Annotated in this window: 51 protein-coding genes and 2 pseudogenes (2 of these 53 only partly in view); 28 read left to right on the top strand and 25 right to left on the bottom strand. The window is 72.0% G+C overall.

Annotated features, from left to right (window positions below; genetic code table 11):
• The 3 genes in view from FA582_RS11290 to FA582_RS11280 are tightly spaced (at most 48 nt apart) and all read left to right on the top strand, a layout consistent with a single transcriptional unit that may run on beyond the window.
• A protein-coding gene (locus tag FA582_RS11290) for a TY-Chap domain-containing protein (RefSeq protein WP_141567642.1) crosses the window boundary here: on the top strand, nucleotides 1-173 show its final stretch. Its footprint begins 337 nt before the window's first position; only the last 173 of its 510 coding nucleotides appear in the window; its start codon lies beyond the left edge, outside the window; its stop codon occupies nucleotides 171-173.
• Between the two features lie 48 nt (nucleotides 174-221).
• Complete coding sequence (locus FA582_RS16765) at nucleotides 222-920, top strand: hypothetical protein (RefSeq protein ID WP_010147998.1); 699 nt, start codon at nucleotides 222-224, stop codon at nucleotides 918-920.
• A 2-nt stretch (nucleotides 921-922) separates the two neighbouring features.
• Complete coding sequence (locus FA582_RS11280; protein WP_141567641.1) at nucleotides 923-1273, top strand: hypothetical protein; 351 nt, start codon at nucleotides 923-925, stop codon at nucleotides 1271-1273.
• Here the strand turns inward: FA582_RS11280 and FA582_RS11275 are convergent.
• Nucleotides 1178-2440 carry an IS110 family RNA-guided transposase gene (locus FA582_RS11275; RefSeq protein ID WP_202798093.1) on the bottom strand — a complete coding sequence of 421 codons (1263 nt, stop codon included), beginning with the start codon at nucleotides 2438-2440 and terminating at the stop codon, nucleotides 1178-1180. The two genes, FA582_RS11280 and FA582_RS11275, sit on opposite strands and share 96 nt — an antisense overlap.
• 334 nt (nucleotides 2441-2774) lie before the next feature.
• Between FA582_RS11275 and FA582_RS11270 the strand changes: the two are divergent.
• The 5 genes and pseudogenes from FA582_RS11270 to FA582_RS11250 all read left to right on the top strand — a co-directional run.
• Nucleotides 2775-4034: pseudogene (locus FA582_RS11270) on the top strand (IS256 family transposase).
• 299 nt (nucleotides 4035-4333) lie between these two features.
• Complete coding sequence (locus FA582_RS11260) at nucleotides 4334-5800, top strand: MFS transporter (RefSeq protein WP_010147992.1); 1467 nt, start codon at nucleotides 4334-4336, stop codon at nucleotides 5798-5800.
• 36 nt (nucleotides 5801-5836) lie between these two features.
• Nucleotides 5837-6616, top strand: a complete 780-nt coding sequence (locus tag FA582_RS11255) for a sugar nucleotide-binding protein (protein WP_010147991.1) — start codon at nucleotides 5837-5839, stop codon at nucleotides 6614-6616.
• Nucleotides 6613-6858, top strand: coding sequence for a hypothetical protein (locus FA582_RS17190; protein WP_010147989.1), 246 nt, complete (start codon nucleotides 6613-6615; stop codon nucleotides 6856-6858). Before FA582_RS11255 ends, FA582_RS17190 begins: the two co-directional genes overlap by 4 nt.
• A 15-nt stretch (nucleotides 6859-6873) precedes the next feature.
• Nucleotides 6874-7527, top strand: a pseudogene (locus FA582_RS11250) (transporter substrate-binding domain-containing protein); the annotation flags it as partial.
• Between the two features lie 48 nt (nucleotides 7528-7575).
• Here the strand turns inward: FA582_RS11250 and FA582_RS11245 are convergent.
• The 4 genes from FA582_RS11245 to FA582_RS11230 form a co-directional block, all read right to left on the bottom strand.
• Nucleotides 7576-8001, bottom strand: coding sequence for a YjbQ family protein (locus FA582_RS11245; protein WP_010147987.1), 426 nt, complete (start codon nucleotides 7999-8001; stop codon nucleotides 7576-7578).
• A gap of 73 nt (nucleotides 8002-8074) precedes the next feature.
• Nucleotides 8075-8458, bottom strand: coding sequence for a hypothetical protein (locus FA582_RS11240; RefSeq protein ID WP_033229055.1), 384 nt, complete (start codon nucleotides 8456-8458; stop codon nucleotides 8075-8077).
• 84 nt (nucleotides 8459-8542) lie between these two features.
• A complete protein-coding gene (locus tag FA582_RS11235) occupies nucleotides 8543-10126 on the bottom strand; it encodes an inorganic phosphate transporter (protein ID WP_147899821.1) in 1584 nt (527 codons plus the stop codon).
• A 225-nt stretch (nucleotides 10127-10351) separates the two neighbouring features.
• A complete protein-coding gene (locus FA582_RS11230; protein ID WP_010147983.1) occupies nucleotides 10352-12571 on the bottom strand; it encodes an NADP-dependent isocitrate dehydrogenase in 2220 nt (739 codons plus the stop codon).
• 104 nt (nucleotides 12572-12675) lie between these two features.
• Here FA582_RS11230 and FA582_RS11225 point away from each other — a divergent pair, with 104 nt between their 5' ends.
• Nucleotides 12676-13569: a universal stress protein gene (locus FA582_RS11225; protein WP_029541091.1), complete on the top strand. Its 894-nt coding sequence runs from the start codon at nucleotides 12676-12678 to the stop codon at nucleotides 13567-13569.
• A gap of 27 nt (nucleotides 13570-13596) precedes the next feature.
• Here FA582_RS11225 and FA582_RS11220 read toward each other — a convergent pair whose 3' ends face one another.
• The 7 genes from FA582_RS11220 to FA582_RS11190 form a co-directional block, all read right to left on the bottom strand.
• Nucleotides 13597-15183, bottom strand: coding sequence for a cation:proton antiporter domain-containing protein (locus tag FA582_RS11220; protein ID WP_010147980.1), 1587 nt, complete (start codon nucleotides 15181-15183; stop codon nucleotides 13597-13599).
• Nucleotides 15184-15294: 111 nt separating this feature from the next.
• Complete coding sequence (locus FA582_RS11215) at nucleotides 15295-15999, bottom strand: type 1 glutamine amidotransferase (RefSeq protein WP_010147979.1); 705 nt, start codon at nucleotides 15997-15999, stop codon at nucleotides 15295-15297.
• A 52-nt stretch (nucleotides 16000-16051) separates the two neighbouring features.
• Nucleotides 16052-17230: an ABC transporter ATP-binding protein gene (locus tag FA582_RS11210; RefSeq protein ID WP_010147978.1), complete on the bottom strand. Its 1179-nt coding sequence runs from the start codon at nucleotides 17228-17230 to the stop codon at nucleotides 16052-16054.
• Nucleotides 17227-18306, bottom strand: coding sequence for an ABC transporter ATP-binding protein (locus tag FA582_RS11205; RefSeq protein ID WP_010147977.1), 1080 nt, complete (start codon nucleotides 18304-18306; stop codon nucleotides 17227-17229). The genes FA582_RS11210 and FA582_RS11205 overlap by 4 nt, the downstream gene beginning before the upstream one ends.
• A 13-nt stretch (nucleotides 18307-18319) precedes the next feature.
• Entirely contained in the window at nucleotides 18320-19261 is a 942-nt protein-coding gene (locus tag FA582_RS11200) for an ABC transporter permease (RefSeq protein WP_010147975.1), read from the bottom strand.
• Between the two features lie 10 nt (nucleotides 19262-19271).
• On the bottom strand, nucleotides 19272-20282 hold the full coding sequence (locus tag FA582_RS11195; RefSeq protein ID WP_010147974.1) for an ABC transporter permease: 1011 nt from the start codon (nucleotides 20280-20282) through the stop codon (nucleotides 19272-19274).
• A 127-nt stretch (nucleotides 20283-20409) separates the two neighbouring features.
• Nucleotides 20410-22098 carry an ABC transporter substrate-binding protein gene (locus tag FA582_RS11190; protein ID WP_147899820.1) on the bottom strand — a complete coding sequence of 563 codons (1689 nt, stop codon included), beginning with the start codon at nucleotides 22096-22098 and terminating at the stop codon, nucleotides 20410-20412.
• 158 nt (nucleotides 22099-22256) lie between these two features.
• Here FA582_RS11190 and FA582_RS11185 point away from each other — a divergent pair, with 158 nt between their 5' ends.
• From FA582_RS11185 to FA582_RS11155, 7 genes are all read left to right on the top strand, one after another.
• Nucleotides 22257-22661, top strand: coding sequence for an NUDIX domain-containing protein (locus FA582_RS11185; RefSeq protein ID WP_010147972.1), 405 nt, complete (start codon nucleotides 22257-22259; stop codon nucleotides 22659-22661).
• Between the two features lie 63 nt (nucleotides 22662-22724).
• Entirely contained in the window at nucleotides 22725-24641 is a 1917-nt protein-coding gene (gene typA / locus FA582_RS11180; protein ID WP_010147971.1) for a translational GTPase TypA, read from the top strand.
• A 3-nt stretch (nucleotides 24642-24644) separates the two neighbouring features.
• Entirely contained in the window at nucleotides 24645-25562 is a 918-nt protein-coding gene (gene mshB / locus FA582_RS11175) for an N-acetyl-1-D-myo-inositol-2-amino-2-deoxy-alpha-D-glucopyranoside deacetylase (RefSeq protein ID WP_010147969.1), read from the top strand.
• A complete protein-coding gene (locus FA582_RS11170; RefSeq protein ID WP_010147968.1) occupies nucleotides 25559-26080 on the top strand; it encodes a flavin reductase family protein in 522 nt (173 codons plus the stop codon). Before mshB ends, FA582_RS11170 begins: the two co-directional genes overlap by 4 nt.
• Nucleotides 26081-26136: 56 nt before the next feature.
• The gene (locus FA582_RS11165; protein ID WP_010147967.1) at nucleotides 26137-27951 is read left to right on the top strand and encodes a VanW family protein; all 1815 of its coding nucleotides are present in this window, start codon (nucleotides 26137-26139) and stop codon (nucleotides 27949-27951) included.
• A gap of 75 nt (nucleotides 27952-28026) precedes the next feature.
• Entirely contained in the window at nucleotides 28027-28353 is a 327-nt protein-coding gene (gene fdxA, locus FA582_RS11160; protein ID WP_010147966.1) for a ferredoxin, read from the top strand.
• Between the two features lie 40 nt (nucleotides 28354-28393).
• Nucleotides 28394-29695: a citrate synthase gene (locus FA582_RS11155; protein ID WP_010147965.1), complete on the top strand. Its 1302-nt coding sequence runs from the start codon at nucleotides 28394-28396 to the stop codon at nucleotides 29693-29695.
• 6 nt (nucleotides 29696-29701) lie between these two features.
• Here the strand turns inward: FA582_RS11155 and FA582_RS16640 are convergent, their stop codons facing one another.
• Nucleotides 29702-30547, bottom strand: a complete 846-nt coding sequence (locus FA582_RS16640; RefSeq protein WP_010147964.1) for a hypothetical protein — start codon at nucleotides 30545-30547, stop codon at nucleotides 29702-29704.
• 57 nt (nucleotides 30548-30604) lie between these two features.
• Here FA582_RS16640 and FA582_RS11145 point away from each other — a divergent pair, with 57 nt between their 5' ends.
• The 3 genes from FA582_RS11145 to FA582_RS11135 are packed head-to-tail and all read left to right on the top strand — an operon-like array spanning nucleotide 30605 to nucleotide 32374.
• Nucleotides 30605-31360: an LOG family protein gene (locus tag FA582_RS11145; RefSeq protein WP_010147963.1), complete on the top strand. Its 756-nt coding sequence runs from the start codon at nucleotides 30605-30607 to the stop codon at nucleotides 31358-31360.
• A 58-nt stretch (nucleotides 31361-31418) separates the two neighbouring features.
• Nucleotides 31419-31742 carry a DivIVA domain-containing protein gene (locus FA582_RS11140; RefSeq protein ID WP_010147962.1) on the top strand — a complete coding sequence of 108 codons (324 nt, stop codon included), beginning with the start codon at nucleotides 31419-31421 and terminating at the stop codon, nucleotides 31740-31742.
• Nucleotides 31739-32374, top strand: coding sequence for a DNA-3-methyladenine glycosylase I (locus tag FA582_RS11135; RefSeq protein WP_010147960.1), 636 nt, complete (start codon nucleotides 31739-31741; stop codon nucleotides 32372-32374). Before FA582_RS11140 ends, FA582_RS11135 begins: the two co-directional genes overlap by 4 nt.
• A 1207-nt stretch (nucleotides 32375-33581) precedes the next feature.
• On the opposite strand, the gene FA582_RS11125 is transcribed toward FA582_RS11135, so the two are convergent.
• Both FA582_RS11125 and FA582_RS11120 read right to left on the bottom strand, forming a co-directional pair.
• Entirely contained in the window at nucleotides 33582-34433 is an 852-nt protein-coding gene (locus tag FA582_RS11125; RefSeq protein WP_202980105.1) for an enoyl-CoA hydratase/isomerase family protein, read from the bottom strand.
• 9 nt (nucleotides 34434-34442) lie between these two features.
• Nucleotides 34443-35249, bottom strand: a complete 807-nt coding sequence (locus FA582_RS11120; RefSeq protein WP_010147957.1) for a PaaX family transcriptional regulator — start codon at nucleotides 35247-35249, stop codon at nucleotides 34443-34445.
• Nucleotides 35250-35364: 115 nt separating this feature from the next.
• Between FA582_RS11120 and FA582_RS11115 the strand changes: the two genes are divergently transcribed.
• Nucleotides 35365-35532: a DUF3117 domain-containing protein gene (locus FA582_RS11115; RefSeq protein WP_010147956.1), complete on the top strand. Its 168-nt coding sequence runs from the start codon at nucleotides 35365-35367 to the stop codon at nucleotides 35530-35532.
• A gap of 75 nt (nucleotides 35533-35607) precedes the next feature.
• Here FA582_RS11115 and FA582_RS11110 read toward each other — a convergent pair whose 3' ends face one another.
• Nucleotides 35608-36240: an O-methyltransferase gene (locus tag FA582_RS11110; protein ID WP_010147955.1), complete on the bottom strand. Its 633-nt coding sequence runs from the start codon at nucleotides 36238-36240 to the stop codon at nucleotides 35608-35610.
• A gap of 65 nt (nucleotides 36241-36305) precedes the next feature.
• Between FA582_RS11110 and sigE the strand changes: the two genes are divergently transcribed.
• The 3 genes from sigE to FA582_RS11095 all read left to right on the top strand — a co-directional run bounded on the left by sigE (nucleotide 36306) and on the right by FA582_RS11095 (nucleotide 38600).
• Nucleotides 36306-36890, top strand: coding sequence for an RNA polymerase sigma factor SigE (gene sigE / locus FA582_RS11105; RefSeq protein WP_010147954.1), 585 nt, complete (start codon nucleotides 36306-36308; stop codon nucleotides 36888-36890).
• A 26-nt stretch (nucleotides 36891-36916) separates the two neighbouring features.
• A complete protein-coding gene (locus FA582_RS11100; RefSeq protein ID WP_010147953.1) occupies nucleotides 36917-38134 on the top strand; it encodes a S1C family serine protease in 1218 nt (405 codons plus the stop codon).
• 61 nt (nucleotides 38135-38195) lie between these two features.
• Complete coding sequence (locus tag FA582_RS11095) at nucleotides 38196-38600, top strand: twin-arginine translocase TatA/TatE family subunit (protein WP_010147952.1); 405 nt, start codon at nucleotides 38196-38198, stop codon at nucleotides 38598-38600.
• Between the two features lie 115 nt (nucleotides 38601-38715).
• On the opposite strand, the gene FA582_RS11090 is transcribed toward FA582_RS11095, so the two are convergent.
• From FA582_RS11090 to FA582_RS11080, 3 genes are read right to left on the bottom strand one after another with little or no spacing between them, the layout of a single operon-like run.
• Nucleotides 38716-39861 carry an Mrp/NBP35 family ATP-binding protein gene (locus tag FA582_RS11090; RefSeq protein WP_010147951.1) on the bottom strand — a complete coding sequence of 382 codons (1146 nt, stop codon included), beginning with the start codon at nucleotides 39859-39861 and terminating at the stop codon, nucleotides 38716-38718.
• Nucleotides 39862-39920: 59 nt separating this feature from the next.
• Nucleotides 39921-40535, bottom strand: coding sequence for a DUF1003 domain-containing protein (locus tag FA582_RS11085; RefSeq protein WP_010147950.1), 615 nt, complete (start codon nucleotides 40533-40535; stop codon nucleotides 39921-39923).
• Nucleotides 40528-41811, bottom strand: a complete 1284-nt coding sequence (locus tag FA582_RS11080; RefSeq protein ID WP_010147949.1) for a magnesium transporter MgtE N-terminal domain-containing protein — start codon at nucleotides 41809-41811, stop codon at nucleotides 40528-40530. Before FA582_RS11080 ends, FA582_RS11085 begins: the two co-directional genes overlap by 8 nt.
• A gap of 91 nt (nucleotides 41812-41902) precedes the next feature.
• Between FA582_RS11080 and FA582_RS11075 the strand changes: the two genes are divergently transcribed.
• The gene (locus tag FA582_RS11075) at nucleotides 41903-42400 is read left to right on the top strand and encodes a YflT domain-containing protein (protein WP_010147948.1); all 498 of its coding nucleotides are present in this window, start codon (nucleotides 41903-41905) and stop codon (nucleotides 42398-42400) included.
• Nucleotides 42401-42407: 7 nt separating this feature from the next.
• On the opposite strand, the gene FA582_RS11070 is transcribed toward FA582_RS11075, so the two are convergent.
• Nucleotides 42408-43922, bottom strand: coding sequence for an aminopeptidase P family protein (locus tag FA582_RS11070; RefSeq protein WP_010147946.1), 1515 nt, complete (start codon nucleotides 43920-43922; stop codon nucleotides 42408-42410).
• 71 nt (nucleotides 43923-43993) lie between these two features.
• Here FA582_RS11070 and FA582_RS11065 point away from each other — a divergent pair, with 71 nt between their 5' ends.
• The gene (locus FA582_RS11065; protein WP_010147945.1) at nucleotides 43994-45496 is read left to right on the top strand and encodes a threonine/serine exporter family protein; all 1503 of its coding nucleotides are present in this window, start codon (nucleotides 43994-43996) and stop codon (nucleotides 45494-45496) included.
• Nucleotides 45497-45562: 66 nt separating this feature from the next.
• On the opposite strand, the gene FA582_RS11060 is transcribed toward FA582_RS11065, so the two are convergent.
• Nucleotides 45563-46279, bottom strand: coding sequence for a DcrB-related protein (locus FA582_RS11060; protein WP_010147944.1), 717 nt, complete (start codon nucleotides 46277-46279; stop codon nucleotides 45563-45565).
• 98 nt (nucleotides 46280-46377) lie between these two features.
• Here FA582_RS11060 and FA582_RS11055 point away from each other — a divergent pair, with 98 nt between their 5' ends.
• Entirely contained in the window at nucleotides 46378-47250 is an 873-nt protein-coding gene (locus FA582_RS11055) for a PHP domain-containing protein (RefSeq protein ID WP_033229045.1), read from the top strand.
• Here FA582_RS11055 and FA582_RS11050 read toward each other — a convergent pair.
• From FA582_RS11050 to FA582_RS11035, 4 genes are all read right to left on the bottom strand, one after another.
• The gene (locus FA582_RS11050; RefSeq protein WP_010147942.1) at nucleotides 47226-48752 is read right to left on the bottom strand and encodes a DEAD/DEAH box helicase; all 1527 of its coding nucleotides are present in this window, start codon (nucleotides 48750-48752) and stop codon (nucleotides 47226-47228) included. The two genes, FA582_RS11055 and FA582_RS11050, sit on opposite strands and share 25 nt — an antisense overlap.
• Nucleotides 48753-49022: 270 nt before the next feature.
• On the bottom strand, nucleotides 49023-49292 hold the full coding sequence (locus tag FA582_RS11045; RefSeq protein WP_010147941.1) for a GlsB/YeaQ/YmgE family stress response membrane protein: 270 nt from the start codon (nucleotides 49290-49292) through the stop codon (nucleotides 49023-49025).
• Between the two features lie 187 nt (nucleotides 49293-49479).
• Nucleotides 49480-49707 (bottom strand): DUF3107 domain-containing protein, encoded by a 228-nt coding sequence (locus FA582_RS11040; RefSeq protein ID WP_010147940.1) that lies wholly within the window; start codon nucleotides 49705-49707, stop codon nucleotides 49480-49482.
• A 65-nt stretch (nucleotides 49708-49772) separates the two neighbouring features.
• Complete coding sequence (locus FA582_RS11035; RefSeq protein ID WP_147899819.1) at nucleotides 49773-50411, bottom strand: TetR/AcrR family transcriptional regulator; 639 nt, start codon at nucleotides 50409-50411, stop codon at nucleotides 49773-49775.
• An 87-nt stretch (nucleotides 50412-50498) separates the two neighbouring features.
• Between FA582_RS11035 and FA582_RS11030 the strand changes: the two genes are divergently transcribed.
• Nucleotides 50499-53696: an ATP-dependent helicase gene (locus FA582_RS11030; RefSeq protein WP_010147938.1), complete on the top strand. Its 3198-nt coding sequence runs from the start codon at nucleotides 50499-50501 to the stop codon at nucleotides 53694-53696.
• Nucleotides 53693-56100, top strand: partial view of an ATP-dependent helicase gene (locus FA582_RS11025; RefSeq protein ID WP_010147936.1) — the 5' portion only. 964 nt of this gene lie beyond the right edge of the window; only the first 2408 of its 3372 coding nucleotides appear in the window; its start codon is at nucleotides 53693-53695; its stop codon lies beyond the right edge, outside the window. The genes FA582_RS11030 and FA582_RS11025 overlap by 4 nt, the downstream gene beginning before the upstream one ends.

The raw sequence follows: 56100 nt of genomic DNA, 5'->3' as shown, positions 1-56100 counted from the left end.
TGCGCGATGTGTACGTGACCTCGGCCCCCGAGCAACTCAGCTACACCGCATGGCGTGAGCCGGAAGTCATGCACTCAGGCCGGACCTACACCGACGAGGAGATCTCTTCCCTCGATGCGGGGCAGAACCCCCTGCCGGTCGAGAGCCTCACCATTCCGATGACGCGTGGGTGACGAAGTCGTCCCGAAGTCGGTGTCGTTCAACACTGGAGGTCTGAGCAGATGAACACGACCACCACCGCGCCGGTCGGAGAGGTCAGCGTCCGCGTCGTCTGGGCGCGGCCGCAGGAAACCCCCGAGGAGATCGTCCGTCAGGTCGATCTGTTCATGCACGGAATGCGAGAACGTACCGGTATCTCGGTGTGGACCCTGGGGACAGAACGCACGCCGTGGCCCAAGGGCCAGGCAGAACAAGCGGAACTGGTCTCGCAGATGAAGTCGACCGAAGGGCTGGCGCGGCAGGGCGATTGGGACGGTTACGCGTTCTGGGTGCGAGGCTTCACCAGTGAGGCAATGGCAGTCGCGCATGTCAGCGCGGGTCAGGATCACACGGGGGGACGCATCCCGGCTCAACGCGCTCACATCGAGGTCACCGCGGTCGACGGTGAACATATCCTGGGGGCCTTCACCGATGCTGTCGTCAGTTCAGCGGTCGAGGGGTGGGATCCCCTGATGGTCCGGCTCGGAACGATCGAAGTGCAGCGTCTGGCGCGCCGTGGAAACTGGAAGATCACTCCCGGGTATCGGCTCTGGCTCGCTGACGCCGTCGGCAGAATCGATCACGTCGCCGACGGGGTTCAGGCAGAGCGAGTAGAGACCGGCACCCTGCTGACCCTGCCCGGCGACTGGTCTGCCCAACAGGTTGTCGATGCCACTCAGAAAACGCTCGAGCTGAACGGGCTGGACGAGCTACCTCATTGACGGTGCGGTCCATCTGGCAGTCGATTCCCGTCGATGAAGCGCTCGACATGCTGCAGTTCTGGGTGGACACGAACTGGCTGATGACCGAGCGGGAGGCCGCGGAGTTGGCCAGCGAGATCGGCTGGACCCAGGACCAGGACGGCTGGGTGTCCAACGACCGCTTTGGACTGAGCTTTCCCGACGTCGAGGGCATCGGACCGGCAGATGACCCCGTGAAGACGAAGTGGAGTCCTGCAGAGTGGATGCTCCTATTGCTGTCAAGCGTCCTGTGGTGGGCTGATCTTGTCCAGAGCGAGGGTGGCGAGGCGTTCGAGTTCGGGGTCGGCGCGGGTGCCGATCTCGAGTCGCCGTAGGCGCTGGTAGGGGACGCCAAGGCTTTGAGCCAGGACGCTGATCGGGGTGCCGATCGCCTGTCGCCGGGCTCGGAGCTCGTGTCCGGCCGGGTGGTCCTTGGCAGGGTTGAGCAGGGCGGCGTAGACCTCGTTCGCGACATGTCGTTTCAGGCACCGCATGATGTCGCGGTCCGTGAGTTGCTCTGCGCGACGCCGTTCGAAGTAGACCGTCGTGCGCGGCTCGCGGTGCCGCATGCGCAGCAGCACGATGCGGTGCAGGGCGGCGTTCGCGTGCCGGTTCCCGCCGCGACAGAGCCGGTGCCGTGTGCGTTGCCCGGACGAGGCGGGGATCGGGGCGACGCCGGCGAGAGCGGCGAAGCTCGCCCGGGTGCGCAGCCGCTCGGGGTTGTCGCCGGCGGCGACCAGGAGCGTCGCGGCGGTGACCGGGCCGACTCCGCTCAGTGACAGCAGCGTGGGGTTGACCTGCCGGGCGAGGAAGTCCAGCTGCTGTTCAATGAGGTCGATCTCAGCTTGCATCGTGAGGTAGCGAAGCGCGAACCGCCGCAGTGTCTGCCGGGCGACCACGTCCGGGTCAGGAGACGGGATCGTCCCGGGCCTGGTCTTTGCGAGCGTGTTCACCAGTCGCTGCCCGCTGAGGTGTCGGAACGCTTGTCGCACCAGCTCGGGCGCGGTGATCAGCAGTGCATGGATCTGGTTCATTACCTGTGCTCGCGCCTTCGCTGCGGAGCGTCGCTCTGCCAGCAGGATCCGCATCGACTCGACTGCTCCGTCACCAGACTTCGGGATCGCGGTGTCGGTACCGGCTAGGACCGCGACGGCTGCCTGGTGCGCGTCGAGCGGGTCGGACTTGCCTCGACGCCGTCGTGTTTGCCGGTCCTGGCGTGCGACTTCAATGACGGTCAGACCGGCGGCGTTCAGCGCTCGGACGAGACCGGCCCCGTAGGAACCAGTCCCCTCAACACCAACACGTGCGACATCGCCGTGCTCGTGGAGGAACGCGATGACCTGCGCGTAGCCGCGGCCGTCTGCGCGGAACTCTCGGTCGGCGACAGGTCTGCCAACGAGATCGAGGATTGCGACGTGATGCGTGTTCTTGTGCGTGTCGACGCCTGCGACCAGCCCGGCCGGTGGCGGTAGCGGGTTGGTGAGCGGCGCGTCGAGTGTCATGCTCGTCATTGACGGGAATCCCTTCCAACGGTGGGTGAACGTCACCGCGGGTCGGGTGAGTGCAGACAGCACAAAGGTGAGACGACTTCCCGGTCAGGCTCCTATCAAGTCATGTACCCGCCCGGCCCGCAGCGACCCCGGCGTCGACGGACAGATCCACAAAAAGACAGCCGCGAACGGCGTCCGTGTAATTTCGGGTCACGCCGGCGCCGGAGCCGAATCTATTATCTCTGTGTACGAGCACCGGGTGAGCGTGTCCTGCTGGGGTAGCCGCGGCCACCGGTGTGATCCTTCGAGTGATCTCTCGCAACCGACTCGAGAAGGATGCACCACGTTGGCCGCTGGCCCCATTATCGACCCTGAGCAGTTCCTGCACGAGCAGCTGGCCCAGGCCAGTCCTGACCTGATGCGTGAGCTGCTGGGCACGTTCATCAACAGCTTGGTCTCGGCGCAGGCCGACAGCGGTGTGCGGCGCCGAGTTCGGCGCCCGCACTACCGAGCGCACGAACCGGCGTAACGGGTACCGGCACCGGGACCTGGACACCCGCGTCGGCACCCTGGACGTGGCGATCCCCAAGTTGCGCGAAGGGAGCTTCTTCCCTGACTGGCTGCTGCAGCGGCGCCGTCGCGCCGAGGCGGCGCTGACCACGGTGGTGGCGACCTGCTACCTGCTCGGGGTGTCCACGCGGCGGATGGACAAGCTTGTCACGGCCCTGGACATCACCGGCCTGTCCAAGTCCCAGGTGTCGACGATGGCGGCCGACCTGGACGAGCACGTGGAGTCCTTCCGCACCCGCCCCTGGACGGCGGCCCCTACACCTTCGTGGCTGCCGACGCCCTGGTGTTGAAGGTCCGCGAGGGCGGCCGCGTGGTCAAGGTCTCCGCCCTGGTCGCGACCGGGATCAACGCCGAGGGCTACCGGGAGATCCTGGGCATCCAGGTCGCCACCGGCGAGAGCACCGCGTCCTGGCTCGCCTTCTTCCGCGACCTCGTGGCCCGCGGCCTGACCGGCGCGGGCAGGGTGGGCCTGGTGACCTCTGATGCGCACGCCGGCCTGGTCGAGGCCATCGGTGCCACGTTGTCGGGGACGGCGTGGCAGCTGTGCCGCACCCACTACGCCGCCAACGTGATGGCCGCCACGCCCAAGTCCTCCTGGCCGTGGGTCAAGGCGCTGCTGCACTCGGTGTACGACTAGCCCGACGCCCCGGGGGTGCACGCCCAGTTCGACCGGGTCATCGACGCGCTCACCGAGAAGCTGCCCGCGGTCGCGGGCCACCTGGAGGACGCCCGGGCCGACATCCTGGCGTTCACCGCCTTCCCCAAGGAGGTGTGGCGCCAGATCTGGTCGAACAACCCCAACGAGCGGCTCAACCGCGAGATCCGCCGGCGCACCGACGTCGTCGGCATCTTCCCTAACCGCGAGTCCATCATCCGCCTCGTCGGTGCCGTCCTGGCCGAGCAGTACGACGCCTGGGCCGAGCAACGCCGCTACATCGGCCTCGACGCCCTCACCCGCTGCCGCACCGCCCTCATCGAGCCGACGGAGCCCGTCAAGGAGATGAGCACCACCCTCGTCCCCGCCCTAACCGCCTAACCCCTCAACGAGGGATCACCTCGTACACCACTCCACCAGACTTGACCGTCCAAAACGTGGTGGAGTTCCGCTTCAACGTCTGACCGAGCATCGCAGCTGGTCACGATGGGAGGTGGGGTTGTTGGGAGGGCGCTGGTATGTCGATCAGCACGGCGGACGCGCAGACCGCCGCCAGCTGTCGGGTCCACCAGGGCGCTGCGCGACGCGGAACGTCAAAGACTTCGCTGAGACCGGCATCGACCTCATCGATCCGTCGACGGCGGGTGCCTCCTAGGCTGAGCGGGTGACCGGGCGACGACGTGACCACTGAGACCAGCGGTCGGACCGCACCCGCTCCCGACCCCGCCCGCTGGCGGATCCTCGCGGTCACCCTGGCCGTCGGCTTTATGTCGCTGCTCGACGTGACGATCGTCAATGTCGCGATCCCCTCGATGCGCAACGGTCTGGACACCTCCGCGGCCACCATCCAGTGGGTCGTCTCCGGGTATGCCCTGGCGTTCGGCCTCGTCCTCGTCACCGGTGGACGGCTGGGCGATGCCTTCGGCCGGCGCCGGCTCATGCTCATCGGGCTGTCCGGCTTCGTCCTGTCCAGCGCCGCCTGCGGGCTGGCGCCGAGTGCCGAGGTCCTCATCCTGGCCCGGCTGGCCCAAGGCGTCTCGGCCGGGCTGCTCTCCCCGCAGAACACCGGCCTCATCCAGGAGCTCTTCACCGGACCCGAGCGCGGCCGAGCCTTCGGCATCTTCGGGCTCGTCGTGTCGGTGGCCTCCGCCATCGGCCCGGTGCTCGGCGGCCTCATCATCGCGCTCGCGGGGGAGGACGGCGGGTGGCGGTGGATCTTCCTCGTCAACGTGCCCATCGGGCTCGTCCTGCTCGTGGCCATCGCGAAGATGGTGCCGGGAGCAAGACCAGAGCAACGGCATACCCCTCGGCGCAGCGCCGACCCGCGACCCACGCGCCCGAGCCTGGACCTGGTCGGCGCAGCCCTCCTGGGGGTGGCCGTGCTGTGTCTGCTGCTGCCCGTTGTCGCGCTGGAGTCCGGCCGGACCAGCACCCTGCTGCTCCTGGCCCTGGTGCCCGTCCTCGGCTGGGCCTTCGTCGCGTGGGAGCGCCGTCTGGGCCGCACCGGCGGCGCCCCGCTGCTCGAGGTCGACCTGCTGCGGCGCACGCCGGGGTATGCCAACGGCATCGTCGTCGGCTCCCTCTACTTCACTGGGTTCACCGGCGTCTTCCTCGTGCTGTCCGTCTACCTCCAGGACGGCCTCGGTTACTCCACCCTGGCGACCGGGCTGCTGCTCACGCCATTCGCGGTCGGCTCCGCACTGTCCTCGCCGTGGGCGGGCAAGGCGGTCAGCAGCTGCGGTCCCCGACTGGTCGCCTCGGCGCTGGTCTTCATGATGAGCGGACTGGTGCTGCTCGGGCTGATGGCGTGGGTCGCCGAGGAGAAGTCCTGGCTGTGGGCGGCGCTCGCGATCCCCCTCTTCCTCGCCGGGCTCGGTGGCGGGGCGGTCATCTCGCCCAACTACACCCTCACCCTGGCTGACGTGCCTCCCCGCATGGGCGGCGCGGCCAGCGGTGCCCTGCAGACGGGGCAGCGCGTCGGCACGGCGATCGGCGCGGCGGTCATGGTGACGGCCTACCAGCTCGGCGTCGCGGCCGGTGGCGCCTCCGGAGGTCTGCGCGCCGCGATCGTGACTGCCCTGCTCATCCTCGGTATGGCGCTCGCCGCCGCGGTCCACGGCGCCCGGCGACGCGCCCCGACTTCCTAGCCACTCGACCCCCCGACTCGGGTTAGCGTCGCGTTCATGCCCACCCTGAACGGAACCTGGCTCATCACCGGACTGCGCGGCACCCTCGCGCCGAAGGTCGCGGCGCGGATCCTCGGCCTTGGCGGTGAGGTCGTCGGCTGGGACCGGGAGGCCGTGCCGCCCGACGACGTCGCGGCGGGCGCGGCATACCTCGCGGACCTGCGACCGAGCGGCATCCTCCACCTCGGCATGGGTGCCGAGGCGTGGGCGGGGAGACTCGCCGCCCACGCCCGCGCGCACGAACTGCCGTTCGTCGTCGCGAGCTCGGTCTCCGTCTTCGGTGACGCGCCGGGTGACCCGGACGGACCGTTCCGCCCCGCGGACACCCCAACCGCCCAGGACGACTACGGCAGCTACAAGGCCCGGTGCGAGGACGCCGTCCGCGCCGCCCACCCCGACGCCGTCATCGCACGCATCGGGTGGCAGGCCCACCCCGACGGCCGCGGCAACAACATGGTCGCCCAGCTCGCCGCCCAGGCGCAGGCCGCAGGGGGAGTGGTCCGCGCGAGCCGGCTCTGGCGCCCCGCCACCTCCTGGATGGACGACACCGCGGCGGCGCTCGTGGACCTCGCGACGTCCGGGCGCGCGGGCACCGTCCACCTCGACAGCAATGCCGTCGACGCGTGGACCTTCCCCGAGATCGTCCGGTATGTCGCGCGGCTCACCGGCCACTCCTGGACCGTCGAGGAGCACGACGAGCTCGACCACGACTCCCGGCTGGTCGGCGACGAGGACCTCGTGCCGGCGCTGTCAGACCGTGTGAGGATCGAGGCATGACTCACCAGCACCGAAGGCACCTCGTCGTGGGCGCGATCGCCGCCCTGGCTCTCACCGGCTGCACCGGCGACGACCCCGCAGGAGAGGCCGACGCGGCCGACCCCGACACCTCCCCGGAGACCTCCACGACGACGCAGGACGCAGCCGACGCCTCGTCCGCGGCGGCCGAGGGCGCCGCGGGGTCCACCCTCGACACGATCCTGGCCGAGGGCGCGATGCAGGTGTGCACCACCGGGGACTAACGGCCCTTCACCGAGCTCGACGAGGACAGCGGGGAGTTCAGCGGCATCGACGTCGACATGGCGCGCGACCTCGGCGACACGCTGGGCGTCGAGGTCGAGTTCGTCCAGACGAGCTGGGAGACGCTCATGGAGGACTTCCTCGCCGACTGCGACATCGCCGTGGGCGGCATCTCCATCAACACCGCACGTGCCGAGCAGGCCTTCTTCTCGGCCGCGGTCATGGCCGACGGCAAGACCCCGATCGCGCGCTGCGAGGACGTCGACAAGTACCGCACCGTCGACCAGATCAACGACCCGGACGTCACCTCGATCATGCCCAAGGGCGGCACCAACGAGGTCTTCGCCCAGGAGAACTACCCGGAGGGCGACCTCGTCACCCACGACAACCTCACGATCTTCGACGAGATCGTCGAGGGGCGGGCCGATGTCATGACGACCGACCGCTCGGAGGTGCTCTACATCGCCCAGGAGTACGACGAACTGTGCGCGACCAACCCCGACGAGCCGTTCGACTACTTCGAGAAGGCCTTCCTGCTGCCCCGGGGCGACGTCGTGCTCAAGCATTACGTCGACCAGTGGCTGACGATGGCGCTCAACGACGGCACCTACGAGGAGATCACCGAGCCGTGGCTGGGTGACGTCGACCTGGCGCTGCCCGACCGAGGCTGAGCGACGCCGGCCACGGCCGGGGTATGCCCGTCGTGAGCGACGGGCCGGTCACCCGCCCCGCGGGTCGTCCGGCGAGGCGAGGAAGTCGAGGCGCACCGTGCGGTCGGCGTTGTCGACGTTGAGGTCGACCAGGCAGATGCTCTGCCAGGTGCCCAGCGCCAACCGTCCCGCGTCCACCGGGACGGTCGCGTAGGGCGGGACGACGGCGGGCATGACGTGCGAGCGACCGTGACCGCGGCTGCCGTGCGCATGCCGCCACCGGTCGTCGGCCGGCAGCAGGTCGCCCAGCGCGGCGAGCAGGTCGTCGTCCGAGCCGGCGCCGGTCTCGATGATCGCCAGCCCGGCCGTGGCGTGGGGGACGAAGACGTGCAGCAGTCCGTCTCCCCGCCCCTCGACGAAGCTCGCGCACTCCCGGGTCAGGTCCAGGACGACCTCGTCCCCTCCCGTGCGCACGTCCAGCGTGAGTGTCTGCATACCTCCCAGCATGACCGACCCGGCCGCCACCTGTCAGCGCGGGCGGGCCGCTCGACGGGTCGTCGACCGACCCTCAGCTGCTGAGCTGCCCGCCACCCGCGCGGCGTGCACGGCGCACGGCGATGAAGGAGCGGACCCCCAGCACGACATACCCCACCAGCAGGACGAAGGTGATGGTCCCCGAGATCACGGCCAGCGGCCGATCGGCCTCACCGGCGATGAGGTCGCCGAGCCCGAGGACGTTGCGCAGCGTGCCGAGGGCGCCGACGAGCGCGACGACGAGGGCCGCGTGGATCCAGACCTTGGGGTTGCTCCGGCCGAGCACGCCGCACACCGCGAGCACCGCACCGAGGATGGCGGGGATGAGGGCCGTCCAGCTGGACGTGTCGCTCGCGAGGTAGCCGATCACCCCCACGGCGATGAGCAGCGAGCCGAGGATGACGGTGGTGCGGGGCATGGACGAGTTCTGCATCGTGTCCTTCTCGAGATGGGGGGCGGTTGACGGTAGGCGCGCCGGTCGCGGTACCCACCGCGTGGTGGGTCAGATCATCATCCCGCGCAGGGCGAAGTAGAACAGCGCGGAGAGGAGCGCCGAGGCGGGTACGGTGATGATCCACGCCGAGACGATCCGGAACAGGTGCTCGCGACGGACCTGCTGGCGCTTGAGCGCCTTCTTGAGCTTGCGCCGCTGGGCGGCGGTGATGACGGCCTCGTGGCCCATGTCGCTGAGCTGGTGCAGCATGTCGCGCTTGGTCTCGGCATCGGCGTTGACGAAGGTGTAGAGCATCCGCTCGACCTCCGCGATGTGCTCATCGCCCTGGTGGCTGTGCAGCACGTCCTCGACGGCCTTGGCCATCCGCTGGTCGAAGTACTCCCGCAGGAAACCCACCCCGAAGATCCCGCCGAGCGCGACGTGCGTGGAGCTCACGGGCAGCCCGAGCTGACTGGCGACGATGACCGTCATGGCCGCGCTGAGGCCGACGCAGAAGGCGCGGGAGCGGTCGAGCTGGGTGATCTCCGAGCCCACCGTCCGGATGAGACGTGGCCCGAAGAGCGCGAGGCCGAGGGAGATGCCGACGGCGCCGATCACCAGCACCCAGAGAGGTATGCCGGCGGTGCCGTCGTCGTCGAGCCCGGTGCTGGTCAGGGCCTCGACCACCCCGGCGAGCGGGCCGACGGCATTCGCGACGTCGTTGGCGCCGTGCGCGAAGGACAGCAGCGCGGCCGCCGCCACCAGCGGGATGGTGAAGAGGGAGTTGACGCCTTCCCGCGACTGCCGCAGCGACGGGGACCGGCGGGCGATCCGGGGCCGGCTCAGCGTGAAGGTGAGGACTCCCGCCACCAGGCCGAGGGCGAACGCCAGGGGTGTGCTCACCTCGACGACGTTCTGGACCCCCTTGAGGGCGAGGTAGGTCGTGAACGTCCAGGCCATGAGGCCGAGGAGGTAGGGCACGTAGCGGATGGCTGCCTGCACGGGGTCGGCCTGCCACAGGACCTTGCGTTCCAGGACGTAGAGCAGCCCGGCGGCGAGCAGACCGCCGGCCACGGGCGAGATGACCCAGCTGGCCACGATCGCACCCATGACCGGCCAGTTGACGATCGCGAAGCCGGCGGCGGCGATGCCGCTGCCCATGACGCCCCCCACGATCGAGTGCGTGGTCGACACCGGGGCGCCGAGCCAGGTGGCGATGTTGAGCCAGATCGCGGCACCGAGCAGCGCCCCGATCATCACCCACACGAAGACCATCGGGTCGCCGATGTCCGCAGGGTCGATGATGCCGTTCTTCACGGTGCTGACGACGTCACCACCGGCGATGATCGCCCCGGCCGCCTCGAAGACGGCCGCGATGAGGATCGCCGTGCCCAGCGTCATGGCCTTGGAGCCCACCGCAGGACCGACATTGTTGGCGACGTCGTTGGCGCCGATGTTCATCGCCATGTAGCCACCGATGAGCGCTGCGGCCACGAGCAGCCAGGCATGCTCGAGGTGCCCGAACGCCGAGCGGGTCGCGATGAGGATGACGGCGAGGAAGACCGCTGCCAGGGCCAACCGTCTGAACTGCGCGGGACCTCGGGTGGAGATCTGCTCGACCTGGCGGTACTCCGTCAACTTCACCGGGGCCATACCTTTCACCCGCGGTGCGGGGATGGGGCCCTGGGGCCACTCACGAGACACCTGACCGTAACCGTCACGATGCCGAGGATCAATCTGTGTCCGACGAGGACCCACCAGGTCATCACCACCGCCACGACGCCGGCCGCGGAGGCCCCGATGAGGAAGCCGAGGCTCGCTCCCAGGAGGAGCATCAGCACCGAGAGCACGTGCTCCTCCTGGGGGCGGGGTGGGGTGTCAGCCGCGCAGGGCGTCGATCACCGCGTTGAAGCTCTCCGAGGGGCGCATCGCCGCGCAGGCCAGCTCGTCGTCCGGCTGGTAGTAACCGCCCAGCTCGACCGGGCTGCCCTGCACCGCGAGGAGCTCGCCGGCGATCTGCTGCTCCTTCTGCGCCAGCTCGGCCGCGACCGGGGCGAAGCGCTCGGCGAGCTCGGCGTCCTCGGACTGCTCGGCCAGCGCCTGCGCCCAGTAGAGGGCGAGGTAGAAGTGGCTTCCCCGGTTGTCGATCTGCCCGAGCCTGCGGGCGGGGGACTTCTCCTCGGTGAGCACCCGGCCGGTCGCGGCGTCGAGTGCATCGCCCAGCACCCGTGCCTTGGCGTTGTCGTCGCGGTCGGCCAGGTGGCGCAGCGACTCGGCGATCGCGAGGAACTCCCCGAGGCTGTCCCACCGGAGGTAGTTCTCCTCGGCGAGCTGCTGCACGTGCTTGGGCGCCGACCCGCCGGCGCCGGTCTCGAAGAGGCCACCGCCATTCATGAGTGGCACCACCGAGAGCATCTTGGCGCTGGTGCCGACCTCGAGGATGGGGAAGAGGTCGGTGTTGTAGTCGCGCAGGACGTTGCCCGTGACCGAGATGGTGTCCTGACCGGCGCGGATCCGCTCCACCGACAGCTGGGTCGCCTCGACGGGGGAGAGGATGCGCAGGTCGAGCCCGTCGGTGTCCTCCTCGGCGAGGTAGGCCTCGACCTTGGCGATGAGGTTGCGGTCGTGGGCCCGCTCCCGGTCGAGCCAGAAGACGGCCGGGTCGCCGGTCGCGCGGGCCCGGCTCACGGCCAGCGTGACCCAGTCGCGGATGGGCTCGTCCTTGGTCTGGCAGGCGCGCCAGATGTCGCCGGCGGCGACCTCGTGCCGCAGGAGCACCTCACCGGCCGCGTTGACGACCTCGATCGCGCCGTCGGCGGCGACCTCAAAGGTCTTGTCGTGCGAGCCGTACTCCTCGGCCTTCTTGGCCATGAGGCCGACGTTGGGCACCGAGCCCATCGTCGTCGGGTCGTAGGCGCCGTGGGCGAGGCAGTCCTCGATGACCGCCTGGTAGACGCCGGCGTAAGAAGAGTCCGGGATGACCGCGAGGGTGTCGGCGGTCTCGTCGGAGGGGCCCCACAGCTGGCCGCCGTTGCGGATCATCGCCGGCATCGAGGCATCGATGATGACGTCGCTCGGCACGTGCAGGTTGGTGATGCCCTTGCTCGAGTTGACCATGGAGAGGCGCGGCAGCTGCGCGAGACGCTCCTCGATGGCCGCCTTGACCTCCGGGGCCTGCTCGCCGAGCGCGTCCAGCCCCGAGAGGATCCCGCCCAGGCCGTCGTTGGGCGACAGGCCCGCGGCGGCCAGCTCCGCGCCATACCGCTCGAAGACGTCGGCGAAGAAGACGCGCACCGCGTGCCCGAAGACGATGGGGTCCGAGACCTTCATCATCGTCGCCTTGAGGTGCAGCGACCAGAGCACGTCGTCGGTCGCCGCGGCCTCGACCGTGCCGGCGAGGAAGTCCTCGAGGGCCTGGACCGACATGAAGGTCGCGTCGACGACCTCGCCGGCCAGCACCGGTACGGAGTCCTTGAGCACCGTCGTCGAGCCGTCGGCGGAGACGTGGCGGATGCTCAGGGTGTCGTCCGCCTCGACGACGACCGACTCCTCGTTGTGACGGAAGTCGCCGGTCTCCATCGTGGCGACCCGGGTCCGGGAGTCCGAGCTCCACTCAGCCATCGAGTGGGGGTAGGCGCGGGCGTAGTTCTTCACCGCCTCGGGGGCACGGCGGTCGGAGTTGCCCTCGCGCAGGACCGGGTTGACGGCCGAGCCTTTGACCCGGTCGTAGCGGGCGCGCGCGTCGCGCTCCTCGTCGGTCTCCGGGCTCTCCGGATAGTCGGGCAGGTCGTAGCCGTGCGCCTGCAGCTCGGCGATCGCCGCCTTGAGCTGGGGGACCGAGGCCGAGATGTTGGGCAGCTTGATGATGTTGGCCTCGGGCGTCGTCGCCAGCTCGCCGAGCTCGGCGAGGGCGTCGCCGACCTGCTGGTCCGCACCGAGCCGGTCGGGGAACTGCGCGAGGATCCGGCCGGCGAGGGAGATGTCGCGGGTCTCCACCTCGATCCCCGCGGCGCCGGCGAAGGCCTCGATGATCGGCTTGAGCGAGTAGGTCGCCAGCAGCGGTGCCTCGTCGGTGCGGGTGTAGATGATCGTGGACATGCCTCTCCCTGGTCAGTCGCGGTCGGGACGTTTCGAGGCCGAGTCTACGGGCGGATCAGCGGTACGCTTGAGGCACTCTTCACGAGGCGCTGGAGGTGGTGGCGATGACGGCACGGCTGGAGCACCCGATCGTGGTCGGGACGGCAGGCCCGGGGGAGCACGACGTCGCCCTGGAGTGGGCGGCCCGGACCGCTGCCCGCACCGGGGCCGACCTCGTCGTCGTCCACGCGAGCGAGCCCGAGGCGTTGGCGGCCCGGATGGCCGGTGGGGAGGCGATCGCGATCACCTCGGTGCTGGAGGCCGAGGAGGAGGTCGTCGCCGAGCTGGAGGAGTATGTCGCGGCGCTGGGCGAGCGGCTCGACGCCACGGCCCGCCTCGACACCTCACGCGGATCCCCCGTCAGCGCCCTGCTCGCCCACCAGGACGACGCCGCCCTGCTCGTCGTCGGCACGGGGCGCCGCAGCGCGGTCGAGGAGTTCCTGCTCGGCAGCACCTCCCTCGGCGTGGCCGCGCACGCCCGCCGACCGGTCGCGGTCGTCAACGCCGGCGTCGACGTCGACGCGCTCGTCCACGGCCGGGTCGGCCTCGGGGTGGACGGCAGCGGCGACAGCGCCCGCGCCGCCCGGGCCGCCCTCGCGCTCGCCGACCTCACCGGCGCCTCGGTGACCGCGCTCAGCACGTGGTTCCTCGAGGTCGTGGACGGGTATGTCGTGACCGAGCCCGACAGCCCGGAGTGGGCCGCCGTGGAGCGCCGTCACGCCGAGACTCTCGTGCGGGTGCTGGAGCCGGCGATCGAGGCATACCCCCACGTGCCGGTCGACTGGGAGGTGCGCCGTGGTCCGGTCGTGCCCACCCTGCTCGAGGCGGCACAGGAGTGGGACGCCCTCGTCGTCGGCAGCCGCGGCCGTGGCGCCGTCCGGGGCCGGCTCCTCGGCTCGGTGAGCCAGCGGCTCATGCGCGCGGCGCCCTGCCCGGTCATCGTCTCCCGAGCGCCCTGAGCTGCGCGGACCTGGACCGCAGCGGGACTACAGGCCCCCGCTGGTGGCCTCGGCGGCCCGCTCGGCGATCGTGGCACCCGCACCCTCGTAGAGGTTGACCACGACGTCGGCGCCGCGCGCCTCGAGGTCGCCGACCTCGTCGTCGTACTGCGCGACGACCGCGATGACGCCGTCGTAGTCGCTGGCCGTCAGCTGGTCCAGGGCGACCCGGTTGGCGCCGTGGAAGGGCATGGCGAGCACGACGATCTCGACCTGCCGGGTCGACTCCAGCCGGTTCCAGAAGTCGCCGTCCGCCGCGTCTGCCTCCACGACGGTGAGGCCCTGCTCGCGCAGCCGGATGACGCGGTTGGGGAGGTTCTCCACCCCGAGGACCGCCAGGCCGTAGACGTCGGAGAGCTCGGCATAGGCGCTGCGACCGATCCGGCCCATCCCCATGATGACCGCCCGGGCGTCGCCGAAGGAGATCGGCAGCTCGTGCGGGTGGACGTCGGTCGGGGGGTGCATCGGCATGATCTGGCGGGCCCAGCGCAGGATCGCGTCCGACTTCTCGTTGATGAGGGTCGCGGCGACGAAGCTCGTGGCCACCGCGACCGACATGACGACCAGCCATTCCTCGTCGAGCATGGCGCTCGCCACCGCGACCGAGGTGACGATGAGGCCGAACTCGGAGTAGTTGCCGAGGAGCACGCCGGCCTTGACGGAGGTGCGGCGGCGCAGCTTCTGCCGGTCGAGGAGGAAGATGTAGAGGGCGATCTGGGCCGGCAGCAGGAGCAGGAGGAGCAGGCCGAGCACGGCCGAGGAGGTGGTCGGGGTCCCGATGAAACCGATCGAGATGAAGAACCCGATGAGCAGCAGGTCCTTGAGGAGGAAGAGCGTGTGCGACAGGTCGCCGGCCGCCTTGTGCCCGGCCAGCAGCATGCCGACGACCAGCGCCCCGAGGTCGCCCTTGAGCCCGACGGCGTCGAACGCGGCATACCCCGGCCCGAGCGCCATCGCGAGCCCGAAGAGCGCCTGCATCTCCCCGTGCGGGATGCGGTCCCACAGCCACCGGCCGAGCCAGGCCACCGGGACGAGGCCGAGCACGACGGGGATGGCCCAGATGCTCGGGATGCGTCCGCCGGAGACGGTCATGAAGATCACGGCCGCGAGGTCCTGCATGACGAGGATGCCGATGGCGACCCGGCCGTAGAAGGACTGGAGCTCGGAGTGCTCCTCGAGCACCTTGACGACGAAGACGGTGGAGGAGAAGGACAGCGCGAACCCGACGAGCGCCAGGGTCTGGAGGTCCAGGCCCTGCAGCAGGGGGTAGCCGAGCAGCGCCACCACCCAGAGGAAGCCGGTGCCCACCGCCACCGACAGGGCCATGTGGCCCACCGTGGTCGCCCACACCTCGCGGGAGAGCAGGCTGCGGACGTTGAGCTTGAGGCCGATGCCGAAGAGCAGCAGGGTCACGCCCAGGTCGGCGACGAAGTCGAGATAGGGCAGCTCCTCGACGCCCAGCCAGTTGAGCGCGAAGCCGACCAGCAGGAAGCCCAGCAGCGCCGGCAGTCGCAGGGTGGTGGCGAGCAGGCCCGCGGCGAAGGTCGCGGCGATGAAGATCGCTGCGTCGCTCATGGCTGGCTCCTCGAGGCGCGCCCCACGGGTGGTGGGCTCATCCTCGCACGGGCGGTCCCGGGGGCCGCCCCGCATCGATGGGGTATGCCGGGCCGCTCGTGCTGCGGCAGGTCAGCCGGGGTGGGCGGCCGCGAGGGCCACGAACCGCCGCACCAGCTGCTCCCAGGCGGGGTGCAGCTCGTGCTGGCGCTCCCGCAGGGCCTGCAGCGCACCCACCTCCGCGTCGGTCGGGCGGCCCGTCGTCCATCCCGCGACGAGGCCGGCATCCACCTCCGGGTGGAACTGCACCCCCCACGCCAGCGGGCCGAGGCGGGCCGCCTGGACGCTGCCGTCGCCGGCGCTCGCGAGCAGTGTCGCGCCCGGCGGCAGCGCGGTGACGGTGTCGGAGTTCCAGTGCAGCACCTCCGTGCCCGGACTGAGCGCGCGCGTGAGCGGGTCGGCGAGTCCCTCGGACGTCGGCACCCACGCCCGCAGACCGACCGTCTGCCCCTGCGGCAGCCGTCCCACCTCGCCCCCGAGCGCCAGGGCGGCCAGCTGGTGGCCGAGGCACACCCCGAGGAAGGGGCGGCCGGCGGCGACCGTCCCGGCGATGAGCGCCCGGGTCGGCAGCAGCCAGCGGTATGCCGCGTCGTCCCAGGCGTCCATCGAGCCCCCGAGCACCACGAGAGCGGCGTGGTCGCCGAGGTCGGCGGGCACGGCATACCCCTCGTGGGCGGGGAGGAGGTCGCAGGTCAGGCCGGCGCGTTCCACCCAGGGCAGCAGCAGTCCGGGGGGTGCCTTGTCCTCGTGCTGGATCACCAGCACCCTCGGGGTCATGGCCCCAGGCTAGACCCGGTCGGACCAGGGCGGACACCGACCGCGCCGCTGGTCAGCCGCCGGTGTCCGGCAGGTCGCGCGCCTCGAAGGCCGCGCTGTTGACGTCCTCGTCCTGGTCAGGGCCGGCCCAGTAGGGCTCGTCGTCGGCCGCCTCCACGGCGTGCGGCTGCAGCTCGCCGCTGGCGATCTGCTCTGCCCAGTGGCAGGCCACCCGGTGGCCGGGGTCGACGCCGTCGATCTCCACGACCCGCAACTGGGGCCGCTCCTCGTCGCAGCGGGTCTCCTGGCGCCACGGGCACCGGGTGTGGAACCGGCAGCCGGTGGGAGGGTTCGCGGGGGAGGGGAGGTCGCCGGTGAGCAGGATCTGCTCGCGGGAGTCCTCGATCGTCGGGTCCGGGACGGGGACGGCCGAGAGCAGCGCGCGGGTGTAGGGGTGGAGGGGGGTGTCGTAGAGGTCCTGGGCGTCGGCCTCCTCCACGAGGGAGCCGAGGTACATCACCCCGATCCGGTCGCTGATGTGGCGCACGACCGCGAGGTCGTGCGCGATGACGAGATAGGTGAGCCCGAACTCTTCCTGCAGGTCTCCAAGCAGGTTGATGACCTGGGCCTGCACCGAGACGTCGAGGGCGCTGACCGGCTCGTCGGCGATGATGAGCTGGGGGTCGACGGAGAGGGCGCGCGCGATGCCGACACGCTGGCGCTGCCCGCCGGAGAACTCGTGCGGGTACTTCGACAGCGCTGCCGGCGGCAGTCCGACCGCGGTCAGCAGCTCGGTGAGCCGGCCGCGGGCGGCCTTGCCGTCCTTGGTCATGCCGTGGGCGCGCATCCCCTCGAGCAGCAGCTGCTCCACAGTCTGACGGGGGTCGAGGCTGCCCAGGGGATCCTGGAAGACCATCTGCATGTGGCGCCGGTGGGTGCGCAGCTTCTCGCCCTTGAGGGTGGCCAGGTCGACACCGTCGAAGCGGACCTCCCCCTCGGTGACCGGCTCGAGCTGGAGAACCGCGCGCCCGAAGGTGGACTTGCCGCATCCCGACTCCCCGACGAGACCGTAGGTCTCGCCACGCCGGATCTGCACGTCCATGCCGTCGACGGCGTAGACGTGGCCGACCGTGCGGTCGAAGATCACGCCCTTCTTGATGGGGAAGTGCACCTTGAGCCCGCGCACGTCGAGCAGGAGGTCCTCCTGCGTCTCCTCGGTCCGGGGCGCGGGCGACTCGGCGGTCGTGCTCATGCCTGCTCCTCCTCGGCGTGCTCCTGCGGGCGGATGTCGTCCAACGGGTTCTCCTCCAGCGGGTGGTGGCAGCGCAGCAGTCGGCCGGTCCCCAGGCCGCGGTCGTCGGGGACCAGCTGCGGGGTCGTGGTGCGGCACTCGGCGATCTCGGAGGCGCAGCGGGGAGCGAAGGCGCACCCGCCCTCCCACGGGATGTTGTCGGCCACGGAGCCGGGGACCGGGTTGAGGCGTCGTCCCCGCTCCTCGGTGAGGCGCGGGATGGAGGCGAGCAGGCCGCCGGTATACGGGTGGCGGGGGCGGGCGAAGAGGTCGTGCCGCTCGGCGCGCTCGACGATCTTGCCGCCGTAGAGGACGTTGACCTCGTCGCACAGGCCGGCGACGACGCCCAGGTCGTGGGTGATCATGATGAGCGCGGTGCCGGACTCGGTCACCAGCTCGCGCAGCAGCGCCAGGATCTGTGCCTGGATCGTGACGTCGAGGGCGGTCGTGGGCTCGTCGGCGATGAGCAGGCGGGGCTCGCAGGCCAGGGCCATCGAGATGAGCGCGCGCTGGCGCATCCCGCCGGAGAGCTGGTGCGGGTACTCCTTGAGGCGACGGGTCGGGTCGGGTATGCCGACCTTCTCCAGCAGCTCCGCAGCGCGCCGGTGGGCGGCGGGGCGGCGCATCCCGCGGTGCCGTTCCAGCACCTCGGCCACCTGCACCCCGAGGGGGACCACGGGGTTGAGGGAGGACAGGGGGTCCTGGAAGATCATGGCGAGGTCCCGGCCACGGCGGTCGCGCAGCTCGTCCTGGCGCAGGGTGAGCAGGTCCTCCCCGTCGTAGCGGACCTCCCCGGAGACGGTGTTGCCCCGGGAGGGGAGCAGGCCCATGATGGCGAGCGAGGTCACCGACTTGCCACAGCCGGACTCCCCGACCAGACCCACGGTCTGGCCCGGACGGACCTCGAAGCTGACCCGGTCGACCGCAGTGAAGGCCTTAGCGCCCCGACCGAAGGTGACGGTGAGGTCCTTCACGGACAGGAGCGGGGCGTCCCCGCGAGCAGCGGCGGAGGGGCGGGACACAGAGTGCTCGGTCATCGCAACGGTCTCCTCAGCGACGGGACTTGGGGTCGAGGGCTTCGCGCAGTGACTCACCCATGAGGGTGAACCCCAGGGCGACGGTCACGATGCAGATCGCCGGGTAGAAGGCGAGGTGCGGGAAGCTGTTGAAATAGGGCTGGGCGGCGCCGAGCATCTGACCCCACTCGGGGCGGGTGTCATCGGGGTTGCCCAGGCCGAGGAAGGACAGGGCGGCCGCGTCGATGATGGACACCGCCAGCACGAGGGTGGCCTGGACGATGACCGGGCCGATGGCGTTCGGCAGCATGTGCCGGAAGACGATCGGGATCGGCTTGACGCCGAGGGCCCGTGCCGCCAGCACGTGGTCGCTGTGACGCTGGCTGAGCATGGAGCCGCGCAGGAGCCGGGCGAAGATCGGGACCTGGATGATCGCGATCGCCGCGATGACGCTCCACTGCGACGGCTCCAGGATCGCGGCGATCGAGAAGGCCATGAGCAGGGACGGGATCGAGAGCATGACGTCGACGACGCGCATGACGGCGGCGTCCACCCAGCCGCCGATCCCGCCCGCGAGGGTCCCGAGGGTCAGGCCGCCGAGGAGGCCCCCGAGCGTGGCCAGCACGCCGACGATGAGCGTCTGCTGGGAGCCGACGATGAGCCGGGAGAGCAGGTCGCGACCGCGGTCGTCGGCACCCAGCGGGAAGCCGGGCCGTGGCTCGGGGACGGGGTTGGACTGCCGGCTCACCTCGCCGATGAGCAGTCGCTCGGCCGGGTCGTGGGGGGCGAGCCACGGCGCGATGATCGCGAGGATGACGAAGAGGGTGATGATCCCGGCCCCGACGAGGAAGACCGGGTTGGTGCGCAGCCGCAACCAGGCCGAGCGCCACAAGCTGACTCCCTGCTCGTCGCTGAGGGAGCCGGCCTCGGCCAAGGAGTCGATGCGCTTCTTCTTGGTGTCTCCGTAGGAGGTCATGTCCACGTCCTCACTTGGTCCGCACGCGCGGGTCGATCAGGGCATAGGCGATGTCGACCATGAGGTTGACGACGATGTAGATGAGCGCGGCCATCATGATGAGGACCTGCAGGACGGGGTAGTCGCGGGTCTCGAAGCCCAGCGCCAGCGCCTGGCCGATCCCGGGGAAGGCGAAGACCTTCTCGGTGAGCACCGCTCCGGCGAGGAGGGCGCCCACCTGCAGACCGATGATCGTGATGACCGGGATCAGCGCGTTACGCATGATGTGCCGCACGCGGATCGTCGGGGACCGCAGCCCCTTGGCGCGAGCCGTGCGGACGTAGTCCTCGTCCATGACGTCGAGGACCGAGGCGCGGGTGATCCGGAAGATGACCGCGAAGGGGATGGAGGACAACGCGATCGCCGGCAGCAGCAGGTGCCGGAAGGCGTCCCAGGAGGCGTCCCACTCGCGCGTGAGGATCCCGTCGAGCAGGGCGAAGCCGGTCACGCTGGTGGCGTTGATCCCGGCGGTCTGGTAGCCGGAGGGGGGCAGCAGCCCCCAGCGCACGGCGAAGAGGTACTTCAGCACGAAGGCCAGGAAGAACACCGGGACGGCGACCCCGACGAGCGAGCTGATGACGAGCCCGGTGTCCAGGAAGCCGCCGCGGCGGCGGGCGGCGATGTAGCCCAGGGGGACCGCCAGCGTGAGGGCGATGATGAGGGCGAAGACGCTCAGCTCGATCGTCGCGGGGAGCCGGGCCAGGAAGATGTCCATCGCCGGCTGGCCCCGGAACACCCCGGTGGAGATGCCGAAGTCGCCTTCCAGGGCGCGCTGGACGAACTTGACGTACTGCACGGGCAGCGGCTGGTCGAGACCCAGCTGGGCCCGTAGGTCCGCGGCGGCCTCGGGCGAGCCGCGCTCCCCGAGCAGCGCGCTGACCGGTCCACCGGGCAGCGCGCGCAGCCAGGCGAAGAGCAGGACACTCAGCATGAACAGCGCCAGCCCCATCTGGAGGATGCGGCGGATGATGAACTTCAGCACGGGGGTACTCCTCGGCCCAGGGAACGGGATGGGTCAGGACCATGATGACGACGGGCCGACCGGGGAGGCCGACCCGTCGTCACTCACGGCGACGGGGCCGGGACGGATCGTCCCGGCCCCGGTGCGCTCACTCGGTGAGGGTGATGGTGGAGAAGTCCTCGGCCGTGAGCGGGCTGGGCACGAGGCCCTCGACGTTGGGGCCGACCACGATCGCGGGCGGGGAGTGGCTCAGCGGCAGGCCGGGCAGCCACTCCTCGGACATGATCTGGGCGTTGAGCTCCTCGTAGAGCGCCGTGCGGGCGGCCTCGTCGGGCTCGGCGTCACCCTCGCGCAGGGCCTCCTGGAGGTCCTCCTGGAAGGGCAGGGCGCTGGTGCCGAACTGGTTGTCCTCGCCGCAGAAGAACGCGCAGAGGAAGTTGTCCGCGGAGTTCAGGTCGCCGGTCCAGCCCAGGAAGAAGGCGGGCGCCTGGCTCTGCTGCGTGCCGTCGATGTAGCCACCGGCCCACGGGCGGGCGACGGGGTTGATCGTGACCCCGACGGCCTCCCAGTCGGCGGCGACCGCGTCGTAGATGGCCTGCGGGTTCGGCATGTAGGGACGCGTCACCTCGGTGGGGTACCAGAGGTCGATGGTGAGGTCGGACGCGCCGGCCTCCTCGAGCAGCTGCTCGGCCATCTCCGGGTCGTAGGCGTACGGCTCGATGGACTCGTTGTAGCCCGCGACCGTCGGCGGGATGAACTGCGTCGCCACCTCGGCGCCGTCGGGCAGCTGGCTGGCGACGAGCTCGTCACGGTTGATCGCGTGGTAGAGCGCCTGGCGGATCAGCGGGTCCTCCAGCTGGGGGTCCGCGACCGGGTTGAGCGCGAGGTAGAGGACGTTGAACGGGTCACGGATGAGGACCTGGTTGCCGGCCTCCTCGAGCCCGGCCCAGTCGACCGGGTTCGGCAGGTCGTAGCCGTTGATCGTCCCGGACTCCAGCTCCTGGCGGCGGGCGGTCTCATCGCTGATGATCCGGAAGATGATCTCCTGGACCCCGGCGGTCTCGCCCCAGAAGTCGTCGTTGCGCGTCAGCGTGACGTTGCTGGTGCCGTCGAAGGAGTCGAACATGAACGGGCCGGTCCCGGTGGGGTGGTCCGTGGCGTACTCGGGGAAGGTGAAGCCCTCGCCCTGCACCTCGATGCCGTTCGCGTCGTACTCCTCAAGGGCAGCGGGGGAGGAGATGCCGTAGGAGCTCTGCGAGAGCACGCCGGGGAACTTGCCGGTCGCGCGCGTCAGCACGACCTCGGCGGTCATCTCGTCGGTGGCGGTGCAGCTGTCGTAGAGCGAGTCCTCGCCGAAGCCGAAGTCGTTGCCGTAGTAGTAGGCGGCCGACGGGTTCTGGCCGGCCTCGTTCTGGTCGGCCCAGCGCTCGAAGTTGTAGCAGACCGCCTCCGCGTCGAAGGGCTCGCCGTCGTGGAAGGTCACGCCGTCCTGGAGCTGGAAGGTCCAGATCAGGCCGTCCTCGGAGGACTCCCACTCCGTGGCGAGCTCGGGCACGAACTCCGTGCCGCCGGGCTCGATGCCGACGAGGTTCTGGAAGATCTGCCGGGTCACGCGGAAGGTCTCGCCGTCGCTGGCGTAGAACGGGTCGAAGGTCGTCGGGGCGCCCGCGGCGCCGAAGACGAAGGTGGCGTCCGAGGCTTCGCCACCGGCGCCGCCGGACTCGGAGGCGTCGTCGCCCCCACCGGCATCGGGCTCTCGCTCGGACTCGGCACACGAGCTCAGCACCAGGGCGAGAGCTGCACCGGTCGCGGCTATCGCGACCCTGCGGTTCTTCATCGTTCCTCCTACAGCGTCATGGCCGGGACGGCGGATCGACCCGGTATAGGGGGTGACCTCACCACACCGGTGGGCTGTTGGGAAGGGCGACAGACGCTTCGTGACGTGTTCGTGACCTGCCCCTACGGCAGCCTCGGCGGCGCTGCGAGGATGGTGTCATGCGACTCATCGCCGCCGTCGCGCTCTGCGACGACCTGCAGCACCCGACCCGCGTGCTCGCGGGCCGTCGGAGCTCGCCCGCCCACCTCGCGGGCCGGTGGGAGTTCCCGGGCGGCAAGGTCGAGCCCGGCGAGGAGCCGGCGGACGCCGCCGTGCGTGAGGCCCGGGAGGAGCTGGGCGTCCTCGTGCGGCTTGGCCCGCGGATCGGGGACGACTGGCCGCTCCAGCACCCGTGGGCCATGCGGCTGTGGTGGGCGGTGCCGGTGGCCGACCAGCCCGGACCTCGGCCCCTGGAGGACCACAGCGAGCTGCGGTGGCTGGGCGTCGGGGAGCTGGCCGACCTGGCCTGGTTGGAGCACGACGTGCCCATCGCCCGCCTCGTCGCCGGCCTCCTCCACCGCTGAGGGTGCCCGCCCCCGCGGGCCGTGAGATGCGGTCCGGGGCCCGGAGGGTGAGACACTGGGGGCATGCCCCTTGGTGACACCCCCTCCGGCCTGCCCGCAGGCGTCCGCGCCGACATCCGCAACGTCGCCATCGTGGCGCACGTCGACCACGGCAAGACCACCCTCGTCGACGCCATGCTCACGCAGGGCGGTGCCTTCGCCGAGCACCGCAGCGACGGCGAGGTCGACCGGGTCATGGACTCCGGCGACCTGGAGCGGGAGAAGGGCATCACGATCCTGGCCAAGAACACGGCCATCCGCTACACCGGGTCCTCCGCCCCCGAGGGCGGCATGACGATCAACATCATCGACACCCCCGGGCACGCCGACTTCGGCGGCGAGGTCGAGCGCGGCCTGTCGATGGTCGACGGGGTCGTGCTGCTCGTCGACGCCTCCGAGGGGCCGCTTCCCCAGACGCGCTTCGTCCTGCGCAAGGCGCTCGCCGCCCACCTGCCGGTCGTGCTGTGCATCAACAAGGTCGACCGTCCGGACAGCCGGATCAGCGAGGTCGTCGACGAGGTCTACGCGCTGTTCATGGACCTGCTCGACGACCACGACTCCGCCCAGGCGGAGCAGGCCCTGGACTTCCCGGTGGTGTATGCCTCGGCCAAGGCCGGCCGCGCCAGCCTGGAGGCGCCGGTGGACGGCGAGCTGCCGGAGAGCCCCGACCTGGAGCCGCTGTTCGCCACGATCCTCGACACCGTGCCGGCCCCGACCTTCACCCCGGGCGCGCCTCTGCAGGCGCACGTCACCAACCTCGACTCCAGCCCCTTCCTCGGCCGGCTCGCCCTGTGCCGCGTCCACGAGGGGGAGATCCGCAAGGGTCAGCAGGTGGCGTGGTGCCGCCGCGACGGCTCGATCTCCACGGTGAAGATCACCGAGCTCATGCTCACCCAGGCGCTGGAGCGCAAGCCGGCCGAGCAGGCGGGTCCGGGCGACATCATCGCGATCGCGGGCATACCCGAGATCACCATTGGCGAGACCCTCGCCGACGCCGCGAACCCGGTGCCGCTGCCGCTCATCACCGTGGACGAGCCGGCGATCTCGATGACGATCGGCACCAACACCAGCCCGTTGGCCGGCCGGGTCAAGGGCGCCAAGGTGACCGCCCGCCTCGTCAAGGACCGCCTCGACAAGGAGCTCGTCGGCAATGTCTCGCTGCGGGTGCTGCCCACCGAGCGCCCGGATGCCTGGGAGGTCCAGGGCCGCGGCGAGCTGGCGCTGGCCATCCTCGTGGAGCAGATGCGCCGCGAGGGCTATGAGCTCACCGTCGGCAAGCCGCAGGTCGTGACCCGCGAGGTCGACGGCAAGCTGCACGAGCCCGTGGAGCGGCTCACCATCGACACCCCCGAGGAGCACCTCGGCACCATCACCCAGCTCATGGCGGCCCGCAAGGGGCGCATGGAGCAGATGACCAACCACGGCACCGGCTGGATCCGGATGGAGTATGTCGTGCCCTCTCGCGGGCTCATCGGCTTCCGCACCGAGTTCCTCACCGAGACCCGCGGCACCGGCATCGCCCACCACGTCTTCGACGGCTATGCCCCGTGGTTCGGGGAGATCCGCACCCGGCAGTCCGGCTCGCTGGTCTCCGACCGGACCGGCGTCGCCACGACCTACGCGATGTTCAACCTCCAGGAGCGGGGCACGATGTTCCTCGAGCCCACCACGGAGGTCTACGAGGGCATGATCGTCGGCGAGAACTCCCGGGTCGACGACATGGACGTCAACATCACCAAGGAGCGCAAGCTCACCAACGTGCGTTCGGCCGGCGCCGACGTGCTCGAGCGGCTCATCCCGCCGCGCGTGCTCTCCCTCGAGCAGTCGCTGGAGTTCTGCCGTGAGGACGAGTGCGTCGAGGTGACGCCGGAGGCGGTCCGGGTGCGCAAGGTCATCCTCGACGCCAACCAGCGGGCGAAGGCCGCCCGGTCCAAGGGCTGAGCGGTGTCGGCGCGACCCGACCTGCGTGACGGGCTGGCCGGTGGCCGGCCGGTGCGCCTGGTCGCGGTGCACGCGCACCCCGACGACGAGACCCTCGCGACCGGCCTGACCCTGGCCCACCACGTCGAGGCAGGTGACGTCGTGCACGTCGTCACCTGCACCCTCGGTGAGGAGGGCGAGGTCATCACCCCGGCGCACGCCGACCTGGAGGGTCGCGGCGAGGAGCTGGCCGAGCACCGGCGGGGCGAGCTGGCGGCGGCCATGCGCCGGCTGGGGGTTCAGCACCACTTCCTCGGTGGCGCGTCGCCCCGGTGGCGCGACAGCGGGATGGCCGGGTCGCAGGCCGCGGGGCACCCGCGGGCCTTCGCGGGGGCCGACGTCGAGGAGGCTGCCGGGCTCCTGGCGACGCAGCTGGCCGCCCTCGAGCCCGACGTCGTCCTCACCTACGACCCGTGGGGCGGCTACGGCCACCCCGACCACGTCCAGACGCACCGGGTGACCGTGCGCGCCATGGAGCTGCTCGCCGAGGCCGCGGGCGGGACGGGTGCGCCCCCACCGCGCCTCTACGTCGTCCTCACCCCGACGTCCTGGGCGCAGGAGGACCGTCGGTGGCTGGCCGAGCACGTCCCGGACGATGTGCGCAGCCCGGCCGGTGGCCCGGCGCGGGTGCCCACCGCCGACGAGCCCTACCCACCGGGCGTCGTGGACGACGCCGTCGTCACGCATACCGTCGAGGACCCTGCCGCGCTGCCCCGGCAGCGGGCGGCGCTGAGCGAGCACCCCACCCAGGTGACGCTGCACGACGGGTGGTTCACGCTCTCCAACGACGTGGCGGCCCGCCTCCCCGGACGCGAGGGGTATGCCGCCTGGCCGGCCGCCCAGGACACGCTCGCCCGGCTGCAGGGGGTGCCGCCGGCATGACCGAGGAGCACCCTGACCAGGTCGCCCCCGAGCCCGTGGATCCTGCCGTCTACCGCCTGGCGATGGGGCGTTTCGCGAGCGGTGTGGCGGTCGTCACGGCGCGGCTGCGCGGGCACGACGTCGCACTCACCGTCGACTCGCTGACCAGCGTCTCCCTGGACCCGGTGCTGCTCCTGGTGAGCCTGCACCCGGAGGCGCGGGTGCTGGAAGGGCTGCAGGAGGGGTCCGACCTCGGGGTGAGCGTGCTCACCTCGACCCAGCGGGGGGTCGCCGAGTGGCTCGGCGAGACCGGCCGCCCCCTGCACGACCAGCTGGGGCGGGTGGCCCATCACCGGGGTCCCGCGACGGGGACGGCCCTGGTGGACCAGGCGCTGGCGACCTTCGAGTGCCGGCCCGTGGACATCCGGGAGGCGGGGGACCACCACCTGGTGCTGGCCGAGGTGCTGGCCCTGGAGGCGCGCCCGACCGACGTCCACGCCCTCGTGCACTACCGTGGACGGCTGGGTGAGCTGCGGTGACCGGGTGGTCGGCGGCACCACCGTGACAGGGACCGCACCACAGGGACGGAGCGCAGATGGCTGACGCCACCGATCGACCAGGAACCCTCCGTGAGGAGGGCGACGGCCGCGGCTGGTGGGCCGTCGTGGGCCGGTTGGCCGCTGCGCTGCTCGTGCTCGGGGTCATCTACGTCGGTGCCGCCTTCTACTTCCAGGACCGCCCACCAGCGGGGGTCAGCGTGGCCGGGGTGGAGATCGGGTCGCTCACCGAGGACGAGGCCCGCGCCGAGCTGACGCGCGAGTTCGCCGACCGCACGACGGAGCCGATCACGCTCACCCTGCGCCCCGACGGAGTCCCGGCGGAGGACGCCGAGCAGCTCGAGGTCGTCCCGGAGGACGCTGGGCTCTCGCTCGACCTCGACCGCACGCTGCGCGGGGTCACCGGGCTGTCCTTCCACCCCGCCCGGCTGTGGGACCACGTCGCGGGCGCCGACCGTGACCTGCCGCTCTACGGCGCCGTCGACCGTGCGGCACTGAAGGCCCAGGTCACCCGGCTCGCCGAGGACTACGACACCGAGCCGGTGGACGGCGAGCTCGCCCTCACGGCGGACGGCGTCGAGGTCGCACAGGCCCGCGACGGGCGGACGCTGGAGGTCGCCCCGACCGTCGAAGAGCTCGAGCAGGCCTGGGTCGAGCAGGTCTGGGACGACGAGGACCTCGAGAGCCGCACCCTGCCCGCGGTCGCCACCGGGCAGCGCCCCGACCTGACCTCCGAGGAGATCGACCGGTTCACCGCCGAGGTCCTCGACCCGGCCCTCGACGCCCCGGTGGTCGTCGAGGCCACCCGTGGCGATGGCGACGGGGAGCGGGAGGCGACCGCCGAGCTGGCCCGTCGCGACCTGCTCGGGCTCCTGAGCGTCGAGCAGAGCGAGGGCGCCCTCTCCCTCGTCATCGACGAGGAGGCCACCCTGGCGCGGATCCGCCAGGACCTGGGTCGGCTGGAGCGTGGCCCGCGGGACGCCAGCGTGCGCCTCGCCGGCTCCTCGGTCGAGGTGGTCCGGGGCCAGGTCGGCTACGCCCTGGCCGAGGACGGCCTGGTCGACGCTGTCGAGGCGGCGCTGCAGGAGACCGGGGAGGGGCGGACCGTGGCGGCGACGATCGACACCGTCCGACCCCAGATCTCCAACGAGACCGCCCGCGGGTGGAGCTTCTCGGAGATGTCCTCCTTCGTCTCCCAGTTCCCCAGCGGCCCGGACTACGAGGCGCGCACGGCCAACCTGCGGGCCGGCGTCACCAACGTCAACGGCACGGTCGTCATGCCGGGGGAGCAGTTCAGCCTCGGCGCCGCGCTCGGGGAGATCAGCGAGGAGGCGGGGTATGCCGAGGCTCCCGTCATCGTCGACGGGCAGCTGGTCATGGGCCTGGGCGGGGGGCTGTCGCAGATCTCCACGGTCGTCTTCAACGCCTCGTGGTTCGCCGGCGTCCAGCTGGACGCGCACACCACCCACACGTTCTACATCCCGCGCTACCCGGCCGGGCGCGAGGCGACCCTCGCCATCCCCTACATCGACAACCTCTGGACCAACGACACGGACACCCCGGTGGTCGTGCGCACGTGGATCAGCGGCGACGAGATCCACATGGTCTTCCTCGGGGACCGGCGCTACACCGTGCGCACCATCGACGGGGAGCGGCAGAACATCACCGAGGGGGAGCGCCGCGAGGACGACGGCGAGGAGTGCGTCACCCAGGCCCCCGAGGACGGATTCACGATCCGCAACATCCGGGTCCTGCTCCAGGGCGGTGAGGAGGTCCGCCGCGACGACTTCACCACGACCTACGAGCCGGCCGACGAGATCGTGTGCACCAACCCCTCGGCGCCGGGTCGCTGAGCCCTCGACGGCCGGGCTGCGGCGCCGGGCAACCCCGTGAGGTGACCGGGCGCCGGGACGCCGTAGTCTGTGCCCATGACCTACGTGATCGCCCAGCCCTGCGTAGACCTGAAGGACAAGGCCTGCATCGAGGAGTGCCCGGTCGACTGCATCTACGAGGGTGAACGCTCCCTCTACATCCACCCGGACGAGTGCGTGGACTGTGGTGCCTGCGAGCCGGTCTGCCCGGTCGAGGCGATCTACTACGAGGACGACGTCCCGGAGGAGTGGGCGGACTACTACAAGGCCAACGTCGAGTTCTTTGACGACCTGGGCAGCCCGGGTGGTGCCGCCAAGATGGGCGTCATCGCCAAGGACCACCCGATCGTCGCCGCGCTGCCGCCGCAGTCGCACGACGAGTGACCCGCACCCTCGCCCGGCCCACCCCGACCAGGAGGACCTCATGACCGACACCACCAGCACCACCCCGGCCAGCCTGACCCATGCCGGCCACGAGCTGTCCCTGCCCGTCGTGCCGGCCGCCGAGGGCAACAACGGGCTGGACATCAGCGCCCTGCTCAAGACCACGGGTGACGTCACGCTCGACGTGGGCTTCGTCAACACCGCCTCCTGCCAGTCCGAGATCACCTACATCGACGGTGGCGAGGGGATCCTGCGCTACCGCGGCTACCCGATCGACCAGCTGGCCGAGAAGTCCACCTTCCTCGAGACGAGCTACCTGCTCATCTACGGTCACCTGCCCTCGGCCTCCGAGCTGGAGGAGTTCGACCACCGGCTGCGGCGGCACACCCTCCTCGTGGAGGACATGAAGAACTTCTTCGACGGCTTCCCGCGGGACGCCCACCCGATGTCGGTGCTCTCCTCCGGCGTCTCGGCGATGGGCACCTTCTACCAGGACAGCCTCGACCCGCACGACCCCGAGGCCATCGAGATCTCCACGATCCGGCTCATGGCCAAGCTGCCGACGATCGCGGCCTACGCCTTCCGCAAGAGCCAGGGCCAGTCGATCCTCTACCCCAACAACGACTACAACCTCGTCGAGAACTTCCTGTGGATGACCTTCGGGCAGCCCACCGAGAAGTACGAGCTGGACCCGGTCGTGGCCAAGGCTCTCGACCAGCTGTTCATCCTGCACGCCGACCACGAGCAGAACTGCTCGACCTCCACGGTCCGCCTCGTCGGCTCCTCCGAGGCCAACCTCTTCAACGCCATCTCGGCCGGCATCCACGCCCTGTCCGGGCCGTTGCACGGTGGGGCCAACAGCGCGGTCCTGGCCATGCTCGACCAGATCAAGGCCGATGGCGGTGACGTGGGCGAGTTCGTCCGCAAGGTCAAGGACAAGGAGGACGGCGTCAAGCTCATGGGCTTCGGCCACCGGGTCTACAAGAACTACGACCCGCGGGCCGCGATCGTCAAGGAGACGGCCCACGAGATGCTCGCCAAGGCCGGCGACAACCCGCTGCTGGAGCTCGCCATGGAGCTGGAGCAGAAGGCGCTGGAGGACGACTACTTCGTCGAGCGCAAGCTCTACCCCAACGTCGACTTCTACACCGGCCTCATCTACGAGTCGATGGGCTTCCCGACCGACATGTTCACCGTGCTCTTCGCGATCGGGCGCCTGCCGGGCTGGATCGCGCAGTACCGCGAGATGATCAACGACCCCGCCACCAAGATCGGCCGTCCCCGGCAGGTCTACGTCGGCGAGGGGCAGCGCGACTACACCGCGGTGGACCAGCGCGGCTGAGCCCGCTCAGCCCATCTCGATGACGACGGTGGTCGGCGACGTGCTCGCCGCCCCGTCGTCATCGGCGTTCTGCGACCACTCCCCGGACGAGCGTTCCCAGGTGCGATCCTGCACCTGCACGCTGATGACGTCCTCGGCCTGCGCGTGGCTCACCGCCCAGGTCGCGGCGGCCCAGGCGCGTGCGGGGTCGCCGGCCTCCAGGCGCACCAGCGCACCCTCGATCGTGCCCGTGATCCCGAGCTGCGTGGCCGCCTTGTCGGCCACCTGGCCCGCTGATCCCCCTCCCGCGGTGTCGCCGAGGCGGCAGCGTAGGTCGGTCGCCGTGCCCTCCTGCCCGGTGAGGACGGAGGCGAGCACGCGGCCCTCCCACTCGTGGTCGGCATACGCGTCGGGGAAGGCGCTGCGCTGCACCTCCTGCGCCACCTCGGTGACCACGCCCTCGTCCCACCCCTGCACCTCGATGAGCTCGTCGTAGAAGGCGTTGCTGGCGTAGACCGGGTCGGTGATCTGCTCGACCGTGCCCCATCCCTGGCTCGGGCGCTGCTGGAACAGGCCCTGGCTGTCGGCATCGCCGTAGCGCAGGTTGCGCAGCTTGCTCTCCTGGATCGCGGTGGCCAGGGCGATGGTGGCGGCGCGTGGGGGCAGGCCCCTCTGCACCGACACGGCGGCGATGGTGGCGGCGTTGGCCGCCTGCTCCGGCGTGAGCCGGACCTCCTGGTCGGCCGCGACGAAGGTGCAGTGCTGCGGCGCGAGCTCGCTGGCGACCCAGCGCGTGCCGAGCACCGCAGCGGTCGCGCTGCCCCCGATGACGAGCGCGGGGATCAGCAGACGGGCGGTCGTCGAACGAGGCACCGCACCAGTCTAGGAGGGCACCTGCCCGCCTCCCGGCACTGGCGTAGGGTCGGTGGGGTGACCCGCCGTGACTACCACAAGGGACCGGTGACCCTCCGGGGCACGCAGGTCCCGCAGACCACGACCGACCAACGGCTCCTGGACGACGCCGGCCCCGCCGACTGGGTGCACTCCGACCCGTGGCGGGTCATGCGGATCCAGGCGGAGTTCGTCGAGGGGTTCGGCGCCCTGGCCGAGATCGGCCCGGCGGTCGCGGTCTTCGGTTCGGCGCGGACCCCGGTCGACCACCCCTACTACGCGCTCGGCGAGCGGGTCGGCCGGGCGCTCGTGGAGGCGGGGTATGCCGTCATCACCGGCGGTGGCCCGGGCGCCATGGAGGCGGCCAACAAGGGTGCGTCCGCGGCGGGCGGGACCTCGGTCGGGCTGGGCATCGAGCTTCCCTTCGAGACGGGCCTCAACGACTTCGTCGACCTGGGCGTCAACTTCCGCTACTTCTTCGTCCGCAAGACGATGTTCGTCAAGTATTCCGAGGGCTTCGTCGTGCTGCCCGGCGGGGTCGGCACGCTCGACGAGCTCTTCGAGGCCGTCACCCTCATCCAGACCGGCAAGGTGACCAACTTCCCGATCGTGCTCGTGGGGCGCGACTACTGGGCGCCGCTGCTCGACTGGTTGGAGGCGACGCTGCTCGCCGAGGGCATGATCTCCCCGGGTGACCTGGACCTTCTGCAGGTCACCGATGACGTCGACGAGGTGGTGCGCTGGGTCACGACCCGTCGCCAGCGACGCCCGGCGCCGGAGCGACGCGACGTCTGAGGGCGCCGACCGGGGGCGGTGTCCGTCACCACCCTCCTGACGTGCCATGATCTGTGCCGTGATCATCCTCGGGGTCGTCTCCGCGGTGGTCGTCCTCGGCGCGCTGCTGGCGTGGGCGGTCACCCGCCGTGAGGTGCCCGGCGTGCCTGCCGGGGTCGACACGCAGTCCGCACGAGGGCTGGGGGCCGGGCCGGTGGGACCGCACGACGTCCGCGCGCTGCGCTTCGACCAGGCACTGCGGGGATATCGCATGCACCAGGTGGACGCCGCCCTGGAGCGGCTCGTGGAGGAACTGGCAGAACGGGACGCCGAGATCGACCGGCTCCGGGGGGCACGGCCCGCCGCGGAGCACCGCGCGACGACGGCCGAGGGGGAGCGATGAACGACGTGCGACAGCCGGATCTCACGGTCGGTCCGGACGGGGTGACCCGGTGCGGGTGGCCCGGGATCCACCATGCGGACTACCGCGACTACCACGACCGTGAGTGGGGCAAGCCCGTGCACGGCGAGGCGGCGTTGCTGGAGCGGCTGTGCCTGGAGGGCTTCCAGACCGGGCTGTCCTGGCTGGTGATCCTGCGCAAGCGACCGGGCTTCCGCCGCGCTTTCGCCGACTTCGACGCCGAGGTCGTGGCCCGGTATACCGAGGCCGACGTGCAGCGGCTGCTCACCGACGAGTCCATCGTCCGCAACCGGCGCAAGATCGAGGCCACCGTCGCCAACGCCCGGGCGACCCTGGAGCTGCGCGAGCACGGCGGGCTCGAGGAGCTCCTGTGGACCCACGCTCCTGAGCCGACGCCGCGCCCCCGCGTCTTCGCCGACGTCCCCACCCAGACGACGGAGTCCGAGCTGCTCGCCAAGCGGCTGCGCAAGGTCGGCTTCGAGCAGGTGGGCCCCACGACGCTGTATGCCGCCATGCAGGCCTGCGGACTCGTCGATGACCATCTCGTCGGATGCTTCCGGGCGGGTTCCTCCCGGTCCGGGGCCCGGCTGCCGGAGATGCGCGCGACCTCATGACCCTGGCCGCCCCCGGGCGGGCACCGGGGAGGGTCGCCCGCCACCGCGGGACCCTGCGCTTCGCCGGGGCCGTCCTGCTCCTGTGGACGGTGCTGCGGGGCATCAGCACGGTGATCCTCGTGCGGTTGGCCCACGACCACCAGGACCCGTCCGTCTACGACGACCCGGGGGTGGGGCTCTACTTCCAGTTCGCGACCCTGTGGGACGGGCAGTGGTACGAGCGGATCGCCACCGAGGGCTATCCCGACGACCTGCCGGTGGGCGCCGACGGGGAGGTCCGGCAGAACCCGTGGGCCTTCTACCCGACCTTCCCGCTCCTGGCCCGCGGTCTCATGGCGCTCACCGGGTGGCCGTTCGCGGTCGCCGGCCCGGTCGTCGCCACGCTCCTGGGGTATGCCGCCGCTCTCGTCGTCGCCGGCCTGCTCCGCGAGCGGGTCGGCGCCGCTGGTGCCCTGGCCGGGGTGGCGCTCCTCGGCGCCTACCCGAGCTCCCCGACCTTCCAGGTCGCCTACACCGAGTCGCTCGCGCTGCTCGTGCTCGCGGCCGCCCTGTGGCTGCTCGTGCGGGAGCGCTGGTGGGCGGCCGGGGTGGTGGCCCTGCTCACCGGTCTGGCGCGGCCGGTCGCCCTGCCGCTGGGGCTCGTGGCCCTCGTGGTCGTGGTCGCCCGGTGGAGGCGGCGGGGGAGTCGACCCGTGTCGCCCCGGGAGTATGCCGGGATGGCGGCCGCCCTGGTGGGGTGCGGGCTCGCGGGCCTGGTGTGGCCGGGCATCGCCTGGCTGCGGACGGGCCGCGCGGACGCCTACACCTCGACCATGTCCGCCTGGCGCGGCGGCGAGGATGTGCAGCCCTTCCTGCCGAGCATCGAGCGTGCGCAGTGGCTCTGGGGCGACCTCCTGGGCCTCGTGGTCCTCGCGGCGGGCCTCGGGCTGCTCGTGCTCGCCGTGCTGGGGCCGTGGGCCGCCGGGCTCGGCCTGGCCCCTGCGCACGTGGTGCCTGGGCTACGCGTTCTACCTCTTCGCGGCCCTCGACCCGTGGACGAGCCTCTACCGCTACCTCATGCTGCTCTTCCCGCTCTTCGTCGTGCTCGCGGGGGCGGGGTGGGCGCCGGGCACCGGGCGGGACACCCCCAGGTGGCTGCTCGTCGTCCGCACCGTCGTGCTGGCGGGGCTCATGATCGGCTGGCAGGTGTGGTGGGGGTGGTACCTCTTCAGGTTCGAGCCACCCAGCGACTACCCGCCATGACCGGGGAGGGGGTCAGCGGCCCGAGAAGACCGGCTTCTCCTTGGCCAGGAAGGGCCGCGACGGCGGCGCGATGGTCGGCGCTCGTGCCCGTCCTGGTCATGAGCGACTCCTCGACCTCGAGCGACTCGGCGAGGCCGTGCCCGGCGGAGAAGGCGACCGCCCGCCGCACGGCGCCGTAGGCGAGCGTCGGACCGGCCGCCAGCCGGCGCGCGACCTCCATCACCCGGCCCATGAGGTCCTCGTCCGGGACGACCTCGGTGGCGAGCCCGAGGGTGAGCGCCTCCTGCGAGGGGACCGTCCGGGGGAAGAGCAGGAGCTCCTTGGCGCGGGCGGTGCCGATGAGCCGCGGGAGGGACCAGGAGGTGCCGGAGTCGCAGGAGAGGGCGATGCCGGTGAAGGCGAGGTTGAACCCGGCGGAGTCCGCGACGTAGCGCAGGTCGCAGGCGAAGGCGAAGGCCGCGCCCGCGCCGGCGGCCACGCCGTTGACCGCCGCGAGGACCGGCTTGTCCATGGTCGCCAGCAGCTCCACCACAGGGTTGTAGTGCTCGGCGACCGTGCGCCACAACGCCTCGGCGTCCTCGGCCAGCAGGGTGACGTGCTCCTTGAGGTCCTGCCCGACGCAGAAGGCCCGGCCGGTCCCGGTGAGGACCACGCAGCGGACGTCGGCGTCCTCGGCAACCGCGTGCAGTGCCGCGAGGAGGGCTTCCTTGGTCGCCACGTCGAGGGAGTTCATCGCGTCGGGGCGGTCGAGCCGGACGACCGCGACACCGGTGTCGGCGTCGCGCTCGACCTGGACGGGTGAGGCAGCGGTGCTCATCCGGTCAACCTATCGGCTCGCCGCGTCGAGCACGTCATCGACGTGGCGGTCGGCGGCCGGGGCCAGCGCGGCCGCCAGGGCCAGGAAGTGGCGACGGGCCTGGTGGCCGGGCCAGTCGTGGGGGAGCACCTCTGGCGGCAGGTCGGGGTCCCGGAAGAGGAAGCGTCGCCACTCGTGGACGAGGATCGTGCGCTCGCGGTAGGCGCGCTCGGGGCCGAGGCCAGTCACCCCTGAGGGGGGAGCGAGACCTGCGGCGAAACGCCGGTGCTCCTGCGCGAGGCCGCCCAGGTCCCACACGCGGTCGGCCAGCCCGGCCGCGTGCTGCGCGGGGGTCAGGGCGCCGTGCACCGCCACCCAGCCCACCCCGAGGGGGGCGAGCGAGGGCTCGAGCTCTGGGCTGGGGCGGGGACTGACCCAGCCGCCGGACCCCAGCCGGCCGTACCCGAGGTAGGTCAGGGTCCGGGTCACCTGTTCGCGACGGCGACGGTCGCCCCCGGAGTCGACGTGCACCATGTGCCACTGTCCGTCCCAGGCGGGCGGTGCGGTGGCGTAGACACGGTCGTGCGCCCGCTCCCAGCGCTGGCGCGCCCGCGCGCTCGCGGCATACCCCCGCACCCCCGACTCAGAGCGCGCCTCGAGCCACCCCTGGGCCACGAGCCGGGAGATCGCGGTGCGGGTCGCCGGGCCCGCCACGTCGACCGTCGCGGTGAGGGCGAGCAGCGCCGACACCGGGGCCCACCAGCCACGTCGCCGCAGGTGGTCGCCGAAAAGATCGACGACGGCGGAGCGGGCGTGCACGGTGACAGTGTGCCCCACACCGGGCCACCCCGATTAGGCACGGCGCGAGCGAGGGGGGATAATCGTGGGGGAATGGCTCCGTCGACACCGCGGCGGACGAGCGGCTCAGGCCGCGCCACGAGGAAGGGCAACCATGGCAGCAATGAAGCCTCGCACCGGGGACGGTCCGCTGGAAGTGACCAAGGAGGGCCGCGGCATCGTCCTGCGGATGCCTCTAGAAGGCGGTGGCCGGCTCGTCGTCGAGATGAACGCCGAGGAAGCCAGTGCCCTCGGTGATGCCATCAAGGACTGCGTCGGCTGAGACCGACGTCGCCGCAGCACTGTCGGCACAGCAGAGCCCCTGGACGCGGGTGTCGTCCGGGGGCTCTTGCGTTGCTCATCGCTTGACGGCGACGAAGAGCCCGTCCCCCACGGGCAGCAGGGCCGGCACGAGGCCGTCCTCGTCGCGCAGGCTCTTGCCGAGGTCGCGCAGGATGGTCGTGGTTTCGTCGCGGGCGGCCGGGTCGGCCACCTTGTCGTGCCACAGCATGTTGTCGAGGATGAGCAGCCCGCCCGGCCGCAGCAGCCGCAGGGCGGCTTCCACGTAGACCGGGTAGCCGTCCTTGTCGGCGTCCACGAGGACGAGGTCGTAGGCGCCGTCGGTGAGGCGACCGAGGACCGCGGCCGCGTCGCCGCTGATGACGCGGGTGCGCTGCGGGGGGATGCCGGCCGCGGCATACGCCTCACGGGCCGCGCGCTGGTGCTCCGGGTCGCTGTCGATCGTCGTGAGGATGCCGTCGCGCGGCATGCCCTGCAGCAGCCACAGGCCTGAGCTCCCCGCGCCGGTGCCGACCTCCACGACGTGCGCCGCCTGCACGGCCGCGGCCAGCAGCCGCAGCGTGGCGCCGGCCCCGTTGCCGAGCGGGGTCGCGCCGAGCTCCTCGCCGCGGCGCTGGGCCGACTCGATGACGGGATGGGGGGCGATGAAGTCCTCGGCGTAGGCGACCGAGGATGCCTTGGGTGCTGCCATGGGCCGTAGCCTATCCCGCCCGCATCGTCCAGCCTCCTCCCAGCCGCTCCTGGCAGCCTTGACCCATGTCGACGTCGGACTGGGTCCCTCCCAGCTGGGAGGACATCGTGCGCGAGCACTCGCCCCGGGTCTATCGGCTGGCCTACCGGCTGACCGGCGACCCGCACGAGGCGGAGGACCTCACGCAGGATGTCTTCGTTCGCGTGTTCCGCTCCCTCGACTCCTTCCGCCCCGGCACCTTCGAGGGGTGGCTGCACCGCATCACCACCAACCTCTTCCTGGACAAGGTGCGGCGGCGTCAGCGCATCCGCTTCGACGCCCTCACCGATGAGCTGTCGGCCCGGTTGCCGCTGCGTGCGACGGGCACGGATCCCGAGCAGGTCTACGCCATGACCCACCTCGACGGGGAGATCCAGGACGCCCTCAACGCGCTGCCGCCGCAGTTCCGGGCTGCCGTGGTGCTCTCCGACATCGAGGGCTACTCCTATGAGGAGGTCGCCCAGACCCTGGGCATCAAGATGGGCACCGTGCGCTCCCGCATCCACCGCGGTCGCGCCCTGCTGCGGCAGTCGCTGGCCCACCGTCGGCCGACCCCGGGTGCTCGCGCGAGCGGCGCCGGCCTCGGCCGACCGGCCGCTGCGATGGGCTGAGGGCGACGCTGGCAGAATCGGCAGGCATGACCGACCCCACCGCGCCACAGGCTGTCGAGAGCGCCCCCCGCCCGCCCGGGCCGGGACCGAGCCGACCGGTCGCGCGGCGGTCTCCCCGCCGCTCCCTCCTCCCGGTGGTCCTGGTCGCGGTCATCAGCGGGCTCATCGGGGGGCTGGGTGGTGCCGTCCTGGCCGACCGGCTCGACCCGGAGCAGTCGCAGGCCAGCCCAGCGGAGCCTGTGGACGACGCCTCGTCGGCGGACGCCGCGCCCAGCGCCCCCGTCGTCGAGCCCGTGGAGTCCGACGGCACGATCAGCGGGCTGTCCCGGGCCGTGCTGCCCAGCGTCGCCCTCATCTCGATCGGTCAGGACGGTGAGCTCGGGCTGGGGTCGGGCTTCGTCGTCCGGGCCGATGGCTACCTCGTCACCAACCACCACGTCATCGAGGCCGCCGGGGAGGACGACCCCATCGTCGTGGAGTTCCCCGGCGAGGAGCCGCTCGAGGCGGAGGTGGTCGGATCGGATCAGGCCTACGACATCGCCGTCCTGCAGGTGGAGCGCGACGACCTTACCCCCCTGGCCTTCGCGGACTCCGACGAGGTCGAGGTGGGGCAGACCGTGGTCGCGGTGGGCGCCCCGCTCGGGCTCGACAGCACGGTCACCAGCGGCATCGTCTCGGCGCTGGACCGACCGGTCGTGGCCGGGGACACCCAGGAGAGCACGAGCTACATCAGCGCCATCCAGACCGACGCGGCGATCAACCCCGGCAACTCCGGCGGGCCGCTGCTCGACCTGTCCCGCCAGGTCGTCGGGGTCAACTCGGCCATCGCGCAGGTGCCGCAGGCGGCCGGGTTCGGGGGGCCCTCGGGCAGCATCGGACTGGGCTTCGCCATCCCGGCCGAGCAGGCCGACCGCACGGCCACCCAGCTCATCGAGACCGGCACCAGCGAGTACCCCGTCATGGGGGTCCTCGTCGACCTCACCTACACCGGGGACGGCGCACGGGTCCAGTCGGGGAGCGCCGGGGAGGCCCCGCCGGTCGTCCCTGGCGGGCCCGCCGACCTCGCCGGTGTCCGACCCGGTGACGTCATCGTGTCCGTGGACGGGACGACCATCCGCGACTCCCAGCACCTCATCGTCGTGCTGCGCTCCTACGCTGTCGGCGACACCGTGGAGATGGAACTGCGCACCGCCGACGACCGAGAGCGCACGGTGAGCATCGCGCTGGTCGGCTCGGGGGACTAGGTAGGGTGGGCGCGACAGCGCGTCGGGCCGGACGACGCGGCCCGGCGAGCGGAGGAGCGGCGTGATCGGCAACTTCGCGGGTGGCGAGATCCTGCTGCTCATCCTGGCCGCGCTCATCATCCTCGGCCCGACCCGGCTGCCCGGGTATGCCGCCAAGCTCGGCCAGGGCGTGCGCTACCTGCGGGACCTCGCCGAGGGGGCCAAGGGGCAGCTGCGTGACGAGCTCGGGCCCGGTTTCGACGACATCGACTGGCAGCAGCTGGACCCTCGGCAGTATGACCCGCGGCGGATCGTCCGGGAGGCCCTGACCGAGCCGAGGAGCTCGTCCGCGAGCTCCTCGACCACGGCCTCGACGAGCGCGAAGGCGCAACCGTCGGTCAAACCGGTCTCGGCCCGCATGGCCCCGGCCTCCGGCACGCGCTTCGACCCGACGAGGCCCACGCCCTACGACACCGACGCGACCTGACCGGGTGTGTGGGCGCGGTAGTTCCTGAGCTCGAGGACTGGGAGGTCGAGCTGCACTAGCCCGGCCGCAGGCGGGCGCGCTCGTGCACGGGGCAGGCCCGCCGCCCCGGTATGGATCAGGCCCGGACGGTGGGGGTGATGCCGAGCTTGCGGCCGGCGAGCCCACGGCCGCGGCGGGCCAGCTGACGGGCGACGCCGCGCAACGCGGTGGCGGCGGGGGAGTCGGGGCCGTCCGTCGCGACGACGGGCGCGCCGTGGTCACCGCCCTCGCGAAGGGCCACGTCCAGGGGGATCTGACCCAGCAGGGGCACCTGCGCACCGATCGAGCGGGAGAGGGAGTTGGCGACGGCCTGGCCCCCACCGCTGCCGAAGAGCTCGGTCCGCGTGCCGTCGGGCAGCTCGAGCCAGGACATGTTCTCGATGACCCCGGCCAGCCGCTGGTGGGTCTGCAGCGCGATGGCGCCCGCGCGCTCGGCGACCTCGGCGGCAGCCTGCTGCGGGGTCGTGACCACGAGCAGCTCGCTGCTCGGCAGCAGCTGGGCCACCGTGATCGCGATGTCGCCGGTGCCCGGCGGGAGGTCGAGCAGGAGCACGTCGAGGTCGCCCCAGTAGACGTCGCCGAGGAACTGCTGCATGGCGCGGTGCAGCATGGGACCACGCCACACGACGGGCTGGTTGCCGGGGACGAACATCCCGATGGAGATGACCTTGACCCCGCTCGGCTCGGCGACCGGCGGCAGGATCATGTCGTCGACCTGGGTCGGGGGCTGGGTGATGCCCATCATGCGCGGCACGGAGAAGCCGTAGATGTCGGCGTCCACGACGCCGACCCGCAGCCCTTCGTCGGCGAGGGCCACCGCCAGGTTGACCGTCACCGACGACTTCCCGACGCCACCCTTGCCGGAGGCGACGGCATACACCGTGGTGAGGGAGTCGGGCCGGGCGAAGGGGATCTCCCGCTCGGCCTGGCCGCCCCGCAGCTGGTCGCGCAGGGCGCCGCGCTGCTCATCGCTCATGACCCCGAGCCGGACGTCGACGCCGGTCACGTGCTCGACCTCGCTCACCGCAGCCGTGACGTCACGGGTGATGGTGTCCTTGAGCGGGCAGCCCGGGACGGTGAGCAGCACGGTGACCTGGACGTGCCCGTCCTCGGTGGCGTCCACGGCCTCGAGCATCCCGAGCTCGGTGATCGGCTTCTTGATCTCGGGGTCGTTGACACGGGCGAGGGCAGCGTGCAGGGCGTCGGTGCTGGGGACGGGCATACCCACCATGGTAGGCGCCGGTCCGGGCCGGCCCGACGCCCGGTCGGTGCCGTGCGGCCTCAGCCGGAGCGACCCCGACGGCCGCCGGGGTCGCGATCACCGGCGTCCTGCCCGCGGGGGTCCTCGGCCTCGGCGCGGTCCTGCTCCCGCAGCTCCTCGAGCAGGTCGCGCAGCTCGGAGCGGACGAAGTCACGGGTGGCGACGTCCCGCATCGCGAGTCGCAGCGCGGCGACCTCGCGGGTGAGGAACTCGGTGTCGGCCTGGGTGCGCTCGTCGCGGGCGCGGTCCTGACCCATCTGCACCTTGTCCCGGTCGTCCTGACGGTTCTGCGCCAGCAGGATCAGCGGCGCGGCGTAGGAGGCCTGGAGGCTCAGCATGAGGGTGAGGAAGATGAAGGCGTAGGGGTCGAAGCGCGCGCCGGCGGGCAGCACGGTGTTCCAGGCGATCCAGACGAGGACGAACAACGTCATCCAGACCAGGAAGCGCGCGGTGCCCATGAACCGGGCGAAGCGCTCGGCGAAGGCGCCGAAGACCTCGGGGTCCATCCGCGCCTGCGGCATCCATCGGGACTGCTTGACCAGCGGCTGGTCCAGCCGGGGGCCGCTGGTCTTGGCCTCGGCCGCGCTGCGGCTGCCCCCGCGCGAGCGCGCGGTGTGACGGGTGGGCTCAGACATCCTCGGCCTCCGTCAGGTCGGCCTCGCGCCAGTCGTCGGGGAGGATGTGGTCCAGCACGTCATCGACCGTGACCGCGCCCAGCAGCCGACCCTCGGGGTCGGCCACCGGGAGTGCCACGAGGTTGTAGGTCGCCAGGGCGCGGGTGACCATACCCAGGCTCGCGCCGGGGGAGACGGGGTCGATGTCGGTGTCGAGGATCGAGCCGACCGGCTGGTGCGGAGCCTCGCGCAGCAGCCGCTGGATGTGGATGCTGCCGAGGAGACGCCCGGTGGGGGTCTCGTGGGGCGGACGGGTGACGTAAACGAGCGAGGCGGTCGCGGGGTGCAGCTCCTCGCGCCGGACCAGGGCCAGCGCCTCGGCGATGCTGGCCTCCGGCCCGAGGATGACCGGCTCGGTGGTCATGAGACCGCCCGCGGTGTTCTCGTCGTAGGTCAGCAGGCGGCGCAGGTCGGCGGCCTCGTCGGGCTCCATGAGGGCGAGCAGCTCCTCCTGGACCGCCTCGGGGAGGTCGGAGAGCAGGTCGGTCGCGTCGTCGGGCTGCATCACCTCGAGGATGTCCGCGGCGCGCTCGGTCGGCAGGTGGGTGAGGATCTCCATCCGGTCGTCGTCGGGCAGCTCCTCCAGCACGTCGGCGAGGGTCTCGTCGTCCAGCGCGTCGGCCACCTCCGCCCGGCGCTTCGCGGACAGGTCGTGGATCGCCTCGGCGAGGTCCTGCGGCTTGAGGTCCTCGTAGGCCTCGAGCAGGGCGGTCGCCGCCTGGGGCGGCCCCTGCTCCTGCAGCCCGTCCACGGCCTCGATGTCAGCCAGCAGCGTCTCGCCACGTCGACGCCGCAGCAGGCCGCGGCGGGGTGCCTCGTCCCGGCCCTTGCGGACGAAGATCTTGGTGATCCGCCAGTCGCCGCCCCGCTGCTGGTCCATCGCCATGTCCTCGACCACGGCCGGGTGGCGGTCCTCGCCGTCGCTCACGGTGACCTGGCGGTCGAAGAGCTCACCGACGACCAGGGTCTCACCGGCCCGCTGCTCGAAACGTCGCATGTTGACCAGCCCGGTCGTGATCACCTGTCCGGCGTCGATGGAGGTCACCCGGGTGATGGGCACGAACACGCGGCGGCGGCCCGGCACCTCGACGACCAGGCCGATGACCCGGGGGCCCTGCGAGGCCGACCGCGTGGTGAGCGTCACGACGATGTCGCGCACGCGTCCGACCTCGTCGCCCAGCGGGTCGAAGACGCTCAAGCCGTTCAGTCGGGCGACGAAGACGCGGTGGGTGCTCACCCCAGGAAGGATACGTCGCGGGCCTGCTCCGGGAGTTCAGCCGAGGCGACCGGGATGGCGCAGGGGGCCCAGGCGTAGGCACAATGAGCAGGTGACTACTCCCACCGGCGCCCGTCGTCCGCTGCCCCGGCCGACCCTCGACCTCGACTACCCCAAGAGCATCGGGGTCTTCGAGCGCTACGACCAGGCCCAGGAGGCCGTCGACTACCTCTCCGACCAGGAGTTCCCGGTCGACCAGGTGCTCATCGTCGGGACCGACCTCAAGCAGGTCGAGCGCGTGACCGGCCGCCTCACCACCGGGCGGGTGGCGCTGGGCGGTGCGCTGTCCGGAGTCTGGCTCGGGCTCTTCGTCGGTCTCATCTTCGCCCTCTTCGCGGCACCGCAGGACGCCCTCATGACCGTCCTCTGGACCGCCGTGTTCGGTGCCGTCTTCGGGCTGGTCTGGGGCCTCATCGGCTATGCCTTCACCCGCGGTCGCCGCGACTTCACCTCGGTGACGCAGGTCGTCGCCACCCGCTACGAGGTGCTCACCGAGCACAAGCTCCTGGAGCAGGCGCGTGACCTGCTCGACCGCCGCGGGCTGGCCTGAGCCGCCCTCAGTCCCGTCGGCCGCCGGCCTGGACCCAGGCCTCGACCTCGGGCACCGTGCGCGGCAGCATGGCCGAGAGGTTGCGCATACCGTCCGCGGTGACGACGACGTCGTCCTCGATGCGGACGCCGATCCCGCGCAGCTCCTCCGGGACGAGCAGGTCGTCGGCCTTGAAGTACAGCCCGGGCTCCACGGTCAGCACCATGCCCTCGCGCAGCTCGGCGTCGACGTAGTCCTCCCGCAGCGCCTGCGCGCAGTCGTGCACGTCGATGCCCAGGTGGTGGCTGGTGCCGTGGACCATCCACCGGCGGTGGAACTGCCCCTGCTCGGCGTCCAGGGTCTGCTCGAGCGTGACGTCGTCCGGCAGCAGGCCCCACTCCAGCAGGTGGCGGGCGATGACCTCGATGGCGGCCGCGTGGACGTCCTTGAAGCGGTTGCCGGGCCGCACGGCGGCCAGGCCGGCCTCCTGCGCCTCCAGGACGGCCTCGTAGACCCGTCGCTGCGGCTCGGTGAAACGGCCCGACACCGGCACGGTGCGGGTGACGTCGGCGGTGTAGAGCGCATCGGTCTCCACGCCGGCGTCGAGCAGCAGCAGCTCGCCCTCGTGGATCTCGCCGGTGTTGCGGATCCAGTGCAGCGTCGTCGCATGGTCACCGGCCGCGCAGATCGAGTCATACCCCACCCCGTTGCCGGTATGCCGTGCGTGCAGCCCGAAGACGCCCTCCACCCAGCGCTCGCCGCGGCCCCGGCGGACCGCCTCGGGGAGATTCTCGAGCACGGCGTCGAAGGCGACGGCCGTCGCGTCGACGGCCTCCTGCATCTGCTCGACCTCCCAGGCGTCCTTGACCATCCGCATGGTCGACAGGCTCCGGGTCAGCTCGAGGTCGGCCTCCTCGAGGGCCTCCACCTCACCCTGCGCGCCGAGCCCCGACTGCTCACGCACCCGGTCGACGGTGGCTGCCACCTCCCGGTCGGCGTCCCGGACCACCCGGAGGGCCAGATTGGAGGGGCCGACGTCCTTGGCCACCGCGTCGGGGAGCTCCGACAGGTGCCGGGTGGCCAGGCCGAGCTCGGCGGCGGCGGAGGCGAGCGTGGGGCGCGAGCCCACCCAGAACTCGCCGGAGCGCGAGTCGGCGAAGAACTCCTCGCTGTCACGGTCGGCGAGCGGGAGGAAGAAGAGGGTCGCCTCGTGCCCCTCGCCGGAGGGCAGCGGGTCGAGCACGAGCACGGCATCGGGCTCGCGGTCCGCCCCGAGCCCGGTGAGGTGGGCGAACGCGCTGTGCGGGCGGAAGACGTAGTCGGTGTCGTTGCTGCGGATCTTCAGGCCGCCCGCGGGGATGACCAGACGCTCGCCGGGGAAGGCGGTGGAGACCGCGCGACGCCGGTCGGCGGCATACCGCGCCGCCTGGGTCAGCTCGGGGAGGTCGCTCCCGCGGGGTGCCCACCCCTCGCGCATGAAGGCCATGAAGGCCTCGCCCGTCGGACGGTTCCGGTGCTCTGCCTTGTGCTGCTTCTCACTCACCCGGCTCATCGTAGGTGGTGCCCAGGGATCACCGAGCGGACGGTCAGCCGGGAGCCCTAGGCTGGTCCCCGATGAGCGAGTACACCCCTCTGACCAGCATGCCCGGCGAGGTGACCGGTCCCCAGCGGATCGCCCGCCCGCAACTGATCCCCGCAGCCCGTCTCGGTCGGCACCTCAAGGATGCCGCCGTGCACGTCGTCCGGTCCAGCTCGCCGCCGACCAAGGCGCTGGGCATCCGGACCGATGCCGATCAGGCCAGCCAACGGCACGCCCGAGCCGTCTGCGACCTCGCGCTGCGCGTCGGCGAGGCGCTGCTGTCCACCGGTGCCTCGGCCGCCGACACGGTGGCCATCGTCCTGCGGCTCGGGCACGCCTACGGCATCCGCTCGATGCACATCGACATCACCTACACCTCGATCTCGGTGTCGGTGCACCGCGGCGTGGACGAGGACTCCCTCACCGTCATGCGCGTCATCACCGACCGGGCGCCGGACTACACCCGGCTCGAGGCCGTGCAGGAGCACATCGACTCCATCATCCGCTCGGCCGAGGCCAGCAGCGAGGGTCCCTCGATGGACGTCGACTCCGCCCGGGCCCAGCTCACGTCGCTGCTCTCCTCGCCCCACCCGTACCGCCGCTGGGTCGTCACCGCGGGCGCGGCGATCATGTCGGTCGGCGTCGTCATGCTCTTCGGGGCCGGCCCGCTGATGTGGGCCGTGGCGGCCGTCTCGGCGGCCGTCGTCGACCGGGTGCAGCGCGTCCTCTACATCTGGGGGATCGCCGCCTTCTTCACCCAGGTCCTCAGCGCGGCCATCCCCACCGGCATCGCGCTCATCATGTATGCCGTCGGCCGGGAGACACCCTCGGTGGTCGTCATCTCCGGCATCGTCGTCCTCCTGGCGGGGCTGGGGGTCCTGGGCGCCGCGCAGGACGCGATCGACGGCTACTACGTGACGGCCGGCGCCCGTGGTCTCGAGGTCGTCATGATGACCCTGGGCATCGCGGTCGGGGTCGCGATGGTCATGGGGATCTCCCGGTGGTTCGGGGTGTCGATGGAGGTCTCACCCATCGTCATGCTGGGTGGCACCCCGCTCATCTCGACGGTCGGAGCGATGCTCATCGCCCTGGGGTTCTGCCTCAGCACCTACTCCGGCACCCGTGCCACGCTCATCAGCGTGGGGGTCGCCGTGCCGGCCTGGCTGGTGCTCGAGGTCGGACTCTTCGTGGGGCTGGCGACTCCCGTCGGTGTCGCGTTCGCGGCGGCGCTCGTCGGGGCGCTCGCCTACGCCGCGTTCCGGACCCTCCACGTGCCGGAGGCGGCCATCGCGACGGCCGGGATCGTCTCGCTGCTGCCGGGCCTCGCGGTCTACCGCGCGATCTACGTCATCATGCAGAACGACCCGGCGACCGTCTCCGAAGCGGTGATCTACTTCGTCGACGCGATCGCCACCGGGCTCGGCCTGGCGGGCGGTCTGGCCATTGGTGGCTTCCTCGCACGCCGCAAGTTCGGTCTGGACCGCGCGGCGATGCGGGCGCGGCGCCGCTCCCGGGGCACCTACGTCGCCGAGCCCTGATCCGCTGCGGCGGACCAGGGCTCGGTGGGGGAGCGGGCGGTCCGCCGCGGCGGACGCCGAGGGTGCTCAGTCGTTCCAGGACCAGCTGGCCAGCAGGTCGTCCAGGACCGGGGCGGCGTCCTCCGCCTGGCTCTCCACGGCCGAGAGCGTCACGACGTAGAGCGTGCCCTCGTGGGACACCCAGCGCTGGGTCTGGTGGACCGTCGTGTCCTGGACCTCGCGCACCAGCGTGTAGCCGGGCGCGCGGTTGCCGTCCACCTCCGCAGGCTCGAGCAGCTCGTACTCGCCGTCCTCCCCGGCCAGCTCCTCCGCCGCGTTCTCGACCGCCGAGGTGAGGTTGCCGACGTACTCCTCCTCGGTGATGACGATGTTGCTGTAGAAGGAGTCGACCCGCTCGCTGTCGCGCGCCGCGAGGACGGCGGTCTCCGTCTGCTCCTGCGCGGTGGACGTGGCGTCCTCCCACGTGCCGGGCAGGGTGACCGAGAAGGAGTCGTCGCTGGCACTGAGCGCGAGCTCCTCCGGCTCCTCGGGCGCGCTGGTCGTCGCGGCCTCCTCGGTCTGGGTGGCGCCGTCGTCGGGGGGCGAGGTCTGCTCCTGCGCGTCCTCGCTCCCGCTCGTCGTCGCGGCGTCGTCGCTCGGGTCCTCCTCGGTGGAGTCCTCGGTGGCGGTGCTCGTGGCCGGCGGCTCGGCGATGGGCTCCTCCTCGGCGCAGCCGGCGAGGGCCAGCACCGCGAGCACGGTCGCGGCTCCTGCGGTCCGGAGCGAGGCTCGGGTCGTGGTCATGCTTCTCCTCGGGGTCGGGTGCCGGTCGCGCTCGCGGCACGCGGCGGGTGGGGGAGTGAAGTTCTAGTATGCCGAAGGTCAGGACCTACGGTGGCCTCATGCCCCGTCTCGCCCCGACTGCCCGCATCGACCTGCACGCGCACTCGACGCACAGCGACGGCACCGAGCCTCCGGCCGAGGTGGTGCGTCAGGCGAGCAGGGCCGGGCTCGACGTCGTCGGCCTCACCGACCACGACGCGGTCTCCGGCTGGGCGGAGGCTGACCGGGCAGGGCACGAGCACGGGGTCGCGGTGGTGCCCGGGGTGGAGATGTCGTGCAGCGCCGCCGGGTCCTCGGTCCACCTCCTGGGCTACTTCGTCAACCCGGACGACACGTCCCTGCGGTCCGAGCTCGAACGCACGCGTCGGAGCCGTGACGGACGGCTCCGACGCATGGTCGACACGCTGGCCGCGGCCGGCTTCCCGGTGAGCTGGGAGGAGGTGCTGGCCCAGGCGTCGGCGGGTGCCTCGCTGGGGCGACCCCACGTCGCCGACGTCCTCGTGGCTCACGGCCGGTACCCCGACCGTGACGCTGCCTTCGCCGAGGTCCTGCACTCCAGCAGCCGCTTCCACGTGGCCCACTACGCCCCGCACCCCCGGCGGGCGGTCGAGCTGGTGCTCGAGGCCGGCGGTGCGGCGGTGCTCGCGCATCCCTTCGCCTCGGCGCGCGGACATACCGTGCCCGTCGAGCTGGTCGAGGAGCTGGCCGCCGCAGGGCTCACGGGCCTGGAGGTCGACCACCGCGACCACGGCCCGGCCGACCGGGACCGCGCTGCCGCGCTCGCCCAGCGGCTCGGACTGGTGCGCACGGGGTCCAGCGACTACCACGGCGCGGGCAAGCCCAACCGTCTCGGGGAGCACACGACCTCCGCCGAGGTGCTCACCCGGCTGCTGGACCGGACCGGCGGTCAGCTGCTGGGCGCCTCGCTCTGACCGGTGCTCGTCCGCCGGCGACGGCGGCGTCGCTGGCCCGCCTCGGCGGACTCGCTCGTGCTGGTCCGGCTGCGGGAGCGCCCCGCGGGGGCCTCGGCCGGTGACGCACCGTCGCCGTGGCGTCCACGTCGACCGCCGCCCTGGCCGCCGCCCTGGCCGCCGCGGGTGGGGCGCCCGCCCCGGCCGCGTCCGCGGCTGCTGCCGCGCTCACGCCCGGCGTCACCCTCGATGTCCTCCACCCGCTCGGCGTCCAGGCCAGCACGCGTGCGGGCCGAGCGCGGCAGCGTGCCGCGCGTGCCCTCCGGGATGCTCAGCTGCTCGAAGAGGTGCGGGCTGGAGGAGTAGGTCTCCTCGGGCTCGGGGTATCCCAGGTCGAGAGCCTTGTTGATGAGGCCCCAGCGGGGCATGTCGTCCCAGTCGACGAAGGTGACGGCGACCCCCGTCGCTCCGGCGCGGCCGGTGCGCCCGATCCGGTGGAGGTAGGTCTTCTCATCCTCCGGGCACTGGTAGTTGATGACGTGGGTGACGGCTTCGACATCGATGCCGCGGGCGGCGACGTCGGTGGCGACGAGGACGTCGACCTTGCCGGAGCGGAACGCGCGCAGCGCCTGCTCGCGGGCGCCCTGACCGAGGTCGCCGTGGATGGCGGCGGAGGCGAAGCCGCGGTCGGCGAGCTCGTCGGCCACCTTGGCGGCGGTGCGCTTGGTCCGGGCGAAGATGATGGTCAGACCCCGGCCCTCGGCCTGCAGGATGCGGGCGACCATCTCGATCTTGTCCATGGCGTGCGCGCGGTAGGCGAACTGCTCGACGGCCGCGACGGTCTGGCGGCCGTCGTCGTCGTCGCTGACGGCACGGATGTGCGTCGGCTGGGTCATGTAGCTGCGAGCCAGGGAGACCACGGCGCCGGGCATCGTGGCGGAGAAGAGCATCGTCTGACGACCGGCCGGGGTGAGGGCGAGCATCTTCTCGACGTCCGGCAGGAAGCCGAGGTCGAGCATCTCGTCCGCCTCGTCCAGCACGACGGTCCGGGCGTGGCCGAGGTCGAGGTGCCCCTTGGAGGCGAGGTCGAGCAACCGACCCGGGGTGCCGACGACGATCTCGACGCCGCGGTTCAGCGCCTCGATCTGGGGCTCGTAGGCGCGGCCACCGTAGACGGTGAAGATGCGGGCCGAGCGGTGCGCGGCGGCCTTGGACAGGTCGCCGGCCACCTGGACCGCGAGCTCACGGGTGGGGGCGACCACCAGGGCCTGGGGGGCGCCCGGCTTGCCCAGGTCGGCGAACCCCTCGTCCTGCGGGCCGACCACGTTGTGCAGCAGCGGCAGGCCGAAACCCAGGGTCTTGCCGGTGCCGGTCTTGGCCTGCCCGATGATGTCGTGCCGGCCCAGCGCGACCGGCAGGGTCATCGCCTGGATGGGGAAGGGGTGGGTGATGCCGCCGTCGGCGAGCGCCCGGACGATGTCCGGGTGCAGGCCGAAGTCGGCGAAGGTGCGGGTCTCCTGCATGGGTACTCCCTGATCGGGTGAGTGCGGCCGACTCCCGACGAGGTGTCGTCGGGGCGGTCCGGGCCGATCGGGAACGAGGCGATGAAAGGGGCCGGGCGACTCGCCCGACCCGCGAACAACCGTCTGACCATCGTGGCAGGACGGCCGACCGGGCACCGGTGTACGCCCTTGAGGATACCCGAGCGGCGTCCCGGGCCCGGACGCACCGGACGGCGCGCCCTCCCCGCAGGGAGTGCGCGCCGTCCGGGACGTGCTGGGCTCAGCGCCTGGTCAGCGCACAGCCTTGCGGCGCGTGACCGCGATGTAGCCCATGACGGCGACGATCGCGAAGATCGTGCCGAGGATGAGGCCCCAGAAGCTGAACTGGTCACCGCTGGTGCGGAGGAAGTTGGCACCGATCCAGGAGCCGACGAGCGAGCCGACGGCGCCCAGGAGGATGGTCATGGGGACCGAGATGTTCTGGTCACCCGGCAGGATGAGCCGGGCCAGGGGGCCGACGATGCAGCCGACGATGAGAGCGACGATGATGGTGGTGATCATGGGTATGACCCTTTCGCACAAGTCAGCCCAGGAGGGGAGAGCCCTCTGGGTGATCGACGCGCGGCGGGTGCCGTTCGACAATCGGCATCACAGTAAAGAGCCGCGGCGTCACATGCCAATCGACACGACATCAACGCTCAATTCGTGACCTTCTCGTGATGCTCACGTCACGATCGAGGGGCCGGGCTCAGTGGGTCCCGAAGCCGACGCGGCCCTTCTCCTGGATCCCGATCTCCACGTAGGCGAGGGTCGCCGTCGGGACGATGATGGTCTGACCCTTCTCGTCCTCGAGCTCGATGACCTTCGACTCGGCGCTCAGCGCCTCGGTCACGGTCTGCCGGACGGCGGCCGGTGTCTGCGCCGACTCGAAGGCGACCTCGCGCCCGACGTCCCGGATTCCGATGCGGACCTCCACGGTGGGATACCTCCATGACGATGGGTGGTGACGCACGGCCCCGGTGCGGGACCGTCGGCGCCAGCCTAGCCCGGGAGGGCGAGCGGGCTGCTGCGCGGGGGCACCGCTCCCAGGCCGCGCCAGGCGATGGTCGAGAGCAGCTCCAGGACCCGCTCGCGCGTCATCGTCCCGCGGCGGTCGTACCACGACACCGCAGCAGCCTGCGCCATACCGGCCATCGTCGTGCCGAGCAGCACGCACTCGTCCCAGCTGAGCTCGGTCTCCTCGGCGAGCACCCGCCCCATCGACTCGCCACAGGCACGGCGGGTGCGTTCCAGGATGGTGGCGACGGCGGGGTCGGAGGCCATGTCGGAGCGGAAGAGCACGGGGTAGCCGGAGGACGGCTGCTCGACGAACTCGAAGAAGCTGCTCAGGCACCCGGAGATCCGGGCATGGTTGCTCTCCGTGGAGTCCAGCACTCCCTCGATCCGTTGGACCACCTCCTCGGCCACCGACTCGGCGATGGCGAGGTAGAGGTCCAGCTTGCTGTCGAAGTGCTGGTAGAGGACGGGTTTGCTCACGCCGGCACGGACGGCGATGTCGTCCATGGCGGTCGCGTGGAACCCCGACTCGGCGAAGGCTGCGAGTGCGGCGCCGAGCAGTTGCGCTCGACGTTCTCCACGGGGCAGGCGGACGCGTCGGTCGGGGGTCGGGGGGCTGGTCACGGGGCTCCCTCCTTCTCGATCCTCCTATGCTAGGCCCAGCGCCCCGTCTCGGCAGGTCTGTCGGGCCCGGGTGATGAGATGTGTCCCATGCCCCTTCTCGCTCAGCCCCGACACGGCGACGCGGTCGACGATCCCGACCAGCGGTCCGCGATCGAGCATCGCGGCGGGGTGCTGCTGGTCCTGGGGGCCCCGGGGACCGGCCGCACGAGCGTGCTGATCCAGCATGTGCAGGCCCGTCTTCGGCAAGGCCTGGCGCCTGATCGGTGCCTCGTCATCGCCCCGACGCGCCAGGCGGCGGGTCGTCTCCGGGCGGCCGTCGGGCACGGACTTCAGGCCACCCATACCGAGCCGCTCGCGCGCACCGCCGCCTCGCTGGCCTTCTCGGTGCTGCGCATCGCCGCCGCGCGAGACGGCGAGCCCCTCCCGCGCCTCATCTCCGGTGCCGAGCAGGACGCCGTCCTGCGCGAGCTGCTGGCCGGGCACGAGGCGAGCGGCACCGGCCCGCGGTGGCCGGTCGAGCTGGACCAGGCGCGGCGGACCGACGGCTTCCGTGGTCAGCTGCGTGACCTCCTCATGCGCGCGGTCGAGCACGGGGTGGGTCGCGAGGACCTCGAGCTGCTGGCGCAGCGCCACGACCGGCCGGAGTGGGCCTGCGCCGGGGAGCTGCTGGAGGAGTACGACCAGGTGACGGCGCTGTCCGAGCCGGGCAGCTACGACCCGGCCTGGATCTGCACCGCCGCCGCCGACGCGCTGGAGGTCGACGACGAGCTGCGGTCGCTGGTGCACGCCCGGGTGGGCTTCGTGGCGGTGGACGACGCCCAGGAGCTCACCGCGTCGGCCGCGCGGCTGCTCGACGCCGTGCGAGGGCCGGGCACCGATGCGCTGCTCGCCGGTGACCCGGACGCGGCCGTCCTCGGATTCCGCGGGGCCGTCCCCGGTCGGTTCCTGGAGCTCGCCGAGCGCTGGTCGGGGACGGACCGCCCGAGCACCATCACCCTGCGTACCCGGCACGGGGTGTCCGCGGCGGTGGGAGCCGTGGCCGACCGCGTGGCGGAGCGGATCGGGGTGGTGGGGGGAGCGGGGCACCGCCGGCCGGCCGCCGGCCCGGCCGCCGGCGCCGCGTGGGTGCGGCTGACCCGAGGGGCCGCCCAGGAGGCCGCGCTGGTGGCGCGATGGCTGCGCCACGCCCACCTCATCGACGGCGTCCCGTGGCAGGAGCTGGCCGTCGTGGCGCGCAGCCGCGCCCAGCAGGAGACGATCCGCCGGGCGCTGTCCTCCGGCGGGGTGCCCGTGCGGGTCGACCGTTCCTCGGTCCCCCTGGGCTCCGACCCGGCTGTCGCACCACTCCTGCTGGCGCTCGACGTGGTGACCCGGGGAGCCGACGACGACCCGAAGTGGTCGGTGGGCCCGGACGACGCGGTGGAGCTGGTGTCGAGCCCGCTCGGTGGTCTCGACCCGGTCGGCCTGCGCCGGTTGCGCCGCCGGCTGCGCGCCCAGGAGCTGGCGGACGGTGGACGACGCGGGGCCGACGAGCTCCTCGCCCTGCGACTCTCCGACCCCGACCTGCGGCGCCAGGCGGCCGACGAGGTCGCGAGCGAGCTGGAGCCGCTGCGCCGGGTCGCCCTCGTGCTCCAGGCGGGACGCGACGTCGTGGTGGACGAGCCTGCGGTGGGGCCGCACCTCGAGTCGCCGACCGCAGGTCAGGGCGCGTCCGGCCCGGACGCCATCCTCTGGGCGTTGTGGTCCCAGAGCGGCCTGGCGCGCAGCTGGGCACGACAGGCCCTAGCCGGCGGGGCCCTGGGAGCCCGGGCCGACCGGGACCTCGATGCCGTCCTCGTGCTCTTCGCCGCCGCCGAGGCCCATGTCGAACGCCGGCCCGGGTCTCGGGCGCGCTCCTTCCTCGACAGCGTGCGCGGCGCCACCGTCGCGGCCGACACCCTCGTCGTCGGGGCCCAGCGGACCGAGGCCGTCGAGATCCTCACCCCGCACGCCGCCGCGGGGCGGCGGTGGAGCCGGGTCGCGGTCGTCGGCGTGCAGGAAGGGGTATGGCCCGACCTGCGGCTGCGCGACACGCTACTGGGGGCGCAGGCCCTGGTGGCGGCCATCGAGGGGCGGCCGGTCTCCGGCACCCAGGCCTGGCGGCAGGCGCAGGCGGCGGTGCGCTCCGATGAGCTGCGGCAGTTCCACCTCGCCGTCACGAGAGCTCGCGACGAGCTCCTGGTGACCGCGACGTCCAGCACCGACGACCAGCCCTCGGGGTTGCTGGATCTCGTCGACCCCGACTTCCGCGACCACCCGCCGGTGGACGTGCCGGCCCCGATGACGTTGCGGGGGGTGGCGGGGGAGCTGCGACGCGCCGCCGTGCAGGCCCAGCGGCAGGGCGACCTCCGCACGCGTGACGCGGCGCTCGACCAGCTGCTGCGCCTGGCCGACGAGGGGGTGCCCGGGGCCGACCCGCTGCGCTGGTGGGACCTTCGGGACGTGTCGAGCGCGGCGGCCCTGAGGCCGCAGGGGCCGGTCCGGGTGTCACCGTCGCGGCTCCAGACCTTCCTCGACTGCGAGCTCAGGTGGTTCCTCACCTCGCGGGGGGCCGAGACCGGTGAGGCTGCGGGTGCCGCCCTGGGCACCCTCGTCCACGAGGTGGTCGCCGAGAGCCCGGACGCGCCGGTCGCCGACCTCGTCGCGGAGCTCGACCGCCGATGGCCCGACCTCGGCCTCGTGGACGGCTGGGTGTCCGACCGGCGCCGTGCGGACGCCCACCGGATGGTCGAGCGTTACACCTCCTACGTCCGGGACGCGCGGGATGCCGGCCGCGAGCTCGTGGGCGTCGAGCTGGACCTGTCGGTGTCCCTGCCCGCGGGGGAGGGCGAGGGATCCCGCGAGGCCCGTCTCGCGGGTGCGGTGGACCGGCTCGAGCGGGATGCCGACGGCGGCCTCGTCGTCGCGGACCTCAAGACCGGCAGCACGCCGGTGCCTCGGGCCGACGTCGCCCGGCACGCCCAGCTGGCGGCATACCAGGTCGCGGTCACGCACGGAGCCTTCCCCGACCTCGGCACGACGAGCGCCGGGGCCCGGCTCGTGCAGCTGGGCACCTCCGGGTCGGTGGAGCAGGCGCAGGAGCCGCTCACGGACTCCGAGGACCTCGACTGGGCGCTCACCACCATCCAGCAGGCGGCCTCCGGCATGGCCGGGGCGCAGTTCACGGCGACTGATCTCGCGCGGCGGTGCCGGCGGTGCCCGGCGCGCTTCGCGTGCCCGCTGCAGCCGGAAGGGAGCCAGCGGTGAGCCCGACAGGCGCGGCCGGGGCGAGGTACTCCCCGAACGACCTCGCCTCGGCTCTCGGCACCCCCGAGCCGACCCCCGAGCAGGCTGCGGTCATCACGGCGCCCCTGCTGCCCGACGTCGTCGTGGCCGGGGCGGGCTCCGGCAAGACCGAGACCATGGCCTCCAGGGTGCTGTGGTTGGTGGCCAACGGCCTCGTCGCTCCGCAGGACGTGCTCGGCCTGACCTTCACCCGCAAGGCGTCGCTGGAGCTGTCGGCGCGCCTCACCGGCAAGCTCCGCCGACTCCGGGAGGTCGGGTTGTGGGTCGAGGCCGGCCCCTCGCGCGGCGACGATCCGGGCGCGGCCGCCGTGTCGGCCGACGGCTTCGACCTCCCCACGATCTCCACCTACCACGCCTACGCCGGGCGCCTGGTGAGTGAGCACGGCCTCCGGCTGGGGGTGGAGCCCGACGCGGTGCTGCTCTCGGAGGCCGCGTGCTGGCAGCTCGCGCACGACGTGGTCACCCGTTACGACGGTGACATGACGGGGATGCAGCGGGCACCGAGCACGGTGGTGCGCTCGGTCATCGCGCTGGCCGGCGAGCTCGGCGAGCACCTGGTGGAGCCGGAGGAGGCGGAGAGCATGCTGCTCGGGCTGGCCGAGCGCTTCGCCGACCTTCCGCACGACGGCAGAGCGCTCAAGTCGGGCCAGGACCTCGCGGCCATGCTGCGTCAGCAGGCCCTCCTCTACCCCCTGGTGGTCGCCTACCGCCGTGCCAAGGCGGCCCGTGGGGCCCTCGACTTCGGCGATCAGATGGCGCTCGCCGCACGGCTGGCCCGGGACGTGCCCGTCGTCGGGGCCACCGAGCGCAGCCGCTACTCCGCGGTGCTGCTCGATGAGTTCCAGGACACCTCCGAGGCGCAACTGGTCCTGCTGACCTCGCTCTTCGCCGGCAGCTCGGTGCCCGTCACCGCCGTCGGCGACCCGCACCAGTCGATCTACGGCTGGCGCGGGGCCAGCGCCACGACCCTGACGCGCTTCCCCCAGGACTTCGCGGTCGGCGGGGAGCCGTCGGCGGTGCTCCAGCTCAGCACGTCGTGGCGCAACGACCGCGCCGTCCTCGAGGCCGCCAATGTCGTCTCCGCCCCGCTGCGCGAGCAGACCGCGGTGCCGGTGGCGACCCTGCGACCACGACCCGGGGCGGGGGAGGGACGCCTCGAGGTGGCCCGCCTGCCCGACCACGTCGCCGAGGCCGAGCACGTGGCGCGCTGGATCCGGGCCCTGAGAGAGGCCGCCCCCGCCTCGAGCGCCGCGGTCCTGTGCCGCACCCGCGCGCAGTTCGGCCCGGTCGTCGATGCGTTGCGGCGTCGCGGGCTGCCGGTCGAGGTGGTCGGTCTCGGGGGGCTGCTCGACACCCCGGAGGTGCTCGACCTCGTCGCCCTGCTCTGGGTGGCGCAGGAGCCCACCCGGGGAGACCAGGTGATGCGTCTGCTGGCCGGCCCCGTCGGACGGCTCGGCGCCGCCGACCTGGATGCCCTCTGGGCGCGGGCGGTGGAACTGGCGCGCGGCCCCGGTCGAGAGGTGTCCCACGAGCGTGAGCACGCGCCGGTGCTGGCCGAGGCCCTGGAGCACATCCCCTCGCCCGCGTGGACCGGCCAGCAGGGCGAGCGGCTCTCCGAGGAGGCTCGGGCACGCGTCGCTCGGCTGGCGGAGGTGCTCCGTCGCGTGCGCTCGCTCAGCGGACTCCCCCTCCCCGACCTCGTGGCCGAGGCGGAGCGTCTCCTGGGCCTGGACGTCGAGGTGGCCGCGGACCCCGATCTGCACCCCAGCTGGGGGCGCGCTCCGCTCGACGCCCTCGTCGAGGTGGCGGCGGGATTCGCGCACGGGGCGGACCGCGCGAGCCTGGGCGGCTTCCTCGACTGGTTGGACGCCGCACGGGAGCACGAGCGCGGGCTCGAGGACGCCGAGGTGCCGGAGCTGGCCGAGGTGTCGGTCGACACCGCCGCGGTCCAGGTCCTCACGGTGCACGCCGCCAAGGGCCTGGAGTGGGATGCCGTCGCGGTCCCGGGCCTGGTCGAGGGGACCTTCCCCGCAGGGCGCGCCACGGCGGAGCACGCGGAGGGTGAGTGGCGGACCAAGGAGCGCAGCGACAAGGGGTGGCTCGCCGGCATCGGCCGCCTGCCCACCCCCCTGCGGGGCGACCGCGACGGGCGCCCGGACCTCGACTGGGCGCGGATCGAGGACACCCGAGCCCTGCGTGAGGCGTTGGGCCGGCTCGCCCTCGAGCAGGGCAGCTTCGCCATCGAGGAGGAGCGCCGGTTGGCCTACGTCGCGTTCACCAGGGCGCGGCACCGACTGCTCCTGACTGCTCCCGTCTGGTCGACCGGCAAGCAGCCGCGGGTCACCTCCCGCTTCCTCGCCGAGGT

This window comes from Serinicoccus profundi (genome assembly GCF_008001015.1).
GTDB lineage: Bacteria > Actinomycetota > Actinomycetes > Actinomycetales > Dermatophilaceae > Ornithinicoccus > Ornithinicoccus profundi.
This window is presented reverse-complemented; position numbering and strand designations above follow the sequence as displayed.

What these genes read in the sequence shown, in the direction of transcription:
- FA582_RS16765 (WP_010147998.1), top strand. Translation starts at nt 222, where the DNA reads ATGAACACGACCACCACCGCGCCGGTCGGAGAGGTCAGCGTCCGCGTC.
- FA582_RS11275 (WP_202798093.1), bottom strand. Translation starts at nt 2,440, where the DNA reads ATGACACTCGACGCGCCGCTCACCAACCCGCTACCGCCACCGGCCGGG.
- FA582_RS11255 (WP_010147991.1), top strand. Translation starts at nt 5,837, where the DNA reads ATGCCCACCCTGAACGGAACCTGGCTCATCACCGGACTGCGCGGCACC.
- FA582_RS17190 (WP_010147989.1), top strand. Translation starts at nt 6,613, where the DNA reads ATGACTCACCAGCACCGAAGGCACCTCGTCGTGGGCGCGATCGCCGCC.
- FA582_RS11245 (WP_010147987.1), bottom strand. Translation starts at nt 8,001, where the DNA reads ATGCAGACACTCACGCTGGACGTGCGCACGGGAGGGGACGAGGTCGTC.
- FA582_RS11240 (WP_033229055.1), bottom strand. Translation starts at nt 8,458, where the DNA reads ATGCCCCGCACCACCGTCATCCTCGGCTCGCTGCTCATCGCCGTGGGG.
- FA582_RS11235 (WP_147899821.1), bottom strand. Translation starts at nt 10,126, where the DNA reads ATGGCCCCGGTGAAGTTGACGGAGTACCGCCAGGTCGAGCAGATCTCC.
- FA582_RS11230 (WP_010147983.1), bottom strand. Translation starts at nt 12,571, where the DNA reads ATGTCCACGATCATCTACACCCGCACCGACGAGGCACCGCTGCTGGCG.
- FA582_RS11225 (WP_029541091.1), top strand. Translation starts at nt 12,676, where the DNA reads ATGACGGCACGGCTGGAGCACCCGATCGTGGTCGGGACGGCAGGCCCG.
- FA582_RS11220 (WP_010147980.1), bottom strand. Translation starts at nt 15,183, where the DNA reads ATGAGCGACGCAGCGATCTTCATCGCCGCGACCTTCGCCGCGGGCCTG.
- FA582_RS11215 (WP_010147979.1), bottom strand. Translation starts at nt 15,999, where the DNA reads ATGACCCCGAGGGTGCTGGTGATCCAGCACGAGGACAAGGCACCCCCC.
- FA582_RS11210 (WP_010147978.1), bottom strand. Translation starts at nt 17,230, where the DNA reads ATGAGCACGACCGCCGAGTCGCCCGCGCCCCGGACCGAGGAGACGCAG.
- FA582_RS11205 (WP_010147977.1), bottom strand. Translation starts at nt 18,306, where the DNA reads ATGACCGAGCACTCTGTGTCCCGCCCCTCCGCCGCTGCTCGCGGGGAC.
- FA582_RS11200 (WP_010147975.1), bottom strand. Translation starts at nt 19,261, where the DNA reads ATGACCTCCTACGGAGACACCAAGAAGAAGCGCATCGACTCCTTGGCC.
- FA582_RS11190 (WP_147899820.1), bottom strand. Translation starts at nt 22,098, where the DNA reads ATGAAGAACCGCAGGGTCGCGATAGCCGCGACCGGTGCAGCTCTCGCC.
- FA582_RS11185 (WP_010147972.1), top strand. Translation starts at nt 22,257, where the DNA reads ATGCGACTCATCGCCGCCGTCGCGCTCTGCGACGACCTGCAGCACCCG.
- typA (WP_010147971.1), top strand. Translation starts at nt 22,725, where the DNA reads ATGCCCCTTGGTGACACCCCCTCCGGCCTGCCCGCAGGCGTCCGCGCC.
- FA582_RS11170 (WP_010147968.1), top strand. Translation starts at nt 25,559, where the DNA reads ATGACCGAGGAGCACCCTGACCAGGTCGCCCCCGAGCCCGTGGATCCT.
- FA582_RS11165 (WP_010147967.1), top strand. Translation starts at nt 26,137, where the DNA reads ATGGCTGACGCCACCGATCGACCAGGAACCCTCCGTGAGGAGGGCGAC.
- fdxA (WP_010147966.1), top strand. Translation starts at nt 28,027, where the DNA reads ATGACCTACGTGATCGCCCAGCCCTGCGTAGACCTGAAGGACAAGGCC.
- FA582_RS11155 (WP_010147965.1), top strand. Translation starts at nt 28,394, where the DNA reads ATGACCGACACCACCAGCACCACCCCGGCCAGCCTGACCCATGCCGGC.
- FA582_RS11135 (WP_010147960.1), top strand. Translation starts at nt 31,739, where the DNA reads ATGAACGACGTGCGACAGCCGGATCTCACGGTCGGTCCGGACGGGGTG.
- FA582_RS11125 (WP_202980105.1), bottom strand. Translation starts at nt 34,433, where the DNA reads ATGAGCACCGCTGCCTCACCCGTCCAGGTCGAGCGCGACGCCGACACC.
- FA582_RS11115 (WP_010147956.1), top strand. Translation starts at nt 35,365, where the DNA reads ATGGCAGCAATGAAGCCTCGCACCGGGGACGGTCCGCTGGAAGTGACC.
- FA582_RS11110 (WP_010147955.1), bottom strand. Translation starts at nt 36,240, where the DNA reads ATGGCAGCACCCAAGGCATCCTCGGTCGCCTACGCCGAGGACTTCATC.
- sigE (WP_010147954.1), top strand. Translation starts at nt 36,306, where the DNA reads ATGTCGACGTCGGACTGGGTCCCTCCCAGCTGGGAGGACATCGTGCGC.
- FA582_RS11100 (WP_010147953.1), top strand. Translation starts at nt 36,917, where the DNA reads ATGACCGACCCCACCGCGCCACAGGCTGTCGAGAGCGCCCCCCGCCCG.
- FA582_RS11090 (WP_010147951.1), bottom strand. Translation starts at nt 39,861, where the DNA reads ATGCCCGTCCCCAGCACCGACGCCCTGCACGCTGCCCTCGCCCGTGTC.
- FA582_RS11085 (WP_010147950.1), bottom strand. Translation starts at nt 40,535, where the DNA reads ATGTCTGAGCCCACCCGTCACACCGCGCGCTCGCGCGGGGGCAGCCGC.
- FA582_RS11065 (WP_010147945.1), top strand. Translation starts at nt 43,994, where the DNA reads ATGAGCGAGTACACCCCTCTGACCAGCATGCCCGGCGAGGTGACCGGT.
- FA582_RS11060 (WP_010147944.1), bottom strand. Translation starts at nt 46,279, where the DNA reads ATGACCACGACCCGAGCCTCGCTCCGGACCGCAGGAGCCGCGACCGTG.
- FA582_RS11055 (WP_033229045.1), top strand. Translation starts at nt 46,378, where the DNA reads ATGCCCCGTCTCGCCCCGACTGCCCGCATCGACCTGCACGCGCACTCG.
- FA582_RS11050 (WP_010147942.1), bottom strand. Translation starts at nt 48,752, where the DNA reads ATGCAGGAGACCCGCACCTTCGCCGACTTCGGCCTGCACCCGGACATC.
- FA582_RS11045 (WP_010147941.1), bottom strand. Translation starts at nt 49,292, where the DNA reads ATGATCACCACCATCATCGTCGCTCTCATCGTCGGCTGCATCGTCGGC.
- FA582_RS11030 (WP_010147938.1), top strand. Translation starts at nt 50,499, where the DNA reads ATGCCCCTTCTCGCTCAGCCCCGACACGGCGACGCGGTCGACGATCCC.